This window comes from Rhizobium sp. SYY.PMSO (assembly GCF_046840415.1).
Taxonomy (GTDB): domain Bacteria; phylum Pseudomonadota; class Alphaproteobacteria; order Rhizobiales; family Rhizobiaceae; genus Rhizobium.
On record NZ_CP177349.1, the window covers coordinates 167163 to 223481 of the forward strand.

Sequence of the window (56319 nt, forward strand, 5' to 3'; positions counted from 1 at the left end):
CCTTCTCGAAGAACTGGTCGATGACCGGCTGGCGCGTCGGCTGGATCGTCGCTCCGGCAGAACTCGGCCAGGTGATCGAAAACCTCGTGCAGTATTCGACCTCGGGCGTGGCGCAATTCATGCAGAAGGGTGCGGTCGCGGCATTGAACGAGGGCGATGATTTCGTCCGCTCCAACATCGCCAAGGCCACGCGCTCACGCGATATCCTCTGCGACGCGCTGATCGCCACCAATCGCGTCCAGACGCTGAAGCCCGACGGCGCGCTCTATTCCTTCCTCAAGATCGACGGCGTCACCGACAGCCGCAAGGCCGCCATCGACATCGTCGACAAGACCGGCGTCGGCCTGGCGCCGGGAACGGCCTTCGGATTGGGTGGCGAACTCTTCATGCGCGCCTGCTTCCTGCGCGATCCGGTGCAGGTTGCCGATGCGGCGGAGAAGTTGAGCCGGTATATTTTGGGTTTGTGACGACAGGGTTTCGCTTCGGCGGGCTTTACGGTCGAAGGCACCCTTCGCTTGCCGCACCTCTGGCACCCCCCTCTGTCCCTTTCGGGACATCTCCCCCACAAGGGGGGAGATCGTTTGGAGTTTGCAGCCACTGGGAATAATGCGATGCGCTTCACTCTCTGGGATACAATATCGGCTTGAGGCAAGGTGGTGCTACGGGCAACCAATCTCCCCCCTTGTGGGGGAGATGTCACGAAGTGACAGAGGGGGGTGAACACTCTCCACGTCCACCAAAATTGCCGTCGCGCACCCAATCGATAAAATGCAATCGATCCACGAAATCCCCTCCTAACCATTCCCGCAATCTTTCCCGCCAGCTCTCTCGCTTTTAATCAATTTCGCAGGGAAGGCGGCCCCATATGGTCCTGACAAGACTTGGCTGGGACGCGAAGCATGACGGTGTTGGTGACGGGCGGAGCCGGTTATATCGGTAGCCACATGGTCTGGAGATTGCTGGAGGCGGGTGAGGACGTGGTGGTCCTCGATCGCCTCTCCACAGGGTTCCGCTGGGCGGTCCCGCCCGCGGCCCGCTTCTATCTCGGCGATATCGCGGAGGAAGCGCTGCTGCAGACGATTTTTGCCGAGAACGACATCGAGGCCATCATTCATTTCGCCGGCTCGGCCGTCGTGCCGATGTCGATCGAGGATCCTCTCGCCTATTACGAGAACAACACCGGCAAGACCCGCATCCTCATGAGCGCCGCCATCAAGGCCGGTATCCGCCATTTCGTCTTCTCGTCCACGGCCGCGGTCTACGGCCAGCAGCCGGCCGACAGGCCGGTCAGCGAAAATGCGCCGCTGCGGCCGGAATCGCCCTATGGCCAGTCCAAGCTGATGTCCGAGCTGATGCTGCGCGATGCCGCCGCGGCCTATGACTTCCGCTATGTGGCGCTGCGTTATTTCAACGTCGCCGGCGCCGATCCGCTGGGCCGGGCCGGCCAGTCGACCGACGGCGCGACCCATCTCATCAAGGTCGCCTGCGAGGCGGCTCTTGGCCGCCGCCGTCAGGTCGATATCTACGGCACCGATTATGCGACGCATGACGGCACCGGCGTTCGCGACTATATCCACGTCAGCGATCTCGTCGAAGCCCATCTGGTGGCATTGCGGCATCTGCGCGAGGGCGGCCGGTCGCTGGTTGCCAATTGCGGCTATGGTCAGGGCTATTCCGTGCTCGATGTGCTCAATATGGTCATGCGCGTTCATGGTCGCGCCTTCCGCATCCACATCGCGCCGCGCCGGCCCGGCGATATGGCGAGCGTTGTCGCGGACGCCACGCTCGCCCGTCGCGAGCTGGGTTGGACGCCGGAATACAATAGCCTTGAAACCATCGTCCGCTCGTCGCTCGATTGGGAGCTTCGCCTTGCCGAACGCGCCGGCTTCGATGCGGCCGGGCTCAAGAAGATCTACGCCGCCCCGAGCATCCTGTAACGGGCGGACACCTCAACTCTCGGGGGTTCTCCAGGGGCCGAGAAAGGCCGGCGCGTTCTGCTGCACGACATCCGTCAGAAAGCCGATGACGGTGCGCACGCGCGGCGACTGCCGCAGGTCGCGGTGGCAGGTAATCCAGTAACGACGCCTGAGATCGACCTCGTGCGGCAGCACCATCTGCAGGTCCGCATGCTTGCCGGCGATGAAGAACGGCAGCACGCAGAGCCCCTGGCCGTTCTTCGTCGCCGTCAGCTGCGCAAATATGCTCGAACTCTGAAATTGCGGCTTGATGCGCGGATGCACGTCACCGAGATAATCCAGCCCCGGTGCGAAAATCATATCCTCGATATAGCCGACGAAAGCATGGTCGGGCAGGTCGTCGCGGCTTAAGATCGGCGGATGGCGTGCGAGGTATTCGCGCGATCCGTAGACCTGGAGATGATAGTCGCTGAGCTTCTCGGTGAAGTAGGGCCCGGCCTTCGGCGGATCGAGCACCACGACGATATCGGCCTCCTTGCGCGAGAGCGACATGATCTGCTGGATGGTGATCAGTTCCAGCGAAATGTTCGGATGCCTGTCCGAGAATTCAGGCAGGACGCTGGTGAAGAAGAAGTTTGAAAAGCCTTCCGGCGCGCTGATGCGCACCACGCCCCGCTGCGCTGCCGATCCTGCGGAAAGATCGGCCCGAAGACGCTCGGTTTCCTGCTCCATGCGTTCGGCCGTGTCGATGAAGCGCTGGCCCATGGCGGTCAGCATGTAACCGCGCGCATTGCGCTCGAAAAGCTTGACCTTGAGGGCGAATTCCAGCCGGTCGATGCGGCGCGAAACGGTGGCGTGGCTGGTGCGCAGTTGCCGCGCCGCGGTCGAAAGCTGCCCGGTCCGTGCCACCGCGAGAAAAAACTGCAGATCGTCCCAGGTGAAGTGCGGCGCGTTTCTCATGTCACCCCTTTCTGTTCAAAAATGAACAGACATTGTTTGGAATTAGTTGCAATCGCGACTTGCGTCAATGCGCGAATTCCGTGATCCTCCGTGTCGGGAAAAGTCGTTTTGAGGAAAACGGCTGGCCAATTTTGAACAGATTCATTTTTGCCAAATCTCTGGGAGGAGAGGATATGCGAAAGAGTCTTATTGCATCCCTGGCATTTCTGCTTGCAACCGGCACCGCGGCCTTTGCCGACGGCGCATCCGATGGTGTCGTCAAGATCGGCATCCTCAACGACCAATCCGGCGTCTATGCGGATTTCGGTGGCAAGTCCTCGGTCGAGGCGGCCAAGATGGCCGCAGAGGATTTCGGCGGCAAGGTTCTCGGCGTGCCGATCGAGATCGTCGACGCCGATCACCAGAACAAGCCCGATATCGCCTCCAACATCGCCCGCCAGTGGTACGACCAGGACAAGGTCGACGCCATCATGGAGCTGACGACCTCATCGGTCGCGCTGGCCGTGCAGGCGGTCGCCAAGGAGAAGAAGAAGATCGATATCGTCACGGGCGCCGCCACGACGGATCTGACCGGCGCGCAATGCTCGCCCTACGGTTTCCACTGGGCCTATGACACGCATGCTCTCGCCGTCGGCACCGGCGGCGCGCTCGTCAAGCAGGGCGGCGATACCTGGTTCTTCCTGACGGCGGATTACGCCTTCGGCTACTCGCTCGAACAGCAGACCAGCGATTTCGTCAAGGCAAGCGGCGGCAAGGTTCTCGGCTCCGTCCGCCATCCGCTGTCGACGAACGACTTCTCGTCCTTCCTGCTGCAGGCACAATCGTCGGGCGCCAAGGTCATCGGCCTTGCCAATGCCGGCCTCGATACGTCCAACGCCATCAAGCAGGCCTCCGAATTCGGCATCACCCAGGGCGGCCAGCATCTGGCGGCCCTGCTCTTCACGCTCGCCGAAGTGCATGGCCTCGGCCTGCAGGCGGCGCAGGGGCTGACGCTGACGGAAGGCTATTACTGGAACCTCGACGACAAGAGCCGCGAATTCGGCAAGCGCTTCTTTGCCCGCACCGGCAAGATGCCGAACATGATCCATGCCGGCACCTATTCCGCCGTGCTGCAATATCTGAAGGCGGTGCAGAAGGCCGGCACCGACGATACCGAGGCCGTCGCCAAGGAACTGCATGAAATGCCGGTCGACGATTTCTTCGGTCGCGGCGGCACGGTCGGCGCCAACGGCCGCATGATCCACGACATGTATCTGCTTCAGGTCAAGAAGCCGGAAGAGAGCAAGGAGCCGTGGGATTACTACAACGTGCTGGCGACGATTCCCGGCAAGGAAGCCTATATCGATCCCGCCAAGAGCGGCTGCGACCTCGTCAAGCAGTAAGGTTCGGACCAGCCCATGGCGATGTCCGCGACACATCCGCATGAAGAGCCCCGGGTGGTCCTGTCCGCCCGGGGACTGCGCCGCGATTTTGGCGGCTTCACCGCCGTCAAGAATGTCGATCTCGACGTCCAACATGCCCGCGTCCATGCGCTGATCGGCCCGAATGGCGCGGGCAAGACGACGGTATTCAACCTGCTCACCAAGTTCCTGCAGCCGACGCACGGCACGATTACGCTGCTCGGCACCGACATCACCAGGACGAGGCCCGACAAGGTCGCGCGAATGGGCCTCGTGCGCTCCTTCCAGATTTCGGCCGTCTTCCCGCATCTGACGGTGCTCGACAACGTCCGTGTCGCGCTGCAACGGCCGAGCAATCTCGCCCACCAGTTCTGGCGGCCGCTCTCGGCCCTCGATAGCCTCAATGCCCGTGCCGAGCAGCTTCTCGCGTCCGTGGGACTCACGAAGGAGCGCGATGCCATCGCCGCCGATCTTTCCTATGGCCGCAAGCGCGTGCTGGAGATCGCCACCACGCTTGCGCTCGATCCGAAGGTGCTGCTGCTTGACGAGCCGATGGCCGGCATGGGGCTGGAGGATGTGAACACCGTCTCCGCCATCATCCGCGATGTGGCGCGCGACAGGGCCGTGCTCATGGTCGAGCATAATCTCTCCGTCGTTGCCGATATCTGCCATCACGTCACAGTCCTGCAACGCGGGGAAATATTGGCCCAGGGCGATTATGCCGCCGTCAGCCGGGATCCGCGCGTCCGCGAAGCTTACATGGGCACGGAGGAGGCTTGACGATGGCGCCGCTTCTGGACGTTCAGGGTCTCAATGCCTGGTATGGCGAAAGCCACATCCTGCATGGTGTCGACATGCGCGTGGGCGAGGGGGAAACCATCACCATCCTTGGCCGCAACGGCGTCGGCAAGACGACGACGCTGCGCACCATCGTCGGCATCGTCCGTGCCCGCAAGGGCAGGATCACCTTCGCCGGCAAGGACATGATGCAGGTGCCGCTGCACAAGACGGCGCATCAGGGCATCGGCTTCGTGCCGGAGGAACGCGGCATCTTTTCCACGCTCAGCGTTTATGAAAACCTGATGCTGCCGCCCGTCGTCGCCCCCGGCGGCATGACGCTGGACGAGATCTTCGAGCTGTTTCCCAATCTGCACGAGCGGCGCAACAGCGTCGGCACCAGGCTTTCCGGCGGCGAGCAGCAGATGCTCGCCATGGCCCGCATCCTGCGCACCGGCGTCCGCATGCTGCTGCTCGACGAGCCCACTGAGGGCCTTGCTCCCGTCATCGTCCAGCGCATTGGCGAAGTCCTGCAGAAGCTGAAAGGCCGCGGCATGACCATATTGCTCGTCGAGCAGAATTTCCGCTTCGCCAGCCGCATCGCCGATCGCTTCTATCTGATGGATCACGGCCAGATGGTTTCGGAATTTCCGGTCGGCGAACTCTCCGAGCGCATGGACATGCTGCACAAGGTTCTGGGGGTCTGAGCCATGACGACGATATTCGGCATTCCCGCCCAGGCCCTTCTCGGTCAATTGCTGATCGGCCTCATCAATGGCTCCTTCTATGCGCTCCTGAGCCTGGGTCTGGCGATCATCTTCGGCATGCTCAGGGTCATCAATTTCGCCCATGGCGCGCTCTACATGCTCGGAGCCTTCACGGCCTATCTGCTGCTTGCCTATGCCGGCATCGGCTATTGGCCGGCGCTTATCGTTGCGCCGCTGATCGTCGGCCTGTTCGGTGCGCTGGTCGAGCGGCTCTGCCTTCGCCAGCTCTACAAGATCGACCCGCTCTACGGATTGCTTTTCACTTTCGGCATGGCGCTGACCATCGAAGGGACTTTCCGCTATATTTACGGCTCGTCCGGCCAGCCCTACGCCGTTCCCGCTGCCCTGGCGGGGGCGCGCAACATCGGCTTCATGTTCCTTCCCGTCTATCGCGGCTGGGTGGTCATCGCCTCGCTGATCGTCTGCATCGGAACCTGGCTGCTGATCGAGAAGACCAAGCTCGGCGCCTATCTGCGCGCCGCCACCGAGAACTCCGTGCTCGTGCAGGTTTTCGGCGTCAACGTGCCGGTGCTGCTGACGCTGACCTACGGTTTCGGCGTGGCGCTGGCCGCCTTTGCCGGCGTGCTGGCCGCGCCGATCTATCAGGTCTCGCCGCTGATGGGCTCGAACATGATCATCATCGTCTTCGCCGTGGTCGTCGTCGGCGGCATGGGCTCGATCATGGGAGCGATCGTGACGGGCTATATGCTCGGGATTGCCGAGGGCCTGACAAAGGTCTTCTATCCCGAAGCCTCCAACATCGTCATCTTCGTCATCATGGCGATCGTGCTGCTCTTCAGGCCCGCTGGCCTCTTCGGTCGGGATGCGTGATATGGCTGGATTAATCACAATGAAGCCGAAAACACAGCCCGCCCTCTCGATCCAGAAACTATTGCTGGTTATCGGCCTCGTCGGCCTGATCTGGGCGCCGTTCCTCGTCTACCCGATCTTCGTCATGAAGGTGCTCTGCTTCGCGCTGTTTGCCTGCGCCTTCAACCTGCTGCTCGGCTATGCCGGCCTGCTCTCCTTCGGTCACGCCACCTTCTTCGGCGGCGCGGCCTATTTCACGGCCTATGCGGTGAAGGAGTGGGGTCTGCCGCCCGAACTCGGCATTCTGATCGGCGTCGCCGGCGCTTCGCTGCTCGGTCTCGTCATGGGCTTCGTCGCCATCCGCCGGCAGGGCATTTATTTCGCCATGATCACGCTGGCGCTCTCCTACATGTTCTATTTCTTCTGCCTGCAGGCGGAATTCACCCATGGCGAGGACGGCATTCAGTCGGTGCCGCGCGGCTACCTCTTCGGCGTCCTCGATCTCAACAACTCCTTCAACATGTACTACTTCGTCCTCGCCGTCTTCCTGATCGGCGTGCTGATCATCTGGCGCTTCATCAATTCGCCCTTCGGCATGATCCTGAAATCGATCCGCGAAAACGAGCAGCGGGCGATCTCGCTCGGCTATTCCGTGGCGCGTTACAAGCTCGGCGCCTTTGTCATGTCGGCGGCGCTGGCGGGGCTTGCGGGCGCAGTCAAGGCGCTGGTCTTCCAGTTCGCGACGCTGACCGATGTCGCCTGGCAGATGTCCGGCGAGGTCATCCTCATGACGCTGCTTGGCGGCATCGGCACGCTGATCGGCCCGCTCTTCGGCGCCGGGTTCGTGACGACGCTGGAAAACTATCTCGCAACCTCGGAATTCCCCGTCACCATCATCACCGGCATCGTCTTCATGGTCTGCGTCCTGCTCTTCCGCCGGGGTATCGTCGGCGAATTCTACGCCTCGCGGCTGGGACGGAAGCTGGGGTTCGAATATCGGCGGTAAAGATCAAACCTATGCGTTCTTGTTGTACACCCCCTCACCCCAGCCCTCTCCCCGAGGGGAGAGGGGGAATTATCTCTGACGATCACCGGATTCGGGATCGAGGCAAATACCGAAATGATCCCCTCTCCCCTTGGGGAGAGGGTTAGGGAGAGGGGGCATGCAGATGGATCGCTTCGACTACATCATCATCGGTGCCGGCAGTGCGGGCTGCGTGCTGGCCAACCGGCTTTCGGCCGACCGCAACAATCGCGTGCTGCTGCTGGAAGCGGGCGGCAGCGACAATTATCACTGGGTCCATATCCCGGTCGGCTATCTCTATTGCATCAACAATCCGCGTACCGACTGGTGTTTTACCACGTCGCCGGAGCCGGGCCTGAACGGCCGCTCGCTGAACTATCCGCGCGGCAAAGTGCTCGGCGGCTCCTCCTCCATCAATGGCATGATCTACATGCGCGGCCAGGCGCGCGATTACGATCTCTGGCGGCAGCTCGGCTGTGCCGGCTGGAGCTGGGACGACGTGCTGCCCTACTTCATCAAGTCCGAGGATCACTATCGCGGCAAGGATGAGATGCATGGTGCCGGCGGCGAATGGCGGGTCGAAAAGGCGCGCGTGCGCTGGGCCGTGCTCGATGCCTTCCAGGCGGCAGCCAAGGAGGCCGGCATTCCGGAGACGGCGGACTTCAATCGCGGCAACAATGAGGGCTCGGGCTATTTCGATGTCAATCAGCGCTCCGGCATCCGCTGGAACACGACGAAAGCCTTCCTGCGGCCGGCGATGAAGCGGGGCAATCTCACCGTCTACACCAAGGCGCAGGTTCGCCGCCTGATCGTCGAAGGCGATGCCGTGACCGGCGTCGAGTTCCAGCATGACGGCGTGGTGAAACGTGCCTATGCGACCAAGGAGACGGTGTTATCCGCCGGCTCGATCGGCTCGCCGCATATTCTCGAGCTTTCGGGTATCGGCCATGGCGATATATTGAGCAAGGCCGGCATCGAGGTCGTGCGCGAGGTCAAATCCGTCGGTGAAAACCTGCAGGATCATCTTCAGCTCCGCCTTGCCTACAAAGTAACCGGCGTGCCCACGCTGAACGAGAAGGCGACGAAGCTGATCGGCAAGGCGGCGATCGGGCTGGAATATCTCATCCGCCGCTCCGGCCCGATGGCGATGGCGCCGAGCCAGCTCGGTATCTTCACGCGCTCCGGCCCGGACAAGGAAACGCCGGATCTGCAATATCATGTGCAGCCGGTCTCGCTCGACAAGTTCGGCGATTCGGTTCATCCTTTTCCGGCCATTACCGCCAGTGTCTGCAATCTGAGGCCCGAGAGCCGGGGCTTCGTGCATGCGCGCAGCCCCGATTTCGCCATGCAGCCGGTCATCAGCCCGAATTATCTTTCCGCGGCGCGCGACCGGGAAATCGCCGTGCGTTCCATTCGTCTGACGCGGCGGATCGTGGCGCAGCCCTCATTCGCCCGGTTCCGGCCGGAGGAGTTCAAGCCGGGGCCGGCCTATGAAACGGATGCGGATCTGGAGCGTGCCGCCGGCGAGATCGGCACGACGATTTTCCATCCTGTCGGCACATGCCGCATGGGCGGCGACGCACAGAGCGTGGTGGATCCCCGCCTGCGGCTGCGGGCCTTGGCAAGGCTGCGCATCGCCGACGCTTCCGTCATGCCGTCGATCACATCGGGCAACACTAACTCGCCGACCATCATGATCGCCGAAAAGGCAGCCGAGATGATCCTTGCCGACAATCGCTGAAGGCTTATGGATGGACGGAGGCAAGGACAGGAGATTTGCATGGACAGCACGGACGAGGTCATCATCGAGCGGCGTGGATCGGCCGGCATCATCCGCCTCAACCGTCCGAAGGCGCTGAACAGCCTGACGCTGCCGATGGTGCGGGTCATCGCCTCGGTCCTGGATGAATTTGGCGCCGATCCCGCTATCGCGAGCGTCATCGTCATGGGCGAGGGGGAGCGCGGCTTCTGCGCCGGCGGCGATATTCGCCTGCTGCATCAGAGCGGCAAGGAGGGGTCCGACGGCGCCGAAACCTTCTGGCGCGAGGAGTTTCGCCTCAACCATGCGATCTCGCGCTATCCCAAACCCTATGTGGTATTGATGGATGGCATCACCATGGGCGGCGGCGTCGGCCTTTCGTCCCATGGCAGCCATCGCGTCGTCACCGAGCGCACGCGTCTTGCCATGCCCGAAACCGGCATCGGCTATTTTCCCGATGTCGGCGCTACCTGGCTGCTGCCGCGCGCACCGGGCGAGGCCGGCACATGGATGGGGCTGACCGGCCTTGCCGTCGGCGCCGCCGATGCGATCCATGCCGGCCTTGCCGACTGCTGCGTGGCATCCCCGGCCTTGCCGGCTCTGGTGGAGGCGATTGCGGCGCTGCCCGCCTCGGCTTCTGCGGAAGATGTGCGCGCGCTGATCCGGACAATGGCGGTCGATGCCGGCGAGAGCCGGCTTGCCGTAAACCGGGATGTGATCGACCGCGCCTTTGCCGGCGATACCGTCGAGGAAATCCTGCAGGCACTGGCCGGCGAGCCGGGGGAGTTTGTCGCGGAAACAGCCGGCGTGATCGCCGGTCGCTCGCCGACCAGCCTGAAGCTGACCTTGCGACTGCTGCGGGCGGGGCGAACGAGCGCCAATCTCGCCGAATGCCTCAATCGTGAACTCGGCGCCTGCATGGGCATATTGTACAATCACGATTTCTATGAGGGCGTGCGCGCTGCGGTCATCGACAAGGATCGCAATCCGAAATGGTCCCCGGCCAGCCTTTCGCAGGTGAGGCCGGGCGATATCGACCGCTTCTTCGTAGCGGCGCAGCCGCCGCTTTTTACGACGTAGGCCGGTTCAGATCGTCACGAATCTCTGAACCGCCCTGTCGCATGGCTTCAACCGATCATGGGAGGAAAACATCATGACACGGATCGCATTCATCGGCCTCGGCAATATGGGAGGGCCGATGGCCGCCAATCTCGTCAAGGCCGGCCATGCCGTCATCGGTTACGACCTCTCGCATGACGTGCTGCAAGCCGCCGAAGCGTCGGGCGTCAAGCCCGCGAGCGTCTTGACCGAGGCCCTGGCCGACGCGGAAGTGGTGGTGACCATGCTGCCGAAGGGCCAGCATGTCCTGACCGTCTGGACCGACGTGCTGCGCTCCGTGTCCAGGGGAACCTTGCTGATCGACTGCTCCACCGTCGATGTCGACAGCGCCCGCAAGGCGCATGCGATGGCGGGCGATGCCGGCTGCCTCTCGCTCGATGCGCCTGTTTCCGGCGGCACCGGCGGCGCTGCGGCGGGAACGCTGACCTTCATGGCCGGCGGCTCGACGGAGAGCTTTGCGGCGGCTAAACCCCTGCTGGAAGTGATGGGCAAGAAGATCGTCCATTGCGGCGATGCCGGCGCCGGTCAGGCGGCGAAGATCTGCAACAACATGATCCTCGGCATCTCCATGATCGGTGCCTGCGAGGCCTTCGTGCTCGCCGAAAAGCTCGGCCTCTCGCATCAGGCCCTGTTCGACGTCGCCTCCACCTCGTCCGGCCAGTGCTGGTCGATCAATACCTATTGCCCCGTGCCCGGCCCGGTGCCGACCTCGCCCGCCAACAACGACTACAAGCCGGGCTTCTCGGCCGCCTTGATGCTGAAGGACCTGCGTCTGTCGCAGGAGGCCGCTCTCTCCAGCGGCGCATCCACCCCCCTGGGCGCCGAGGCGGCGCAGCTTTATGCGCTATTCGAAAAGCTCGGCAATGGCGGCCGCGATTTCTCGGCGATCATCGAGATGTTTCGTGAGGCGAAGTGAGGTTGGCTGGTGATAGCGGACAGGGTGGAAAGCTGCCCTCTCACCCCGCTCGCGGCGGTGCAATCGCATATGGGCAAATCGGTGCCGGATGTTCCTTCTCCCCTCGGGGAGAAGGTGGCCCGAAGGGTCGGATGAGGGGGCTGACCGATTTGAATTCATGGATCCTTGAGCTCTTGGCGGGCACCCCCTCATCCGCCTGACGGCACCTTCTCCCCGTTGGGGAGAAGGGGTAGCTACGATGTAAGCCCATATGCGATTGCACCGCCGCGAGCGGGGTGAGGGGCCAGGCACAAAGAGCCGGCGTCGGCGAGCATGCCCGATCCGCCGATCTCGATCGCTCCAACTCACCGCCACATGCCGCGCATGCGCGCGCCGACATCGACCCTTACCTGCCGCGCCCGGATGGCGGCGGGGCTTTCGGCCCGGGCCTGCGGCCAGCCGCAGACTTCGAAGAATTGCAGCAACGTCGCGGGGATGAAGCGGGTGCGCGAGGCGAAGACGTGTCTGTCGCCCTGTGCATGCTGGCCATGCACGAAGAAGCGTTGCGGGGTGACGAGATCGAGACCGTCCTTCGCCCGCGTCATGGCGACATAGAGCAGCCGTCGCTCCTCCTCGATCTCCGCCGACGATCCGACGGCAAGGTCGGCGGGAATGCAGCCGTCGACGGCGTTGAGGATGAAGACTTTCGTCCATTCCTGCCCCTTGGCGGAATGGATGGTCGAGAGGATCAGGTAGTCCTCGTCCAGCAGCGGCGTGCCGGCCTGATCGCTTGTCGCGTCGGGCGGGTCGAGCGTCAGTTCGGTGAGGAAACGCTCGCGCGAACTATAACCGGCGGCGATCTGCTCGAGCTGGACGAGATCGGCCTGACGTGTTGCGGCGTCCTCGTGCGCGCGTTCCAGATGCGGCTCGTACCATTGGCGAACCAGGCCGATTTCCGCCGGCCAGCCGGCCTTGCCGCTTTTGACCTCCCGCATCGTCTCGACGAAAGCCGTCCAGTCGTCCCCCGTGCGCGGCGGCGGAGGAAGCTCGGTGAGCGCCGTGATAGGGCTTGCCTCTTCGCCGATCTGGTCGAGCACGCGCTGGGCCGTGGAGGGGCCGACGCCGGGCAGGAGCTGCATCAGGCGGAATCCCGCCACGCGGTCGCGCGGATTCTGGGCAAAGCGCAGCGCCGCCAGCATATCCTTGACATGGGCGCTGTCGAGAAACTTCAGCCCGCCGAACTTGACGAAGGGAATGTTGCGCCGGGTGAGCTCCACTTCCAGCGGGCCGCTATGGCTGGAGGTGCGGAACAGCACGGCCTGCTGTTTCAGCCTCGTGCCGCCTTCGCGGTTTTCCAATATCTGATCGGCGATGTAGCGCGCCTGATCGGCCTCATCGCGCACCGTCACCAGCCGTGGGCGCTCGGTGCTCTGCCGCTCGGTGCGCAGGTTCTTGGTGAAGCGCTCCGAGGCAAGATCGATCACGGCGTTGGCGGCGGCCAGGATCGGCTGTGTCGAGCGATAGTTGCGGTCGAGCGTGACGATATCGGCCGACGGCGTAAAAGCCTTCGGGAAATCGAGGATGTTGCGCACGGTGGCGGCACGGAAGGAGTAGATGGACTGCGCATCGTCGCCGACGACGGTCAACCCCCGGCCATCCGGCTTCAGGGCAAGCAGGATGGAGGATTGCAGCCTGTTGGTATCCTGATATTCGTCGACAAGCACATGATCGAAGCGGCTGCCGATATCCTCGGCGATCAGCGGCTCCTGCAGCATATGCGCCCAGTAGAGCAGCAGGTCGTCGTAATCGAGCACGTTCTGCACCTGCTTCGCCTCGACATAGGCGGCGAAGAGATTGCGCAGCTGCTGCTCCCACATGGCGCACCAGGGAAAGAAGTCGCGCAGCACACCGTCGAGCGGCGCTTCCGCATTGACGGAGCGGGAATAGATGGCAAGGCATGTCGCCTTGGTCGGGAAGCGGTTCTCCGTCTTCGAAAAGCCGAGATCGTGACGCGAAAGGTTCATCAGGTCGGCGCTGTCTTCCCGGTCGTGGATCGTGAAGGCCGGATCGATGCCGATCTGTTCTGCATAGTCCCGCAGCAGGCGCGCGCCGATGCCGTGAAATGTTCCGCTCCAGGCCAGCGCATCGGCGGTGATGCCGGCGTTCGCACCCAGAACCTCGCGGCAGATCCGTTCCACACGGCGCGCCATTTCGGCAGCGGCGCGGCGCGAGAAGGTCATCAGCAGGATGCGGCGCGGATCGGCGCCCTTGACGATCAGATGCGCCACGCGATGGGCAAGCGTATTCGTCTTGCCGGAGCCGGCCCCGGCGATGACGAGCAGCGGCCCGGCGACATGGCCGCTACCCGCGGTCGTGCCATGCTCCACCGCCAGCCGCTGCTCCGGGTTCAATTTTTCCAGATAGGCGGCGGTCATCAACTCTCCTGAAGGGACGGGAATCGCAGGCGCTATGCGCGACGAATCGCAAGAGCGAAAATATATGGGCGTTCTATGGATGTTCCGAATCGCCAAAGCCTGTCAAGATTGGCGGCGTATGCACGCAGATGTGAGCCCTGGCGCAAGAATCTTCTCTGGATTTGGCGAAAGATAGCTCGAAAAGAACTTTCTTCGTCCTTATGTATCGTTATGGCGCGGCAATTTGAGTTTTTGGAGTTTCGCAGTGCGTAGAGTGAAGGTTTCAGAACATGAACGACACGATTGCCACCGGCCTGCGTCTGCCTAGCGGACTGGTGGCTCTGCCGGACGGGCGCTTCGCGCTTGTCGAAATGGATGCCAGCCGCCGCTGCCTGAAGCTTTTCGATACAAGCGGCGCCCAGGAAGAACTGTGCCGGATCGGCGGCACCCCGACCGGGATCGCGATCGACGGCGACGGTTGTTTCTGGGTAGCCGATGGCCCGGAGGATTCCCTCGTGAGGCTTTCGCCGCAGGGGCGGGTTCTTCAGGTGATCGAAGGGGGTGCGGATGGCCCGTTTCTCCATCCGAACGCTCTGGCCTTCGGTCCGGACGGCCTGCTTTACATGACCGATTCCGGAATCCGTCTCGCCAATCTGCTCGAAGGCGGCCACATCCATCCCGATTTCTTCAAGGCTGCCTATAATGGCTGTGTCTATCAGATCGATCCGGCGGAGGGCCGGGTCATTCGGGTGCTGGCTGCCGGCCTGCTTCTTGCCGGCGGCATCGCCTTCGGACCCGACGGACTGCTCTATTACAGCGAAACGCTAACCGGAAAAATCTACCGGCAGATCGTCGGCGGCCGGCAGGAGATGTTTGCGCAATCGATGACCTCGCCCGCCGTGAACATGCTGCGCGGACCCTCCGGCCTTGCTTTCGATCGCAGCGGCACGCTTTATTGCGCCATGTATGGTCTGGGCGAAATCTGTCTGATCGATACCGAAGGCAGGATGACCGGCCATATCCGCACGGCCGGCACGCGGCCGGGCAACATTGCCTTTACCGTCGATGGCAAGCACCTGCTCGTCAGCGAACAGGAAAAGGGCGTGGTGGAGAAAATAACGGCGCCGCGTCCCGGGCTGCCTTTGCATATGCCGGTCATTTCCTAACGCTTTTCCAGGAAAAGCGCATGGCGTTTGCCGTTCGGTGCTGCGCTAAAAATCGATAGAGCGTTTCGTGATCGCCGGATTCGGTTCCGCGCTTCAGATCGTTGTTTTGCCGCGAGCTGCCGCACCGCCTCAAGCGGCATGATTCATTCGAGGGACATGCCCGGAGGCCGGGCATGTCCTGTTTTCCTATATCCGCTGCTTATTCGGCTGCGGGGATCTGCTTGTCCTTGCCGGATGTGCCATCGGCCTGCTTGCCGTCGTTGGCGGCGGGCTTGGCATGGCGGCGGCGCCAGTCGCCGAGGAAAAGCAGGATCGGCGCTGCGATGAAGATCGACGAGGCGCCGGCGACGAGGATGCCGAACACCATCGGGATCGCGAAGCTGGAGACGGCACTGCCGCCCCAGATCGCCATCGGCACCAGCGCCAGGAAGGCGGTGGCGTTGGTATAGAGGCTTCGCGCCAGGGTCTCGTTGATCGACCTGTCGATGATGTCGCGCAGCGGCATCGACTTGTAGAGCCGCATGTTTTCACGCATGCGGTCATAGACCACGACCTTGTCGTTCACCGAATATCCCACAAGCGTCAGGATCGCAGCGATTGCCGTCAGGTTGAAATCGAGGCCGGTGATCGCGAAGAAGCCGATCGCCTTGGTCACGTCGAGGACCAGGGTGACGATGGCGCCGACCGCGAACGGCCATTCGAACCGCACCCAGATGTAGACGAGCATCGCTAGGCTGGCGATCACGACCGACAGGATGCCGGCCCAGGCAAGCTCGCCGGAGACCTTCGGGCCGATGACGTCGGTGCCTTCGATGGTCGCGCTGGGATCGATCTTGACGATTTCCGCCTTGAGCTTCGTCACCGCGGCCGTCTGCGCCTCTTCGCCGCCGTCCTGGCGCTGGGCGCGGACAAGAAGGCTGTTGTTGTCGCCGAAGGACTGCAGTGCGATTTCGCCGAGGCCGAGCGTGTTCAGCCCCTCGCGGAACGTCGCCAGATCGGCCGCGTCCTTGGTCTTGACCGACATCTGGATGCCGCCGCGGAAATCGACGCCGTAGTTGAGGCCCGGGTGAATGAACAGCACCACAGAGGCGATCGACAGGATCGCCGAGACGGTGACGCCGAAGAAGCGGGCCTTCATGAACTGGATATGCTTGTCATAGGGGCTGAAGGGGATCAGCGGCCTGATGTTGAGCACCTTCAGCTTGCGGCGACGGGTGATGGCGATCATCACGACGCGCACGAAGGCGACGGAGGTGAACATCGAGATGATGAGGCCGAGACCCATGGTCACGGCAAAGCCGCGAACCGGGCCGGAGCCGAAGTAGAACAGGATGGCGGCGGCGATCAGGGCCGTCATGTTGCCGTCGATGATCGTCGAATAGGCCTTCTTGAAGCCGTTATCGATGGCGGCGAAGGCGCCGCGGCCCTTGCGGGTTTCTTCGCGGATACGCTCGTTGATGAGAACGTTGGCGTCGACCGCAAGGCCGATACCGAGGACGACGCCGGCGATGCCGGGCAGCGTCAGCGTGGCGCCGACCAGCGTCAGGGCCGAGAAGGTCAGGATCGTGTGGATGAGCAGCGCGACATTCGCGAGAATGCCCCAGGCGCCGTAAAGCACGAAGATGAAGGCGGCAACCAGGACGAAGCCGAGCAGGCCGCTATAGATGCCCTTCTGGATCGCGTCGCTGCCGAGGTCGGCGCCGACGGTACGCTCTTCGATGACGGTGAGCTTGGCCGGCAGGGCGCCGGCGCGCAGCAGGGCTGCGAGCGTCGTCGCGCTGTCGGCGGTGAAGTTGCCGGAAATCTGGCCGGAACCGCCGGTGATCGGCTCGCGGATATTCGGCGCGCTCAGAACCTTGTTGTCGAGAACGATGGCGAAAGGCTTGCCGACGTTTTCGCGGGTGATTTCAGCGAAGCGGTTGGCGCCGGCGCTGTCGAAGCGGAACGTCACCAGCGGCTCGTGCGTGTTGGGGTCGAAGCTGACGCGGGCGTCGGTCAGCCGGTCGCCCGACAGTTCGATGCGGTCGAGAACCGGGTAGCTGTTGCCCTGCTCGTCCTTCATGATGGTGACGCCGGGACCGGGATTGTTCGGATCTGCGTTTTCCGCGAGCAGATGGAAGGACATCTTCGCGGTCGAACCGAGCAGCTCGCGCAGGTGCGACGGGTCCTGTGCGCCCGGAAGCTGCACGAGAACGCGGTTCGGGCCGACGCGCTGGATGGTCGGTTCGGCAACGCCCACCTGGTCGACGCGCTTGCGGATGACTTCAAGGCTCTGCTGGACGGCGGAATCGACGTTGGCGGAAATACCGGCCTGCGAGAAGGACATCGCGATCGTCGCGCCGTTCGGCGTGATGTTCAGATCGGACTGGCCCGCCGAGAGACCTGAGGTGATGGTGTTGGCGAGCGTGCGCAGCTGCGTGACCGCATCGTTGCTCTGCGAGGCGTCGCTGAGCGTCACGACGATCTGATCGCCATTGCGCACGACCGAGCGGGTCTGGATGTTCTTGTCGCGCAGCACGCGTCGCGCGTCCTGCTGCAGCGATTGCAGCCGGCCGTTGGTCAGGTCCTTCTCATCGACTTCGAGCACGAGATAGGAGCCGCCGCGAAGGTCGAGGCCGAGAGAAACCTGGCTATGCGGCAGCCAGGACGGGATTTTGCTGAGAACCGACTGCGGAAGCACGTTCGGCAGGGCGATAAAGAGGCCAATCACGATGACAACTGTATAAAGTGCCACGAGCCATGGTGAGGTGCGCATGGGTATTATCCTTGAAATACGCTTATGCCGGCGGCTTGGCCGCTGGCGGACTTGAGGTCATGTCGGAGATGCGGGCGCGTCTGCGCCGACCGCTCAGGCGAGATCGCTCGGAGGGGCGCGGGCGAGATAGGCGCGAAATGCAAGGGATTCGAGCCGGGCGGCATCGCCCGCATGGCTCGGCCGCCAAAGCGCGGTCGGATATGCGAAAGAGGGTAGGGCGGCAAGCGTCGCGGGACCGATGTCATGCCATGTGGCTTTCGGCGTTACCAGCCGATCGGCCACGGCGATGCCGCGAACCGGGTCCCGCAAGGAAAGGTAGAGCGGCTGGCTGTCCTTGCCGGAGGAGAGGGCATCCGCATCGGCGCGGGTGGCGAGATTGATGCCGCCGCCCAGCGCCAGCCCGATATAGGCGAAAAAGGCGACGAACAGCGAGGCGATCACGCGCGCTCCGGCGCGGTGCGTCCTGTCATCTCTATCTTCGCTGTCGGCGAGGCCGAATTCGAGCGGGCTCAACGGTCAAAAATGCCTTTATTCCTCTGCCGGTGCGGGCTCCGGCGGTTCGGTCATGATATCAGGACGTCTCGCGTCTTCATACTGCGGCCTGTCATGATGCACTTGTGCGAACCGGTCAACCGTTCCGGCGCGATTTCTTAATTTTCCGTTGGCTCCGTTTCGGCCGATGCCGGCCTGGGCGCCAGGCAGGATGCCGGAACGCGATAGGCATAAAGCGTCTTGCCTTTCATGTCTCCATAGGGCGGCGACCAGCTCTTGAGAAGCTCGGCCTGACCCCCGGGGCAATCGATCGGATTGTTGTCGACGAACAGGACCGGGCCGGTCACGGCGGGCGGAAGTGCGAAATTCTGCTCGTAATAGCTTTTGGGGAAGCCGCCGAAGTTGCGGGCATAGATATGAAAGGGCCTGCCCTTCAGGGTGTAGTAGAGATCGGCGAGCATGTCGCGGTCCTGCGCGACGATATCGGATATCCCCGCATTCGTTGCGATATCGGCGATTTCCCGGCTTATGATGCTGCGGCCGACATAGCGCTTCATGACGAGATCGCCGTTCGGCAGCTTGATATCGAGCGCAAAGACCGTCAGCACCGGGATCACGAAGGCGACGACGGCGCCGATGACCAGCGAGATGGTCAGGCCCTTCTTCGTCAGGCGATAGAGCAACCAGACGGCGAGAATGGTGCCGGCGGCATAGGCCGAGACGGCCCAGTTGGCATAGGCCTTGGCCAGGAGCGCCTGCAATGCGATCAGGATCACCACCGGCATGGACAGCCAGAACAGCAGCTTCTCCCGGTCGTCGCTCCGGCCGCGGATCAGCCGCCATGTCGCCCAAAGCAGCGCATAGAAGACGATCGGTCCGACCACGCCGAATTGCGCGCCGACGAAACCCAGCCCGCCGAGCAGATGCTTCAGCACCCCGCCATTGCCGCCGCCCGAACCCCAGTGAGCGATGGTCTGCGTGTGACGCACGGTCGCGGCTTGATGGGTGACGTTCCACCAGAGATTGGGTGCGACGACGATGGCGCCGACGATCGCCGCTATGGCGACATCGCGCCAGGAGATGCGAGCCGAACGCAGCGTCAGCATGGCGATGCCGACGCCCGGCAGCAGGAACAAGACGGAATACTTGGTCAGGAAAGCAAAGCCGAGGCTCGCGCCGAGGATGACGGCTTCAAGGACGGACGAGCGCCTGGTGAGGCCGAGAAAGGCCCAGATCGCGATGGTGACGAACAGGATCTGGATGGTGTCGGTCGACACGAGCACGGCCGAGAGCGAGGCCGCCGGAAGCGTGATGAAGATGACGCCGACCCAGGGCGCGATATCGCGCCCGGTCTCGTCGTCGATCAGCCTCCGCGTGGTGCACATCAGCATCAGCGCGGTGGCGAGGTGGAAGAGCGGCGCCGATACGCGGATCCAGAAGGTCGAGTCCGATCCCGAGATCGTGTTGAAGAACCGGATGACCCAGGCGATCATCGGCGGCTTCGAATAATAGCCGAAATCCAGATTCTGGCCCCAGAACCAGTATTGCGCCTCGTCGACGAACAGGTCGGTCCTGTTGACCTGCAGCATGAGCACGCGCCAGAGCGTGACGCCGAAGATGATGGCCAGGGCCAGCCCCAGCGAAAGTTTCTGGGAGTTCGTTCGGGATTGGGTGGTGTCGAGCATTAACGGATGGATCTCGGTGCCGGTCGTGAGGCTTCATACGGAACTATTGAGGCCAAAGCTAGCTCCCGGCCGCCGGTTTGCCGGCATCGGTCGCGGAAGACCCTGTCTCCGGTTTAGAAATCCGAAATGTCCGTTGCGGTTGCCTAGAGGATGCGCGAAGCGGTCTTGCCGCGCGTCTCTTCGATGCGGCACAGGAGCATGAACGCCGTAAGCGTCAGGCTGGCCATCAGGGTGGCGGTCAAACCAAGAACAATCATTGCTCTCTCCGTATCGACATCGAAGCTGTCTAATCCCCTTGGGTACTAGGGCATGAAACTTGCTCGTGACTTGCGTTGCGTGCCCTTGACGATCATGCGGACGCATAAATTGAAGTCGTCTAATTTAGGATGATGCGATGCGAAACGTGCTGTATTCGGTCATTAACCTTCAGGCAAGGAATTAACCATAAATATTGAGCTTGAACGTCGGAATGGGAAAATTGTGACTCGTTCTCACCAGGCATGAAGCCGCCCCGTCGTACCGGGTCAGATCCGGTATCCATTTCATCAAACAGGTCCGCAACAGACTTTGATGAACGAGCGAGCTTCAGCGCCTCGATCAGTCGATCGACGGCGATGCGTGTCCTGTCTCGCCTCTTCATTGCGCTCGGTGCGGATCATCAGCGGTTTCGCCGGCGCTTGGGCGCGCGGCAGTTCGGCGGGGACGACTTTGGCGCAGGATACGCCGTCAGATCAGGCAGGCAGGGCGCAGGCAGGCAGCCTTCGCGACCGCTTGCGCTTTGCTGGTCTCGACGCCGGGCAATGCGACGTTCTGCGCCGTAACCGGCCGATGCTCCAGGCGCATCTGAAGGCCGGCCTGCGGGATCTTTTCCACCGCTATCAGACCCTTCCGGACGCCGCACGCCACTTCACCAGCGAAAGCCAGCTGGAACGGCTGCATGATCTGCAGTTCTCGCACTGGGATGTGCTGACGGATGCGCGTTTCGACAGCCTCTACGCCGAGCGCGTCAAGGTTCTGTCCGACAGCGAAAGCAAGATGGGCCTCGACCCGCGCTGGCATGTCGCGGGCCATGGCGTGATGCTGGAACATCTTCTTGCCGGCCTCCTCGACGAGATGGGCGGCCGCGCCATCCTGCCGGGCAGCAAACGTCGCGCCCGCGAATTGAGCGAGCTCGTCACCGCCGTCGTGCGTCTCGTCATGGTCGATGTCGAGATCGCGGTATCGCTGCGCTTCAACGAATTGCGTGTCGGCCATCAGCGGGCGTTGGCCGAACAGCGCACCGCAGATCGTGGCGAGGCGGCGTCCCTCATCGCCGGACTCGCCAGCGGCCTCGCCGATCGCGATCTGACCGCCCGGCTGCCGATGGATTGTCCCGAGGCCTATGCCGAAGTCGCGGAAGCGTTGAATATGGCGCTTGCCGACATCCAGCAGCAATTTTCGGTTCTGTCCGGCGGGGTTCAGGCAGCGGGGACGGCAAGCGATGCCATTTCCCGCTCGTCGCAATCGCTGGCGGAGCAGTCAGCCGAACAATCGCGTGCGCTGGCGGTCTCTGCGCGGCAGCTCGCGGAGCTTGCCGGGCAAGTGCGCGGCAATGCGGCCAATACTCGCTCGGCGGAGCGTGTCACCGCATCGACGCGCGTGGCGGCGGAAGACAGCGGCCGCATCGTCGGGCAGGCGATATCGGCCATGGCCGATATCGAGACCTCGGCCGAAAAGATCGGCCAGATCATCGGCGTCATCGATGAGATTGCGTTCCAGACCAATCTTCTCGCCCTGAACGCCGGTATCGAGGCAGCCCGGGCCGGCGATAGCGGCCGCGGCTTTGCCGTCGTCGCGCAGGAAGTTCGCGCGCTTGCGCAGCGCTCGGCCGACGCGGCGCGCGAGATCAAGGTTCTGGTGACGGGCACCAAGGCGCAGGTGGATGCCGGCGTTCAGATGGTCGGCCGCACCCAGGATGCGATCGGCAGCATCGTTCGTCAGGTGACTGACATCAACGAGGCGATTTCCGGGATTGCCGCCGCCAGCGACGATCAGCTTGCCGGCCTGAACGCGCTCACCGCCGATATCTGCGGTTACAGCGAGCGTGCGGCGGCCGGGGAAGACCAGGCGAACCGCTCGCGGGAAGGGGCCGATCATCTGCATACCGTCGTCGTCGAGCTCGGCCGGACCATTCGCGAGTTCCGCATCGAGCGGGAACGGCGGCATGCCGCGGCGCCAGCCCCGGTGAAGCCCGATCAACGACGACAGCTGTCCGCTCGGGATGAGCTCGATATCGGCCGGGACGAGGAAGAGCTGGCCGATTTCGGCTTCCCGCTTCGCAGGGCTGCAACGGGAGGCGAGCGGAATGCCCGCTGATTTCACATTTTCATTCGCATGCGGGCCGGCCGGTCCGATTTCAGACAACAAGGATTGAAGCGATGCCGAGCAAGAAAGGCGAAAAGACAATCAGTCTGGCCGCGGTGCTGGACCTCAACGAGGCCTCGGCCCTTCGCGGCACGTTGATGGGTGCGCGCGGCAGCAATGTCGCGATCGATGCGTCCGGCGTCGAAAGGATCGGGACCTTGTGCGTGCAGGTCATCATGGCCGCCGCCAAGACCTGGGATGAGGACAAGCTCTCCTTCACCTTCTCGAAGGTGTCGGATGCATTTCAAAAAACGATGCAGGTGATCGGGGTGGATATCTCCCATCTGCTTGCCAAGGAGATCCGGCAATGAAGAAAAAAGTGCTGACCGTGGATGATTCACGGACCATTCGAAACATGCTTCTCGTCACCCTCAACAATGCGGGTTTCGAGACCATTCAGGCCGAAGACGGCGTCGAGGGCCTGGAAATTCTCGAAGAAGCCAATCCCGACGTCATCGTCACGGATATCAACATGCCGCGCCTTGACGGCTTCGGCTTCATCGAGGGCGTGCGCCGCAACGACAGATATCGCGCCGTTCCGATCCTCGTGCTGACGACCGAAAGCGATGCGGAAAAGAAGAACCGTGCCCGCCAGGCCGGTGCGACCGGCTGGATCGTCAAGCCGTTCGATCCCGCCAAGCTGATCGATGCCATCGAGCGCGTAACCGCCTAGACAGGATCCACCCCTCATGGATATGAACGAAATCAAAGAGATTTTCTTCCAGGAGTGCGAAGAGCAGCTCGCCGAACTGGAATCCGGTCTCCTGAAAATGAATGACGGCGACCGTGATCCGGAAACCGTCAATGCCGTGTTCCGCGCCGTTCATTCCATCAAGGGTGGGGCTGGTGCCTTCGGTCTGGACGACCTGGTCGCATTCGCCCACGTCTTCGAGACCACGCTCGATTGCGTTCGATCCAACAAGCTGGAGCCGACTCAGGATGTCCTGAAGGTCATGCTCAAGGCCGCCGATGTCCTGGCGGATCTCACCAATGCCGCGCGCGATGGCGGCAGCGTCGATCAGGCGCGCAGCCGCGGCCTGGTCAAGGAGCTGGAAGCGCTGGCAAATGGCGATCTGCCCGCGCCGACGGCCGCAGCTGCCGTCGAGGCCGCTCTCAAGCCCGCGATGCCCGTGCCGACCGATGAGAGCGGCTTCCAGCCCATCCCCTTCAGCTTCGACGACGATTTCGGCACAGACGAGCCGGCGGACGGCGGCGTGCCGGAATATGAAGTCAACTTCAAGCCGCGCTCCGATCTCTACGCCAAGGGCAACGACGCCACGCTGCTGCTGCGCGATCTCGCGCGGCTGGGCGAGATGAACATCTTCTGCGACATGGACGCGTTGCCGGGTCTTCCCGACCTCGATCCGGAAGGCGCATATTTCAAGTGGGCGATCTCGATCAAGACCGACAAGGGCGAAGACGCCATTCGCACCGTCTTCGAATTTGCCGAGTGGGATTGCGATCTCGAGCTTCGGCAGGCCGGAAGCGGCGCCGGCTCCCCGGACGGCGAGGAATTGCCGATGGTGCCGGTGCCCTTCGATCTGTCGATCCTTGACGACGACGGCGCCGTGCCGGCTGCCGAATCCACCGAGGATGCGCCGGCGCCGAAGAACGATGCCGCTGCCGCCGTGGCCGCCGCGGAAACGGCCAGCAACGTGACGCAGCTTGCCGCCGCCGCCGCGCGCGTCGAGAAGAAGGAGGCCGCCATGGCCGCGGCCACCGCTGCTTCCAATGCGGTCGCCGCGCAGAACAGCGCCGCCGCCGGCGTCGGCCAGACCATTCGCGTCGATCTCGATCGTGTCGATCGCCTGATCAACCTTGTCGGCGAGCTCGTCATCAACCAGGCGATGCTTTCCCAGAGCGTCATCGAGAATGACAATAACGGCACGTCCTCCATCAACATGGGTCTCGAAGAGCTGCAGCAGCTCACCCGCGAGATCCAGGACAGCGTCATGGCGATCCGCGCCCAGCCGGTGAAGCCCGTCTTCCAGCGCATGTCGCGCATCGTCCGCGAAATCGCCGACATGACCGGCAAGTCGATCCGCCTGATCACCGAGGGCGAGAACACCGAGGTCGACAAGACCGTGATCGACAAGCTCGCAGAACCGCTGACGCACATGATCCGCAATGCCGTCGACCACGGCATCGAAACGCCGGAAAAGCGTACGGCGCTCGGCAAGAACCCGGAAGGCACCGTCCGCCTGACGGCCAAGCACCGTTCCGGCCGCATTCTCATCGAGCTGGCAGACGACGGCGCCGGCATCAACCGCGAGAGGGTGCGCCAGAAGGCCATCGACAACGATTTGATCGCCGCCGACGCCAATCTGTCGGATGAGGAAATCGACAATCTGATCTTCCTGCCGGGCTTCTCGACTGCCGACAAGATCTCCGACATTTCCGGCCGCGGCGTCGGCATGGATGTGGTCAAGCGCTCGATCCAGGCACTCGGCGGCCGCATCAACATCACCTCCAAGCCAGGGCAGGGCTCCGTCTTCACCATGAGCCTGCCGCTGACGCTCGCCGTCCTCGACGGCATGGTGGTGACGGTTGCCGGCCAGACCCTGGTCGTGCCGCTGACGGCGATCGTCGAAACGCTGCAGCCCGAGGCGTCCGCCATCCATTCCTTCGGCGCGAACCATCGCCTGATCTCGATCCGCAACAGCTTCTGCCCGCTGGTCGATGTCGGCCGCATCCTGAACTTCCGCGCCACGCAGGCCAATCCGGTCGAAGGCGTCGCGCTGCTGGTGGAATCGGAAGGCGGCGGTCAGCGCGCCCTCATGGTCGATGCCATCCAGGGCCAGCGTCAGGTCGTCATCAAGAGCCTCGAGGCCAATTATACGCATGTGCCGGGCATTGCGGCCGCCACCATCCTCGGCGATGGCCGCGTCGCCCTGATCCTCGATGTCGATGCGGTGGTCGGCGCTTCGCGCGGCCAGTCGCTGAAGCCTGAAATATCTTACGCAGCGGTGGGGTAAGTCATGTCCTATGCCGTCAAGAACCTGACGCAGGGCGTCCGCGAGTTGATCGCTTTCCGGATCGGGGACCAGGAGTTCTGCGTCGATGTCATGTCGGTTCGCGAAATTCGGGGCTGGACGCCGGCAACGGCCATGCCGCACGCGCCGGGCTACATGCTCGGCGTCATCAATCTGCGCGGCGCCGTGCTGCCGATCGTCGATCTCTCCGCCCGGCTCGGCATGAAGCGGTCCGAGCCGACACAGCGGCATGTGATCATTGTGGCGCAGGTCAGGCGTAAGGCGGTCGGCCTTCTTGTCGACGCGGTTTCGGACATCCTGACGATCACCGGCGACAGCATCCAGCCGACGCCGGAAGTCTCCTCCGATTACGAGCGGCAGTTTGCGCGCGGCATCGTGGCGATCGATCGCCGCATGATCTGCCTGATCGAGCTGGAAGCCCTGTTCCTTGACAGCGAAAGCGAGGCTGCATGAGCGTGATGGGAGCAACGGATTTCAAGGCGTCTCCAGATGAGATTCTGGCGAGCGGCGAGTATCCGCTGACGCGGCGCGATCTCTCCGAAATTGCCGCCATGATCTATTCCGATGCGGGCATTTCGCTCAACGAGAGCAAGGCGTCGCTGGTCTATTCCAGGCTGTCGAAGCATATCCGCGCGCTCGGCCTTGCCGGCTTCCGCGATTACTGCCAGCTGGTTTCCTCGCCGGCCGGAAGTGCCGCGCGCCGCGAGATGCTGTCGCATCTGACGACCAACTTCACGCGCTTCTTTCGCGAAAACCATCATTTCGACCATCTGCGCGACGAGGTTCTGCCGGGCCTGCTGGCGCGCGCCAGGGCCGGCGGCCGGGTGCGCATCTGGTCGGCCGCGTGCTCGGACGGGCAGGAACCCTATTCGATCGCGCTGACGGTGCTGGCGATGATGCCGAATGCCGCGGACTTCGATTTCAGGATCCTGGCGACGGATATCGACCCCAAGATCCTGGGTCTTGCCCGCGCCGGCGCCTATGACGAAGCATCCCTCGAGACGATCTCGCCTGCCATGCGCAAGCAATGGTTCCAGGAGGTCAACGTGCAGGGCCGCCGCAAATTCCAGATCGACGATCGCGTCAAGCGGCTCATTACGTTCAATGAGCTCAATCTCCTGGGGCAGTGGCCCTTCAAGGGCATGTTCGACGTCATCTTCTGCCGCAACGTGGTCATCTATTTCGATGAACCCACGCAGACGAAGATCTGGGCGCGCTTTGCCGGCCAGCTGCAGGATGCCGGCCACCTCTACATCGGCCATTCCGAGCGCGTCTCCGGCGAGGCGAAACACCTCTTCGACAATATCGGCATCACGACCTATCGCTATCTCGGCAAGGCCGCGGGGAGGAAACCATGAACGCTGCCGCCCGTGTTCTCGTGGTCGACGACTCGCCGACCATGCGCGGCCTGATCAGCGCCGTGCTGCGTGCCGATCCCGAGGTCGACGTTGTCGGCCAGGCCGGCGATGCGCTGGAGGCGCGCGCCGCCATCAAGGCGCTCAATCCCGATGTCGTCACGCTCGACATCGAGATGCCGAACATGAACGGCCTCGATTTTCTGGAAAAGATCATGACGCTCAGGCCCATGCCGGTCATCATGGTCTCCACCATGACGCATCGCGGCGCCGATGCGACACTCGCGGCCCTTGAAATCGGTGCATTCGACTGCGTCGGGAAACCCTCGCCAGGCGAGCCGCATCCGTTCGGCGACCTGGCCGAGAAGGTGAAGGCGGCAGCCCGCTCGCAGCGGCAATACGTCAAGCCGACCGCCGAGCGCGTGCCGCCGCCGGCCGTTGCCGATTTCCGTGTCGGCCGCAAGATCGTCGCCATCGGTTCCTCCACCGGCGGTGTCGAGGCGCTGATCAATGTGCTTCAGAAATTTCCGGCCAACTGCCCGCCGACCGTCATCACGCAGCATATGCCGCCGACCTTCACCCGCAGCTTCGCCGAGCGGCTGAACCGCCTGTGCGCGCCGGTCGTCCAGGAAGCGACCGACGGCGCGCGGCTGGAAATCGGCAAGATCTATCTGGCGCCGGGCGGCGAAAGGCACCTGCGGGTTGTCAATGCCTCGGCGCCGCATTGCCGTCTGGTGGACGGCGCGCCGGTGAACGGCCATCGCCCTTCCGTCGACGTGCTCTTCGATTCGGTTGCCGAACTGGCGGGCCGCAATGCCGTCGGCGTGATTCTGACCGGCATGGGGCGCGACGGCGCAGCCGGTCTCCTCAAGATGCGCCACGCCGGCGCGCGCACCATCGGCCAGAACGAGAAGACCTGCGTGGTCTACGGCATGCCGAGGGTCGCCCACGAGCTTGGCGCCGTCGAACAACAGTTTCCGCTGAACGCCATTGGCGAGGAAATTTTGAAGATAACAGCCGCCCGAAAGGAAGGGAGCGAATAATGTCTCTAGCGGAGAAAATCAAAGTTCTGATCGTCGACGATCAGGTCACCAGCCGCCTGCTGTTGAGCGATGCGCTGACGCAGCTCGGATTCAAGCAGATCACGGCTGCCGGCGACGGCGAGCAGGGGATGAAGATCATGCAGCAGCAGCCGCATCATCTGGTCATCTCCGATTTCAACATGCCGAAGATGGACGGGCTCGGCCTCCTGCAGGCGGTGCGCACCAACCCGGCGACCAAGAAGGCGGCCTTCATCATCCTGACGGCGCAGGGCGACCGCGCGCTGGTCCAGAAGGCAGCGCAGCTCGGCGCCAACAACGTGCTGGCCAAGCCCTTCACCATCGAGAAGATGAAAGCAGCCATCGAGGCTGTGTTCGGAGCATTGAAATGATCGTCGAGGGTGCAGCCCGTCGCGTGCATATCATACAGGGCGAGTACAAGGTCATCAGCGATCCGGAAGTGGTGCTGACGACCATTCTCGGCTCCTGCGTGGCGGCTTGCCTGCGCGACCCCATCGCCGGCGTCGGCGGAATGAACCATTTCCTCCTCCCGGGAATGGCCAATTCGCCGATGAGCGGCGGCGATGCGACGCGGTACGGCGTGCACCTCATGGAACTTCTGATCAACGGCCTTCTGAAGAAGGGGGCGCGGCGCGACCGGCTGGAGGCGAAAGTCTTCGGCGGCGCCAAGACGATCGCGACCTTCTCCAATGTCGGCGAGCAGAATGCGGTCTTCGCCATGCAGTTTCTGAAGGACGAAGGCATACCGGTCGTCAGCTCCAGCACGGGTGGAGAGCATGGGCGCAAGGTCGAATACTGGCCCATCTCCGGACGGGCCAGGCAATACCCGCTGACCGGCGCGGAGACGCAGAAGACCGTTGCGCTGGAGCAGCGTCCGGTCGTGGCTCCCAGGCCGGTCGACAACACGATCGAATTTTTCTGATCAGCGAGGCTACCGCATGACCCCCTTCCAGCGCGTTGAAGCGACGTCCATCGAAGAGACGCTTCCCGCGATCCTGCTGCGCATCGTCTCCGAATTGCACGATGTTGCCTATCTGATCGAGCGCATAGAGCCGCAACTGCTCGATGTCGGCGGCGCCGGCATGATGGCATCTCCGGAGGCCATGAAGGTGGTCCAGGGCATCGATCTCGCCGTTCAGAAGACGCGCGGCATCGCCGAGTTCATCGACACCATCGCGGGCGCCATGCCGGAAGGCTGGACCGTCGATCTCGCCACGGCGCTGAGCCTGGTCAAGCTGACGGAAATGCAAAAGGCGCTTGGCGGCGGCAGTTTCCACGCGCATTCGCAGCCCGTGGCGAAGGCGGCCGGCGATTTCGATTTCTTTTGATGGAGCGCGTTGCAGCCGATACCGTTTTTCCTGTGTAACCCTTCCGTTTCCCGGGGCTTTTTCCCGTCCCGCCCGGCCGGACGAAACGCTCGCACAAGTTTCGATTTCTATTTTCGCCGCAGGGTACAAAGCCATCAGGTCTTTGACGAATCGTGCGAGAACAGAATGAATCTGTTAAATCAATTAGTTCCCTTGTTCCGGAACATTCAGAATCTCGGGAGAACGCGGCTGCTGATCCTCGGCGGCGTCGGTGCAGTCTCCATGCTGCTGATCCTCTTTGCAGCCCTCTACGTCAATAAACCCGCACAGGAGACGCTTTACGTCGGCCTGGATGCGACGGATCTGAACCAGATCAGCATCGCGCTCGCAGAAGCAAAGATCAATTTCCAGGTCGGCTCGGATGGCACGAGCCTGACCGTCCCCGCAGGCATGACCGGCAAGGCGCGCGCCCTGCTCGCCGAGCGTGGCCTGCCCAACAGCGGCAATGCCGGCTACGAGCTGTTCGACAATGTCGGCTCGCTCGGCCTGACATCCTTCATGCAGGAAGTCACCCGCGTCCGCGCTCTCGAAGGCGAAATCAGCCGCACCATTACCTCGATCGCCGGCATCAGCGCCGCGCGTGTCCATATTGTCATGCAGGACGTCGGCAATTTCCGGAAGGCGGACCAGAAGCCGACGGCATCCGTCATGATCCGCGCCAGCGCCGAAGCGGCCCGCAAGTCGGCCCCGGCCATCCGTCACCTCGTCGCCTCGGCCGTTCCGGGCCTGGAGGTCGATGACGTCACGATCCTCGACTCCACGGGCCAGCTGCTCGCCTCCGGCGACGATCCGAGCAATGGCGCGATGAGCCGCAATCTCGGCATCGTGCAGAACGTCCAGAACGAAGTCGAATCCAACATCGACAAGGCGCTCGCACCCTTCCTCGGCATGGACAATTTCCGCTCCAGTGTCACGGCGCAGCTCAATACCGACAGCCAGCAGGTGCAGGAGACCACCTACGACCCGGATTCGAAGGTCGAGCGCTCCGTCCGCACGGTGAAGGAAGCGCAGAAGTCGCAGCAGAGCCAGCCGGATACCGCGGCGACCGTGGAGCAGAATATTCCGCAGGCGGCTCCGCAATCCGGCGGCAACTCGCCGACCTCGAACGATCAGTCCGACAAGCGCGAAGAGCAGACCAACTACGAAATCAACAGCAAGACGACGGCGACCACGCGCAACAGCTACAAGATCGAGAAGCTGTCGGTCGCGGTCGTGGTCAACAAGGGCCGCATCGCCCAGATGGTCGGCCAGGGCGCCGACCAGGCGAAGATCGATGCCTATGTCGCCGAGATGCAGAAGATCGTCGCGACGGCCGCGGGCGTCGATCCGGCCCGTGGCGATGCCGTCACCGTCAACGCCATGGACTTCCTGGACAACCAGCTGCTCGACGACACCTCCTCCAGCTTCAGCATCACGGATATGCTCAGCCGCAATATGGCCGGCATCATCAACTCGCTGGCCTTCGTTGCCGTCGCCTTCCTGATCGTCTGGATGGGCTTCCGTCCACTGATCCGCTCGCTTGGCGGCTCGGCCGGCGGTGCGGCATTGCCCGAGGCGGCAGGACTGGAACTGCCGGACTTCGCACCGGCCGTCGGCGGCCCCGGCGCGGCGCTGATGGACGGCTTCGGCTCGGACTTCGGCTTCGACAGCACCGACGATCTGCTGACGATGGGCGAAGACGGCGGCACCTTCAACCGCCGCGTCAAGGAAGGACCGGAGCGCCGCCTGTCCCGCATGGTGGAGATCAGCGAAGAACGCGCCGCGAAGATTCTCAGAAAATGGGCCGTGGACCAGGCGGCCTGAGAAAAGGACCGGAATATCCTTCGAGCCTCAAGCTGAAGTTCGGACTGTCACGAGTATCTGTCGCCGGACTCCGGTTTCACGGGTGAGTTCTGCGACAGATATGCGCTTGAAAAGACGGCAAGCCCGCTATCCGTCAAAAGCGAGGGTTGCGGGCTTCTTGGCCCGCTTCTCCGCACCTCGACAGAATCTCGTCGACAACGGCGGCGAGCGGAGCGGTGGCATCGATGTTCGTCGCGTTGTGGGGAATGTCTTTTTTCTCCGCGTGCAGTCGCAGAACCACGTCCCGCTCGGCCTGCCTACCGCCAAACTCGTCTTCAGGCCTGCTGGCAAGCCGCCTTTTCAGTGTGTCCATATCGACGTCGAGGACGAAAACCCCGTCAAACCGATCGATAAAGCGATGGAAATTCCTCGATCCGCCACAGAAGAAAGAGATCGGGTGGCTCCGGTCGGCGACCAGGGATTTGACTTTGTCGACATTCCAAAGGTGGTGCTTGTGCCCAAAGGCCACGTCCGGACCAGGCTGGTCACGCTCGGAACCGTCCAGCGGCTCACCCGTTTCCGGATCGCCTTTATAGGCCAGTTCCCGGTCGCCATGGATGACGTGATGGCCGCGCCGCTGCAGTTCGGTGGCGACCGCGGTCTTGCCGGTTCCCGAAACGCCTTCGATCAAATAATTCCTGACGCCCATTTCGCTTTCGTCCGATGCCTTGCGCGCTCTTCGGCGATGGCCTGATATCCCGCCGCCTTACCGCGGAATTCTGACAGATTTCCGACGCTTCGTGCAGACGGATGAAACGTCCAGGCTTTGCGTCGGATGCGGAAGCAGCGGCGATGTCGCGAAAATCCCGGTTGAAGCGCCGGGGATATTCAGGCCCCTTTTTCGTTGCGGAGGCGATGGAATGCCGTCCCTTCGGCGCAGTTGTCGGCCGGACCTGTGATCAATTAGTCGCTGCCGGGTAAATTGACGTGCTCGTAAACTGGAATTTCTCGGGATCTTCGGTTGCTGGGTCGATAGAATCGACTTACTAATGGTATGCCCATTGCGTAAAGCCGTGTATTCGGAGCAAATCGGCCCTCGATTTCCGCGTTTCTCATGGTTAAAGAGTTCGCAGATTCCGGAGCGCGGAAACATCAGTTCATGCGTCATCGGTCGTGTCTGGGGCGGTATGTGCCAGCATGGTTGCCGATGTGGAATTCTAGGATGGGCGCGCTCATCCGCCCGCTTCCGCCGGGGTATGTTTGCGTTGCGGTGAAAAGATCCGGCTCTGATGCCTCATCGGGAAACCAGTCGGTTTCCGGGCAACGCGTCGGGTTCTGGCTGAACAATGCTCTCGTTGACGACCGATCGTGCAACAGCGGCAGGAAATGCAAGTATGGACATGCAGATATCGCAGGTGAGCAAGGGCGATAGGGATGCGCGATCGATCGTGCCTGCCGCGGCCATGTCACGCGAGCAACTCATACTGCAGCTGAATGCCGTTTCGGGCCCCGCCTATCTGCAGGCCGGCCTGTGCGCGCTGGCGAGCTATGCCGGCGCCTCCCACTATCTCCTTGTCCGGTCCGATCTCATTCAGGAAAGCGGCCTCGACTTCGTGATCTCGTCGAATTGGCCTTTCGATCTCGTCCGGCGCCTGGCGGCGGAGCTGATCAACAGCTATGGCCGTATCGGCGAGCTGGAGAAATGCATGGCGCTGTTCCAGCCGAGCCTGGCGCAGCTGCCTGACGACGTCGCATTGCCGGATGGCGTGGGCCGGCAATATCACGCGCTGAGCTTCAATGTCGGCCGCACGCGCTTTTCGCTGCTGCTGCTGACGCGCGAATCGGCCACGCTCTCGCACGAGCGGCTGCGCGATGTCGGCCTGCTGTCCGGCTATCTCGCCAGTTCGACGCGCTGTTTCGAAGGCAGGCTGGAGCGGGATTTCGATCTGACCGAGCGCGAGCTGGAATGCCTGTTCTGGATCGCCGAAGGCAAGACGAGCGATGAGATTGCCATGATTCTCGGCATCTCGCGCAATACCATCAACAATTACATCACCAGCGTCATGCGCAAGACCGCCACCAAGACCCGCTCCGAGGCCATCGCCTTCGCAGTGCGCAACAATCTCGTTTAAAGGCCACCGGATGCGCTATCAGCCAGACAGGACGACGGATATGCCGGGCGAATCGCGGCTTACCCGTTCCGGACGAATTTCTGGTCGCTCCGATCTCTTTCCGAAGCTCGTGTCGATGCAGAAGCTGATCGATGCGCAGCATTTCGCGGTCTATCGTCTTCACGGCTCCGGCCTGCCGCACAAGCAGCGCCTGGTCTGCGAGCTCGACAATTGGGGCTCCGCCAATTCGGTGGTCGGAAAATCCTTCGTGGAAGCCTATGGCGAAGCGTTGATCGAGCATATCGACAAATCGCTGCTACCGCTCATGTGGAACGGGCGCGACAGCGACAGCACCGCCGAGACGCCGGATTTCGCCGTGTTCACCCAGCGCCTGAAACCGTATCTCGTGCCTTTTGCGGGGGTGGCCTTTCCCGTGCGGCTGGGCGCGGTCGGCAACGGCTATATCGTCTTCACGGCCAAATTCATCGACCTGCCGAGCGACATCATTGTCGAGCTGCATGGCCGCAGCTGCCAGATCATGATGGAGCTTCTGTCGCTGGACGAGCGCCGATCGCAGGCTGCGGAAGCCTTGAGCGAGCGTGAGATCGCCTGCCTCCAGCTTGCCGGCGACGGGCGTATCAGCGAGGAAATTGCCGAGAAGCTGGGACTGTCGGTGCACACCGTCAACGCCTATCTCGGATCGGCGACGATCAAGCTCGACAGCGTCAACCGTATCCAGGCAATCGCAAAGGCTATCCGCTTCGGCTATATAAGCTGACGTTGCGGCATCCTGAAGCATTTGCGGTCAGGCAAAGCGGCCAGCCTCGCACAAAGGCGATGGAAACAAACGGCCGGAGCGGCTCATGCCCCGTTCCAGCCGCCGCGCAAATTCTGGATGCCGAATTCCCTCAGGCCACGCGTGCCGTTTCGTCGCGGACGACATACCGCGCTTCCTTGAGACTGTGGGCGAGCAGCGCCGTATTCTCATCCGGATCGGCAGACGCCTTGTCGAAGGCGATATGGTTGATTTCGATGCCGGCGAGATGCTCCGTCAGGGCGAGCTTGGCATAGATGGTGACGCCGCGGGGCTTGATTTCCAGGTCGATGGTAACTTCCGCCGGGCCGCCCCAATCGAGCTTGTAGTCGCCGCCAAGCCCGAAATTCACGGTGCCGGGAAGAAAATAGAGCTCGGCGGCCGAGGCGACGAGGTCAGCGAGATTACCGTATCGTTCGAAGCGCAGCAGCGAAATCAGGTCGGCTGCATCGAGGAGGCGCAGTTCGCTTGCGACAGGGCTGATGGCTTCGGCGAGTATTTGTTCACGTTGGGCAGAGTAGGGGCATTTTTTCATATGGTTTATCTTACCCGTTTTCTATTCGACTGCCCGGCGTAAATCCGATGGATGAGCTCGGCGACAGCCTTGTAAAATACTGACGGGATGACGCTATCAACCGAGACTTGCGCAAACATGGAGCGTGCGAGCGGCGGATCCTCGAAAACGGGAATATTGTTGGCCTCCGCTATCTCCCTGATCTTCAAGGCAATCAGATCCTGGCCCTTCGCGACGACGACCGGCGCCTCGTTTTCCTCGCGGACATAGCGCAACGCCACGGCGAAGTGAGTCGGGTTGGCGATGACGAGCGTGGCGCGCGGCACCTGCTTCATCATGCGCCGGCGGGCGCGGTCGCGTGCGATCGAGCGCTGGCGCGACTTGACGATCGGATCGCCCTGGGACTGCTTGTGCTCGTCCTTGATCTCCTGCTTGGTCATCTTCAATTGATCGAACCAGTGATGCCGGCTCCACAGCAGGTCGGCGATGGCGACCACGGCTGTCGCCATCAGCACGAGGACCAGAATGCGCTGGACGATCGTCGACAGCCGTATGAAGATGGTCTGCGGATCGGAAACCATGGAATCGATCGCGTGGAAGAACTGGCCGCGCAGCACGAAAAACATGATGATGCCGACGAGCAGGATCTTGGCGAGCGATTTGCCGAACTCCACCAGACCGGTCGTGCTGAAGATGCGCTTGAAGCCCGACACGGGCGATATGCGCGAAAACTGCGGCCGGATTCGCTCCAGGACAGGCGTGGGCAGGTTCTGGAACATCGAGGCGCCGATGCCGAAGACGAAGAAGAGCACCACGGCCGGCAGCACCATGTTGCCGACTTCCCAGCCTATACGGGTAAACAGCGATATGGCATCGGGACCGGTCTCGAGCTGCCACTGATCCGGCTTTTCGAAAAGATCGCGCAGCACCTCGCCCATGCGACCGATTCGTGTCGGCAGGAAGAAGGTGACGTAGATGACGGTCGCCAGCATGGAGGCAAAGAGGGTCGCCTCCTTCGAGTGAGGGACGTTGCCCTTCTCGATCGTATCGCGGAGTTTTTTCTCCGTCGGTTTTTCTGTTTTACTGTCCTTGTCTTCGTCAGCCAAAGCAGCCGCCCTTTACGAAACGGAAAGAGGCCGCGCATCATGCGCGGCCCGGAGCTGGTCAGTGTATGACGTTCAGCTGAGTCGCGCCGAGTTTACGCCGCTTCGTCCACAGGCGTATTTTCCTTGGCCTTGAGCTCGATCTGGCCGGAATTGGCCAGGCGGATGGCTTCCTGGGCGATGGCTCGCCGGGCGATGGCGATTTCGCGCGGATTGATGCCGGTATTGCCCATCTGGAGATCGGATTCGATCATGCGGCGCTGGCGCGGGCTGATCGAGGAAAGCACGATTTCGCGGATGTCGTTGTTCGAGCCGCGGAGCGCCATCGTGAGGATGTCGGCGGCGATGTCGTTGAGCAGCAGAACGCGGCTCGGCTGCGGCATGCGCGTGAGATCGTCGAAGAGGAAGATCTTCGGGCGAACCTTCTCGACCGATTCCTTGTTGAGCGATTCGAGCGAGCTCAGCAGGGTATCGACCTGCGGCTTGTCGAGCTCGTTCATCAGGTCGGCGACCTTCGTAGAGCCGGAAGCGTTGCGTTCGGCGTCGATCTCCGCCATCAGTCCCAGCACGCGGTTCTCGATGATCTGCGCTGCCTTGGGGCTGACGTCCTTGATGTTGACGGTCCGGTTCATGATGTCGGCGCGCTGGGCTTCCGGAAGCTGCAGCAGGATCTTCGCGCCGAAGGCCGAAGGCATCATGGACAGCACATAGGCGATGGTTTGCGGATGTTCGCGCAGGAAGAACCTGGCGACGAAGACCGGATCGGCCTCGCCCAGGCGGTCCCAGATGGATGTCTCGTAGGCCTGGAATGCGGTGCGGCGGCCAAGCAGGCTGTCGACCTCGTCAGGCGTCAGGCCCTCCTCGAGAATGCTCTCGATGGCCTTGGCGTTGTCCATGAGGCCGGCGCCTTCGGTGAAGAGATCCTCGAATTCCGCCACGAGCTGCGCCAGTTCGTCCGGTGGAATGAGCCTCAGCGACTGGGCCGAGGCAATGATCATCTGCAACTCGTTCTGCGTAAAGTATTTGAGCAGCCGCCCTGCCACTTGCTTTCCCATGGCGAGAAGGACGGCCGCTGCTTTTTCAGTCTGAGACAACGGTTTCTCGGCGAGCGCGCCGCTGAAATCGTCAAAGTCCATCATGGTCTTCATCTCCATCCCGCAGGGGGAGTGGGCTCATCCTGAGCCGGTTCAGCTTTTCTTCGTATTGTAGATTTCGGTGAGCTTGATGCCGAACCTGGTGTCGTCATGTTCCAGAACGGTAATCTCGCCCCGGCCGATCTTGCGGCCGTTCACGGTGATTTCGACGGGTTCGCCGATTTTCTTGTCGAGCGCGATGATCGCGCCCTCGTTCAGGTTCATCAGGCCGGACACCTGCATGCGGCTGCTGCCGAGCATGATCTGGACATCGATGGGGATGTCCATGATCAGGTCGAGATTGGCGGTCAAAGCGCTGCCGGGAGCCGCAGCGGCGGTGGAAACGCCACCGAAGTCGCCATCGCCGAAGGCAGGGCCGGAATCGTCGTCGCCGAAATCGCCGAATGTGGAAAGGCCCGTGCCCGCTTCCGCGCCGAAGCCTTCGGCGTCGAAATCCGGCAGGCTGCCTTCGTTATCCTTCTTCAGGACGCCGCGCAGACCGTCTATGGCCTCGTCCAGGGCGGCGTCGCTGCTTGAAATGTCCAGCGATTCCTCGCTGCTTTGCTGTGTCGTCTTCGTAGCCATGAAATCACTATTCCAGTTGAAACTTGCCTCAAGCTGCCGTGAGCGCGCGCACTCCCCGACCGATCAATTCATCAAGTGCCGAAGAAGCTCGTCGTCGGAATTTACGTTGTCCTTGACGCGCACCGTGTAGTTCTCGCCAGAGCGGCCGAATTCGCAGATATACAGGTCCTTGCCGTTGGCGCTGACCTCGACCCGGACGTCGCCGCTATCCATGAAGGGAATGACGTCGCCGACCGCGAGCTTGGAGATCGTGTCGAGCGTCAGCGATTCCAGCCGGATTCGCGCATCGAGCGTCACCTGCGAGCGCCGCACCTGCTCGCTGATCTGTTCCGACCACGACTGGGAGGCCGCCGTCGGGTTCTTGGCGCGCGGAGCACTGACGACGGTACGAAGCAGATCGCGTTGGGGCACGATGATGACGATCTGGGAAATCGATTTGCCGAGCGAGATCGTCATCGCGATCGCGGCGGCGAAATCATCGCTGTCGTCGCCGGCGGCCGCAGGGCGATCCTCGACGTTGTGGGGTGGCTCCAGATAGGGCTCGAAGCCGCCGGATGCGTTGACGGCCGAACGCAGCACATTGGCGATCTTTTCGAACACCATGACGGAGAGGTCGAGCTCGATCACGGAAAGCGGCCGCGCGATGGCCGCTTCCATGTCCTCCGGGCGCGCGCCCAGCATATGTTCCATCAGCGTCATGATGAAGCCGGCGCCGCAGCCCAGAACGAAATTTGGCGCCCAGTTGCGCAGCGAGCCGTCGACGAGCGCATGGTTGCCGCCAAGCCCGGCGATCAGGTCGTTCATCAGGCCGGAGCGACAACCGGCATAGGCGACATTGATGTCGAGGCCGGTCTCGCTCTTGATGATATCGGGCAGGAATTCGGCGTAGACCTGGGCGAAGGACGCACCCAGCCTGGCAAGCGTCGCCTGATCGCCGAGATTGCCCGTGAGCTTGGCAAAAAGGGTGCGGTCCATCGTCTGTGCCTTATGCGCGGATTGCTGGCTCATCGTCGTCAGGCTGCCTTGCTTTCACCGCCGGGGTTCATCATTTCCTGCTCGACGGCGTCGATCGAGGGACGCTCGTAGGAGGAAATGGTCTTGCGGCCGTATTCGAGCGCGACCTGCGGCACCGAGCCGTTCATGTAGGCGAGCAGCGTCTGCTTCACGATCACATAAAGGCGGTGCTGCTTGTTGCGCACGACCTTGATCTGCGAAACCAGCGGAGCGCAGACCGAATAGGACAGGATGATGCCGAGGAACGTGCCGACCAGCGCCGAGCCGATGAGGTGGCCGAGCACTTCGGGTGATTCGTTGATGTGGCTCATCGCCTTGATGACGCCGAGAACGGCGGCGACGATACCGATGGCGGGGAAGGAATCGCCCATGATCGTGATCGAGTGATAGGGCTTCATCTTGTCGTGCAGCATGGTGTCGAGCTCTTCGTCCATCAGCGCCTCGATCTCGTGCGAGCGGGCGTTACCGATGATGATGAGACGGACGTAGTCGCAGATGAAGGCCGTCAGGTCCTTGTTCTTCAGGACGGTCGGCGCGGCCTTGAAGATCGTCGATTCGTCGGGATTGTCGATATGGGCTTCGATCTCGTTGCGCGACTTGGTGCGCAGGTCGCGCATCAGGGCATAGAGCACGCCGAGCGTGTCGAGATAGTCGCGCTCCTTGGGGACCGCATGGCGGAAGGCTTCTCCGAGCGCCTTGCCCGAATCCTTCACCACCTTCATCGGATTGGCCATGATGAAGCCGCCGAGACCGGCGCCCGCGATAATGACAAATTCGAAGGGCTGGAACAGCGCGCCCACGTCTCCGCCCATAGCCATGAAGCTGCCTATGATGCAGCCGCAGGTCACTACAAATCCGATAATAATATTCATCGTCGGTCCACACCTGAACGTTGCTTCATACGATGAACTAGGGGACCTGCCTTGCGTGAGGCTGTTCGATGCGGCGTGAGCGCGTCCTTTTTGCCTTGTCAGCTTCGCACAAGCCAAGCCCTGCAGGATGGAGGGTAAGGGCATCCACGCCCCGCTAACGAAATGTAGGAGCGCCCGCGGCGTTTCCTTTCCCGTTATTCTCCAATGTCCGGAGGGCGTTGAAAATGCAGTCTGGTATCTATGTCGCGCTGTCGTCGCAGATGGCGCTCGAGCGGCGTCTGACGACCATCGCCGACAATCTGGCCAACGTGAACACGACGGGGTTCCGTGGCACCGAGGTCAAGTTCGATCAGGTTCTCAGCAATACCGAAAACAAGCTCAACGCCAAGGTCGCCTTCGTCTCGCAGGGCAACGACTACCTCTCGACCGACAACGGCGAACTTCAAAATACCGGCAATCTGTTCGATTTCGCCGTCAAGGGCGACGCCTGGTTCGGCATCAATACGCCGGCTGGCCTTGTGATGACGCGCGACGGCCGTTTCACCATGAGCGACAATGGCGCCCTGGTTTCCGTCCGGGGCTTTCCCGTGCTCGATCCGGGCGGTGCGCCGATCCAGCTCGATCCGGCCGGCGGCGCGCCGACCGTTTCGGTCAACGGCACGATCACGCAGAACGGCCGGACCATGGGGCAGATCGGCCTTTACAGCGCCGATGTCGGCAAGGGCTTCCTGCGCTACGAGAATAGCGGCATCCTGCCGACCGATGCGCCGCAGCCGGTGGTCGACCGCTCGAATACCGGCATCGCCCAGGGCTATCTCGAAAATTCCAACGTCAACGGCATGCGGGAAATGACCAATCTGATCGAGGTCAGCCGCGCCTTCGACAATATCAGCACGCTCACCAGCAGCAGTGAAGGCACGCTCACCGACGCCATCAAGACCCTCGGCGGCAGCCAGTAAAGAGGCGGATGATGGTCGAGGATCGGTTGCCGGAGGGCGTGATATCGCCGAAGCTTTCGCATATGGCCGCCCTGGCGGGTCAATATGCGATGGCGGAAAATGCCGTGGCCCATGGCGGCCATGTGCGCACCATCGCCGCCGGGCATTATACCGTCGCGGGCCTGTCCCGGCAGGTGCGCCTCGGCGATTTCGTCGCGCATCGGTCGCAGACGGGCATTCACCTCGGCGAGGTTGTCCGCGTCGAGCCGGAGCTCACCTATGTCTGCCCGATCGAGCCGGGCGAGCCGATCGGCATCCAGGATACCATCATCCGCAAGGGTGCCTTTCGCATCGCGCCTGATGACAGCTGGTGCGGCCGCACGATCAATTCGCTGGGCGAGCCGATCGATGGGCTCGGGCCGCTGGCATCGGGGCTGGTGTCGCGCTCGATCTCCAATACGGCGCCGCCATCGATGACGCGCCAACGCGTCGAAACCGGATTCAAGACCGGCGTGCGCGCCATCGATATCTTCTCGCCGCTCTGCCTCGGCCAGCGTCTCGGCATTTTTGCCGGGTCCGGCGTCGGCAAGTCGACGCTGCTGTCGATGCTGGCGAGAGCCGACGCCTTCGACAAGGTGGTGATCGCGCTTGTCGGCGAACGCGGCCGCGAAGTGCGCGAATTCATCGAGGATACGCTCGGCTCCCATATGCAGAAATCGGTGGCCGTCGTGGCGACGAGCGACGAAAGCCCGATGCTGCGCAAGATGGCGCCGCTCTCGGCCATCACCATCGCCGAACATTTCCGCGACAAGGGCGACAACGTGCTGCTGATCGTCGACAGCGTCACCCGCTTCGCCCATGCCATCCGCGAAGTGGCGACCGCCTCCGGCGAGCCGCCGATCGCGCGCGGATATCCGGCGTCGGTCTTTACCGAGCTGCCGCGCCTTCTCGAGCGCGCCGGCCCGGGGCCGGAGGGCACCGGCACGATCACCGCCATCATTTCCATCCTCGTCGATGGCGACAACCACAACGATCCGATCGCCGATTCCACCCGCGGCATTCTCGATGGGCACATCGTCCTTCAGCGCAGCCTCGCCGAAGAAGGGCGCTATCCGCCGATCGATCCGCTCGCATCCGTTTCGCGTCTGGCCCGCAAGGCCTGGACATCCGATCAGGAAAAGCTGGTTTCGCGCCTGAAGGCGCTCGTGCACCGCTATGAGGAGACGCGCGATCTGCGCCTGATCGGAGGCTACCGCCAGGGCAGCGACGCCGATCTCGATATCGCCGTGCGCCAGGTGCCGATCATCTACGACATCCTGAAGCAGACCCCGGGCGAAGAGCCGTCGGCGGATGCTTTCACCGATCTCGCGACCGCTCTCAGAAACGCGTCGGGCGGCGTCCCCGCCAGGGGCAAGTGATGGCGGTCCGGAGCATTCCCCAGATTTGTTCTTGTCCGCGGCCGGCCGGATATCGCCGGGTTTCATGCCGAAAGAGGGGTCAGAAGTGAGAGAATCCGACGCAGACGAACCGGTCGCCCCGCCGAAGCTGGCGAGACGGCGAACCGTTGCCGACAAGGCTCTGGCCTTCGCGGGACTGGCGCTCGCCGGCGCCTCCGCCTTCTTTCCCTGGTACGTTTTCCTGAACCCGGACAAGTTCGGCATTCATGTGGCCGAAGGCGACCGCACCCGCGACCTGCCCAACTGGCCGGGCCGCGAAGTCGTCAGCGTATCGCCGCTCGCCATGGTCAACAGGAATCCCGGCGAGCCGAAGGATATGATTCCCGATCCGTTGACGACGGCGACGGTCAGCAATTCCGGCCGCGAGGACGACAATGGGCTGCCGGCCGACCAGCAGCCGTTCCCCGGCAAGTCCGCGTTCCATCTGCTGCATGTCGCAAACGGCCGCGCCTTGATCGAGGACGATACCGGCATGTACGTCGTGCGCGTCGGATCGGTCCTGCCCGACAACAGCCGGCTGGCTTCGATCGAGCAACGTGACGGAAAGTGGATCATCGTCACCTCGACGGGCGAGGTTTACGGCAACAATTGAAAACCCCGCAAACGCCCGGCTTTCAGGCATTTCGAAGACCCTTACAGGAACGCATTTCCCGCAAGTCCCACGCAAGATTATCCCGCTAGATTCCCAGTGTAAGAACGGAGAGAAGCCCATGCAACCCATTCAGCTCTTTGACCTGGCCTCGCGGCAAGCCGAGTGGCTCCAGGTGCGTCAGGAGGTTGTTGCCGGCAATATCGCCAATGCCAATACGCCGAAGTATCGCGCCAAGGATGTGACGCCGTTCCAGGCAGTTCTGGACAATCAGAACGTCAACATGGTTCGCACCGATCCCGCGCATCTTTCGGGCAGCGAATTCAGCACGAGCGGCGACGTCAACGTCGAGGAAGCACCGCTCAACCAGGAAATTGGCGTTCAGGAGTCGGGTAACACCGTTGGCCTGGAAGACGAGCTCGCCAAGGCCGGTGACATCAAGCGCCAGTACAGCTTGAACACCGCGCTCGTAGGTTCCTTTCATCGCATGATGTTGATGACCGTAAAACAATAGATGAAGTGAAGATGTCATGGACCCCTTATCAGCCGCATTGAAAATTGCAGGTTCCGGCCTGGAGGCTCAATCGACTCGTCTGCGAATCGTCTCCGAAAACATTGCCAACGCCCGTTCGACGGGCGACACGCCCGGCGCGGACCCTTACCGGCGCAAGACCGTCACCTTCGGGGCCGAACTGGATCGCGCCAATGGCGTCACCACGGTCGGCGTGAAGAAGCTCGGCCAGGACACGGGCAAGTTCGTCGAGGAATACGATCCCGATAATCCGGCGGCCGACCAGAAGGGCTACGTCAAGATGCCAAACGTCAACATCCTCGTCGAGATGGCCGACATGCGTGAAGCCAATCGCTCCTACGAGGCCAATCTGCAGACGGTCAGACAGGCCCGCGACCTCATCTCCTCCACTATCGACCTGCTGAAGAACCAATGATCGACTCGATTAAGAATGTAGCCTCCCTCTCGGCGACCCGCGGCCTCGGCAGCATCGCCACGGATCTGACCTCCGCCGCTTCCAGCGTCATGAACGCCTCGCCGGTCGTCGCCATGGGTGCGGACGCCGGCATGAGCTTCGCTTCGGTCATGTCGAATGTCGCCAAGGACTCCATCAACACCCTGAAGGAAGCCGAAAGCGCCTCCTTCGCCGGGATCAAGGGCACGATGAGCACCCGCGAAGTCGTCGACAAGGTCATGCAGGCCGACCAGACGCTGCAGACCGCGATCGCGCTGCGCGACAAAGTCGTGTCCGCATTCCTCGACATTACGAAGATGCAGATCTAGGGCGGGGTTCCCCGCTTTAATTACCTGATTTGGCGACAGCTGTTCGCAGGCTCGTTCCGGGCTGCGAAGGTTTCGCCCCAGATCCAAGGACGAAAGCATGAGAGCGCTCGCAATCGCCGCGACAGGCATGGACGCCCAGCAGACCAACCTCGAAGTGATCGCGAACAACATCGCGAACATCAATACCACGGGCTACAAGCGCTCGCGCGCCGAGTTTTCCGATCTTCTCTACCAGACCGAGCGCGCCAAGGGCATCGCCAACAGGCCGAACCAGGCGGTGGTGCCGGAGGGCGCGAACATCGGTCTCGGCGTTCAGACCGTGGCCGTTCGCAACATTCAGATCCAGGGCGAACTGTCGCAGACGCAGAACGAGCTCGACGTCGCGCTCGTCGGCCGCGGCTGGTTCCAGATCCAGATGCCGGACGGCACGACGGCCTATACGCGCGCCGGCTCCTTCAACAAGAGCGATACCGGCCAGATCGTCACGCCCGACGGCAACGTGCTGGAGCCGGGGATCACCATCCCGAACAACGCGAGCAGCCTTGCCATCAGCCAGTCCGGCGAAGTATCGGCGATCATCGGCACGGCGACGACGCCGACGGTGCTCGGCCAGCTGCAGATCGCCAACTTCGTCAACGAAGCCGGCCTGCAGCCGATGGGCAGCAACCTCTTCACCCAGACGCCGGCTTCCGGCGATCCGGTCGTTTCCGATCCGAACGAGAACGGCTTTGCCTACCTGAAGCAAAACTACCTGGAATCGTCGAACGTCGATCCGGTCAAGGAAATCACCGACCTGATCACCGCGCAGCGCGCCTACGAGATGAATTCCAAGGTCATCACGACGGCCGACGAAATGGCGCAGATCGTCAGCAAGAACCTGAAGTAGCGGGAAGGACGGGCCGAACATGAGGTTTCGCCGGATGAAAAGCTTAGCAATGGCCTGGTTCGCCGCGGCGAGCCTCTCCGTCGCGTTCGCCTCGGCCGCGCCCGCAGGCGCTGTCGGTGCCGATGGTCCCGGCCTTGGGACCGCCGTGGTGCCGACCGAGACGATCTATCCCGGCGATATCATCAGCAGCGCCCAGCTCGAGGAAGTCGAGGTCACGAACCCCAACCTGACCGGCGATTACGCCAAGCGGCTCCACGACGTCACGGGGCTGGTGTCGAAACGGACGCTTCTTCCGGGCCGCACGATCTCCATTTCCGCATTGCGCCAGCCCTATGCCGTGACGCGCGGCTCCAACGTGCGTCTGGTGATGAGCATGGGCAGCATGACCATCACGGCGGCGGGAACGCCGCTGGACGACGGCGCCGTCGGCGATAGCGTCCGCGCCCGCAACATGGATTCGGGCATCATCGTCAACGGCACGGTTCTCGAAAACGGTACGATCCGCGTGGTCGCGAAATGAAACGGCTTCGTCAGTTTTTCGCAGTCCTGTTGGCATTGCCCAGCTTGATCGTCGCAGATCCGGCCGCGGCGATGCAGTCGCGCATCAAGGATATCGCGTCGCTCCAGTCCGGCCGCGACAACCAGCTCATCGGCTACGGTCTGATCGTCGGTCTGCAGGGGACGGGCGACGGCCTGCGCTCCTCGCCCTTCACCGAGCAGTCCATGCGCGCGATGCTGCAGAACCTCGGCATCTCGACGCAGGGCGGTCAATCCGCCGCGAAGAATACGGCCGCCGTCATGGTGACTGCGAACCTGCCGCCCTTCGCAAGCCCCGGCAGCCGCATCGACGTGACGGTCAGCTCGCTCGGCGACGCGACTTCGCTGCGCGGCGGCACGCTGATCATGACGTCGCTGACGGGTGCCGACGGGCAGATCTATGCCGTGGCACAGGGCTCGGTCATCGTCTCCGGCTTTCAGGCGCAAGGCGCGGCGGCGACGGTGACAGAGGGTGTGACGACAGCCGGCCGCGTGCCCGGCGGCGCCATCATCGAGCGCGAGCTGCCGTCGCGCTTCAAGGATTCGGTCAATCTGGTCCTGCAACTGCGCAATCCGGACTTTTCCACGTCGATCCGCATCGCCGATACGGTGAATGCCTGGGCGACCTCGCGTTTCGGTGCGCCGATCGCGGAGGCCAAGGACTCGCAGGAGGTGGCGATCGCCAAGCCGAAGATGGCGGACCTCACCCGTCTGATGGCCGATATCGAAAACCTGAACGTCCAGACCGACACGCCGGCCAAGGTCGTCATCAACGAGCGCACAGGAACGATCGTCATCGGCGCCGACGTCCGCGTCTCGCCCGTCGCCGTCAGCTACGGGACGCTGACCGTGCAGGTGAGCGAAAACCCGCAGGTGATCCAGCCCGAGCCCTTCTCGGACGGCCAGACCGCCGTGCAGGACCAGACGGACATCACCGCCACCAAGAGCGGCGGCCGGGTCGCGGTCCTGGAAGGGCCGGATCTGAAGACGCTGGTTTCCGGTCTCAACAATATCGGCGTCAAGCCGGACGGCATCATCGCCATCCTGCAAGGCATCAAGTCGGCCGGCGCCCTGCAAGCGGAGCTCGTGCTGCAATGATATCGATCGTCACCGCCAGAAAAATGCTGCTGCCATGCGGTCTTGCAACCGGCGCCCTGCTGTTGTCGTTCGGCATGGCGGCGGCACAGGACGCGGCAAAACCGACCGTCGATCCGGCCTCCAGCCAGGATGAGATCAAGCAATTCTGCACCAACATCGCCGATCCGGCGCGCGACCAGCGCTATCTGTTGCAGAAGCAGGAGCTGGACAAGCTGCAGGCCGATGTCGATCAGCGCATCGCGACCATGGAAAAGCGCAAGGCCGAATATGAGGACTGGCTGAAACGGCGCGACGATTTTCTCAAGACCGCGGATCTCGGCCTGGTCGATATCTACAAGAACATGAAACCGGATGCGGCCGCGGCGAGCCTCAACGATGTCAGGATCACGGTTGCCGCCGCGATCATCATGAAGCTCTCGTCGCGGCAATCGAGCCTGATCCTCGCGGAAATGGATGCGCACAAGGCGGCCGTCATCACCAATATCATTGCCAGCGCATCCGACCCGAATACATCGAAGTCGAAGGACCCCTCATGAACATGCGTCTTACGGCCGCCTGCACCATCGTCGTCTTTCTCGCCGGTTGCCAGTCGCAGGCCCTTAGGGAAATCGGCAGGGCGCCTGCCATGAGTCCGATCGGCAGCGGCCTGCAATACGCGCAGACGCCGCAAATGCTGCAATATCCGAAGCGGCCGCACCAGGTCGCGCAAGGCTATTCGCTGTGGAACGATTCGCAGGCCGCGCTCTTCAAGGATGCGCGCGCGCTCAACGTCGGCGACATCCTGACCGTTACCATCCAGATCAACGACAAGGCGAACTGGGACAACGAGACGAATCGCAGCCGCACGAACAAGAGCGATATGAACTGGGATATTTCCGCCAAGATCTTCGGCTGGAAGCCCGCCACCAACGCCGACGCGACCTCGGGCTCCGACACCAGCACCGACGCCAAGGGCAAGATGCAGCGCTCCGAGCAGATCAACCTGCTCGTCGCCGCCGTCGTGACCGGCATCCTCGAGAATGGCAACCTGATGATCAGCGGCTCGCAGGAAGTCCGCATGAATCAGGAAATCCGCATTCTGAACGTCGCCGGTATCGTGCGGCCGCAGGACGTCACCGCCGAAAACACCATTTCCTACGACAAGATCGCCGAAGCGCGCATCTCTTACGGCGGCCGCGGCCGTCTGACGGAAATACAGCAGCCGCCGCGAGGGCAGCAGGCGGTCGACCTTCTGTCGCCGCTCTGACCCGACGGCATCGGCCAGTTTGACAACGAACGGATAGGGACATGGCAGCAGCCGCAGACGAACCGGCAAAAGGCAAGGCATCGCCGATGATGATGATCGTCGGGCTACTGGTGCTGACCGTCCTCGGCGGCGGCGGCGGCTGGGTGCTCGGAACCGTCGTCGCGCCGAAGGTCAAGGCCGCCGCCGCTGCGGTGCAGGCGAGCGAGAAGGCGGCAGGCGACGGCAAGCACGCCGCCGCGGCCGGGCAGGCGAACGGGATTATCGCCCTCGATCCGATCACGACCAATCTCGCCTATCCCTCGCAGAGCTGGGTCAGGCTGGAATTGGCGCTGGTCTTCAAGGGGCAGCCGGACGCTCAGCTCGCCCAGGCGATCCATCAGGATATCCTGGCGTACATCCGCACGGTCTCCCTGCAGCAGATCGAAGGCGCGCGGGGCCTGCAATATCTTCGGGATGACATCCAGGAGCGTGTTGACCTGCGCTCGGAAGGACGAGTATCGAAAGTCATGTTCAGAACTTTCGTGATCGAATGAGTCGGCTAGCGCTCGCCCTGTCTATAACAGTCATTGCTGCACTATCGCCGGAACTGGCGGTGGCGCAGCAATTGTCGCAACAGCTTCCCGCCGATCTTCTGAATGCTCCCGTCAACGGCTCGGTCGCCGCCTGGATCATTCGCACGTTCGGGCTTTTGACGATCCTGTCGATTGCGCCCGGCATCCTGATCATGGTGACGAGCTTTCCGCGTTTCATCATCGCCTTTTCGATCCTGCGCAGCGGCATGGGCCTTGCGTCGACGCCGTCGAACATGATCCTGCTGAGCCTGGCGCTGTTCATGACCTTCTACGTCATGTCGCCGACCTTCGATCAGGCGTGGAAGGACGGCGTGCAGCCCTTGCTCGCCAATCAGATTTCCGAGGCGGACGCGGTGCAGCGCATTGCCGAACCGTTCCGCACCTTCATGTCGAACAACACGCGTGACAAGGATCTGAAGCTGTTCGTCGATCTGGCGAAGGAGCGCGGCCAGACGACGGTCGTCGACAACAAGATCGATTACCGCGTCCTGATTCCGGCCTTCATGATTTCCGAGATTCGCCGCGGCTTCGAGATCGGCTTCCTTGTGGTCCTGCCGTTTCTCGTCATCGACCTGATCGTGTCGACCATCGTCATGGCGATGGGCATGATGATGCTGCCGCCGACCTCGATTTCGCTGCCGTTCAAGATTCTCTTCTTTGTGCTGATCGACGGCTGGAACTTGCTGGTCGGCAGTCTGGTTCGCTCTTTCCACTGACAAGACAGGCGAAAGGCGACGCCGGAGCTATCGCCCCGGCGTCAGCGGGCTTTATTCGGCCGCGATCGCCGCCGCGTTCTGGTCTTCTTCCATGAACGGCTCCAGGCGCACCGGCAGCGCCGGCACGTCGATGTGGTCGGGTGCGAGGCCCTGTCTGGCGTGGGCGGCCATCATCTCGAAGGCCGTTTCCAGATGGTGCGTGAAGCGCTCCGCATCGAAAAGCGGCTTGATGTAGCGATTGGCGGCCAGCGTTTGCTTGAACTGCGCGATACGTTCCGGCTGGCCGGCGAGCTGCACCGCCATATCCTCGTAGGCTGTGAGGTCGTCGGCCACCAGCTCGGGCAGGCCGATGGCGTTCAGCAGGCTCTCGCTGACGCGGGAGGCGAAATTGCTGCCCTTCGTGGTCAGGACCGGCAGGCCGCCCCAAAGCTGCTCCGACGTGGTCGTGTGACCATTGACCGGGAAGGTGTCGAGGCCGAGATCGGCCAGCTGCTGGCGGTCGATATGGTCTTCGTAGCGAATGCGCGTGGTGAAGACGACACGCTTGCGGTTGATGCCGCGCGCTTCCATGCGTGCCCATATGTTGGCTTCCGCACGAGGGCCGTTGCACAGCAGCCAGAGAACGCTGTTCTTGCTGCGCTTGAGGATATTGCACCACGCGTCTACCATCTGCGAGGTGATCTTGCGGTTGCCGTTGAAGGAGGCGAAGACGAAGGCGTCCTCCGGCAGCCCATGCTGCGCGCGGGTCGTCGGCCGCGGCTTCGGGCGGTTGATCGGGTCGTTCGGCTGATAGCATTCGGGCAGGCGGCAGAACTTCTCGTGGAAATGTTCCTTCGAGCCATCCGGCAGCACATGATGGTCGCCGATGATGTAGTCGAGGTCGATGTTGACGGTCGTGCCGGGGAACCCGAGCCAGGCGACCTGGATCGGTGCGGCCATATGGTTGAGGATGAAGGCGCGACTGCCCTTTGTATGCCCCTTGAGGTCGACGAGAATGTCGATTCCGCGGCTGCGGATGGCGTCTGCCGCCGCCTGGTTGGAGAGGCCGCGTATATCGACCGTCGCACCCAGCTCCGAGTAATCGAATGCTTCGTCCTGCCGGTGAGACAGGTCGGAGTGATCGAAGAGGGTAATTTCGAACCGGTCCTTGTCGTGCAGCTCGAGAACGCGCTGCATCAGCTTCATCGTTGCGTGGCCGGGCCAGAAGTCGGATGAGAGATAGCCGATGCGGATCTTGCTGCCCCATGCGTGCGGCAGCCTGCGGCGCGTCTCCGCGTGACCTGCGGGCAAGGGATCGGTGTCGTGGATTGCGAGCTTGTTGATCGCCTCGTCGCCGCACCAGTGAAGGTGGAAGAACGGGTTGTCGGGGATGACGTGGTCGAGCTTGCCCTGGGCCAGCGAGGCCATGACGGGCGCCATGTGCCTGTCGACCGCAGCCAGATCCGACACTTCGCGCGCGAAGATCAGATAGAGCGTGCGGAAGATGATGTTTTCGGGATGCTTCTTGAACAGGGTCGTGACGATATGCCGGTTGCTCTCGTCGTAGAGATCGTCGGTCAGCAGCTTCGCGGCCATCTGGCGATGCCTGATGGCCGGCCCTTCCACGAGCACCGTCTTGAAGCCGGTCAGCAGCTCCTTCTGCTGACGGCTCAGCAGGATGCGGGTGAGGATGAAGGCAAGATCGGCATCCTTGAACGCCAGCGGCAGGATCAGGCTTCCGACCGCAAGCGCCTGGTCGTCGTTGCCGCAATCGCCATGGAGCAGCAGGGCTTCGCGAAGATAGTCCTCACGCTGCGGCTTCTGTCTGCCGGCCAGTTCATAGGCGCTCGCCGCATCCGACTTGAAGCCGAGCTTGAGCAGCGTCTTCGCCAGCAACGCATAGGTCTTGGGCGATCTGTCGACGTTCAGCAGCTCGTTCAGCGTTTCGAGCGCGCGCGTATATTGCCCCTTCTGATAGAAGCCGGACGCTGTCAAAAAGGCTTTTCTTGTAGTCACGAGCGAGAACTCCGAGCGATATGGTGAGCGGCTCCCGCCGAAGGTCGAGGGCCGGCATCATGGATTCGCGTGATGATCTCTCACGTAGCTTGCCTGAAACCGAAGCAACGGTCGAAATTGCCTTTACGAATTTTTAGCCACGTTCCGGATAGAAAGTCTGCCGCTGCCCCCGGTTAAGAAATTCGCAAGCAATGGGTGCGACTTTGCTCGCGACATGACGGGTTTGGTCCTCCAGGAAATTGGATCGAGGGGCATGAAGCTGCTCCGTCATCGCCGGTATTCCCAGTCCGGTATGTCCTCCTTTCGTATTCAGTTTCCAGGGGACACTCAATGACTAGCGTTATCACCAACAATTCCGCAATGGCCGCCCTCCAGACGCTGCGCGGCATCAGCAGCAGCCTGCAGGACACGCAGAACGCCGTTTCTTCCGGCCTGCGCATCTCCAAGGCCTCCGACAACGCCGCCTACTGGTCCATCGCCACCAGCATGAAGTCCGACGACAGCGCCATCGGCGCCGTTTCCGACGCTCTCGGCCTGGGTGCAGCCAAGGTCGACACTGCATCGACCGCCGTCAGCAGCGCCATCGACATCGTCGGCCAGATCAAGGACAAGCTTGCCACCGCCATGGAAGGCTCGGTCGACAAGAACTCCGTTCAGGAAGAAATCGGCCAGCTTCAGCAGCAGCTGCAGAGCGTCGCCCAGTCGGCTTCGTTCAACGGCGAAAACTGGGTCATGGCCAAGGGCGGCGATTCCGCCTCGGTCGTCTCGTCCTTCATCCGCGGCACCAACGGCACCGTTTCCGTCAGCACAGCCTCCTACGAGTTCGACTCCGGCGCAACCGGCAACGTCCTGTTCGGCGCGAATGCCAATGGCACGATCGATACCTCTTCGGGTATCCTTGGCAAGGTTGACAGCACGGTCGGCGCTTCGGTCTTCAGCCTCGACATCAGCAACATGACCGGCGGCCAGATTTCCAGCGCGCTCAACATGGTTCAGACCGCTCTGAACTCCATGACCAGCCTGGGTTCGAAGCTGGGCTCCATCTCCAGCCGTATCGACCTGCAGACGAGCTTCGCCTCCTCGCTCTCCGACTCGATCCAGTCGGGCGTCGGCAAGCTGGTGGACGCCGACATGGAACAGGAATCGAGCAAGCTCTCCGCTCTGCAGACGCAGCAGCAGCTGGCCGTTCAGTCGCTGTCGATCGCGAACTCTTCGACCCAGTCGATCCTGTCGCTCTTCCGCTAACGGGAAGCGCCAACGCAGCGCGTTGGACGACAATCCTAAACAAGACGTTAACCGCGCCTCCCTAAGGCGCGGTTTTTTTTATATTTTCCGGCCAAAAGCAGTTCAGGTTTTCTTAACCATATTGCTGTTTCTTAAGACCATCGAAGCGGCGAGTTAACCTTAACTGATTTGGTTAACAGGCATGATGCTGAATGCCGTTACCGGTTTTAGGTCCGGAATGTCCCTTATTTAACCACTGCCAAAAGGGGCAAATATCATGACGAGCATTCTTACCAATAACGCCGCAATGGCAGCCCTCCAGACGCTGCGCTCCATCGGCTCCGATCTGCAGGACACGCAGAACGCCGTTTCTTCCGGCCTGCGCATCTCCAAGGCTTCCGACAACGCCGCCTACTGGTCGATCGCCACCAGCATGAAGTCCGACAACAGCGCCATCGGCGCCGTTTCCGACGCTCTCGGCCTGGGTGCCGCGAAGGTCGACACCGCAACCACCGCCGTCACCAGCGCCATCGACATCGTCGGCCAGATCAAGGACAAGCTTGCCACGGCCATGGAACCGTCGGTCGACAAGAAGTCCATCCAGGAAGAAATCACGCAGCTTCAGCAGCAGCTGCAGAGCGTCGCCCAGTCGGCTTCGTTCAACGGCGAAAACTGGGTCATGGCCAAGAGCGGCGATTCCGCCTCGGTCGTCTCGTCCTTCATCCGCGGCACCAACGGCACCGTTTCCATCAGCACGAGCTCCTACGAGTTCGACTCCGGCGCAACCGGCAACGTTCTGTTCGGTTCGAACAACGGCACGATCGATACCTCTTCGGGTATCCTTGGCACCCAGAACTCCACGGTCGGCGCTTCGGTCTTCAGCCTCGATATCACCAACATGACCGGCGGCCAGATCTCCAGCGCGCTCAACATGGTTCAGACCGCTCTGAACTCCATGACCAGCCTGGGTTCCAAGCTCGGTTCGGTCTCCAGCCGCATCGACCTGCAGACGAGCTTCGCCTCCTCGCTCTCCGACTCGATCGAATCGGGCGTCGGCAAGCTGGTGGACGCCGACATGGAACAGGAATCGAGCAAGCTCTCCGCTCTGCAGACGCAGCAGCAGCTGGCCGTTCAGTCGCTGTCGATCGCAAACTCCTCGACCCAGTCGATCCTGTCGCTCTTCCGCTAACAGGAAGAACCGGCGCCACGCGCCGTGTGATCGCAAGCGAAGATTTCGCCGCGCCTTCTCTGGAAGGCGCGGTTTTCTTTTGGGATCCGGAGCCTGCTCGCGGTCGACCGCTGCGCACCTTTTCCGAGCTGCCTAGGAGGCGATTGCGAGCGCCGCTGTGGCCCGGTGCCGGACGGCATCGACGAAGCCATCGAAGAGCTTGCGCATCGCAACCTGCTTGTAGGGGTAGACGATGGGGTCGTCCATATTGTGAACCACCATTGCGACGTCGAGCTCGAATACCAGCAGGCGGCCGTCGGGAAGTTCCGCGCAATCGATGCCGAAATAGTCGAGCCCGATATGACGGCAAAGGGCGGCGAAGCTTTCGCGGTGGCGAACTGCGAAATCGTGGTCGAAATTCTCCATCCACGCCTGCTCGACGGCGCGCTTTTCCGCGCTCTGCGCCATGCCGGCGCTCAGATAGTGTACGATCCAGTGCTCCGACAGCGCCATATGGCTGGCAAAGGCCCTGCCGTTGATGAAGACGACCCTTTGCTTGTTGTAGAGGCCGTCGGAACCGCGAAAATCGATGAATGGCGCGACATAGAGCTCCTGGGCAGACTGCGTCTCCAGAAAGGCCGCCAGTCCGGCCGGATCGGCGATGCGCTCCATTCCGTTGCCCGCATGCGTGCTGATCGGGCGAACGACGAGTGGGAAGGACAGTCCCGGGGCGCAGTCTTCGAGCTGGCGGATTCCCGCGCCGATCGCTGCAAGATCGGCACGCGACAAGCGATGGGTGGCCGGTGACAGGATGGACGGCTCGCCGGCCAGCATTCCGCTCACCCCATCGCGGGTGAGCCTGGCGATCAGTGCCGGATCGCGGTTCATCACCGGACCGTCGAACCCAGCCAGCAGCCCTTGCATATGGGCGAGCAGGGGAGTGTTTTCGCTCGATTCACCGATCGCCATGAAGGCTACGTCATGGTCCGGCAGATCGGTGAGGGCCGTGGTGTCCAGGTCGACATAGTGCAGCCACAGCACGCAGTCGCTGCCCGCCAGCAGGAAATCGAGCGGGGTATTGGCCATGAAGTCGCCTTCCGTGACGAAAGCCAGCAGCCGCGGTCCCGTGCCGTTGCCATGGACGACGCAGAAGTCGCGGCGAAGCTGCACGGCGCTCCTCAGGATCTGGCGGGCCTCGTCCTTGCGGCTGAGCGTTTGCAGTATGGTCGCCATGTCCAGAAGTGCGGCCGCATCTGTCGGATCCGTCGTCACGCGTTGCATGAGCTCGTTCCATAGCGACGTCACGTCATGGCCGGCATAGACGAGCGAGACGATTCGCTGCATGCCGAGAATTCGGGCGGCGTCCGGCGTGTTCAACAGGGCAGGGTCGGTAGGCGGGGCTTTGGTCATGAGCATTGAGGGAGATCCTGTCGGGAACCGATTGTCAAAACGCTTTCAACGAGTGTGTCGATATCCGTCTGCCGCGTCCGGTGATTCACGATCGCGGCGCGGATGGCCGGCTGCCCGTTCAGATGGGTGAGGGACGGGGCGACGCGGCCTTCGGCGTGGAGACGCTCGACGATATGGGAGTTGATGGAGGATGGCATCGTGCCGTCCGCTCCGACATAGGCGAAGCAGACGATGTTGAGGGCGACGGGTGCGAGCAGTTTCAGCGCAGGTTCCTGCTCGATCCGCTGCGCCAGCCTGCGCGCCAGCATGCAATTGGCGCTCATGGCGTCCCCCAATGCTCTGACGCCATAGGTTTTCAGGGTAAACCAGGTCTTCAGCGCCCTGAAGCCGCGCGACAGGTCGGGTCCGTAATCGCAAGGCCACCAGTCTCCGCCTGCAAGGCCGGTGGCCGCGCGGCTGAGATAGGCGGCATCCGAGGCAAAGGTCTGCCGCTGCCACTCTGCGTCGCGCACGAGGAGGAAGCCGGCGTCGTAGGGCACCTGGCCCCATTTGTGAAAGTCGAAGGCGAGCGAATCGCAGCTCTCGATTCCGGCGAACAGGTGGGCCAGTTCCGGGCTGAGAACGCCGAGCGCCCCGAGTGCGCCGTCGACGTGGAAATGAAGGTCGTGAGTGTCGGCGACATGCCGAAGCGCGGCGAGATCGTCGACGGCGCCGGTATTGACCGTCCCTGCGCTGCCGATGACGAGGAACGGCAGGAAGCCTTCCTGCCTGTCGCTGAGGATTGCCTGTCGCAACGCCTCGACATCGATCTGGCCGAGGGCGTCGACGGCAATGCGCCGCAGCCGGTTGCTGCCGATACCGGACATTTCGAAGGCGCGGGGGACGCATCCATGCACCTCGCTCGATGCGTAGGCCACGAGCCGGGATTCGTCAGACAGGCCGGCGGCGCGCACGTCACGCCCGAGCTTGCGGCATCTGGCGATCTGCACCGCGGCGAAATTGGCCTGCGATGCGCCGGTCAGGAATATGCCGCCGGCCGTTTCCGGAAAAGAGAAGATCCGGCGCATCCAGCGGATGATCTGCCGCTCGACCTCGATCGGCATGTGGTCGCGTCCGCCGAGGTTGGCGTTCAGCCCGCCGGCCAGCATTTCGGCCAGCATGCCGGCGACCGTGCCGCCGCCCTGGACCCAGCCCATGAAACCGGGGTGAATATTGCCGCTGCCGTAAGGCAATATGCTCTCCCGGAAGACGGCATGCACATCCGCAATATCGCTGGCCTCGACGGGTAAGGGCGCGTCGAACAGAGCACGGGCGGAAGCCGGGGCATGTTGCCAGACCGGCTTCGTGCCAAGCGCCTGGAGATGATCGAACATGTCGTCCAGCATCCGGTGGCCTTGCCTGCGCAGGGCCTGCCAGTCGTCCGGGTCGAGGCTTGTTCGCTCATGGCGATCGACCGCCGCTCGCCCGGCATCCTGCAAACTGAACATTTCAACCTCGTATATGGCCGGGCATACCGACATTCCGCCGAAGCGGTGGCGAATATGCCGACCGCTTCTCGCGCGACACGGGACGGATCGCCCTATGCTACGACGTCCAAGGTGGCGCGAGGCTGACTTGCGGCGCGCGACGCGCGCCAAATGACGATGTCGCGGCGCAAACGGCATGAAACCGAGTAGGTGACATCGGCCGCGCCGACCGGCGGACCGTATGATTTCGTTAACTTTTGGCGATCGCGTTAACCTTTTATTAACCATCTTGCTGTCAGTTGCTGCTAACGCAACGGTTGGTTAACCTCTCTTAAGAGGCGGTTAACAAGCATGAGGCTGATTGCCGTTCCCGGCCGCAGACCGGAATGTCCCTTCCAAATTCAGCCACAAGGGGCACCCTTCCATGACCAGCATCCTCACCAACGACGCGGCGATGTCCGCTCTCCAGACTCTGCGCACGATCAACTCCAGCCTGCAGGATACGCAAAGCCGTGTTTCCTCGGGCTACAAGGTCGCCAAGGCCGCAGACAACGCCGCCTACTGGTCGATCGCCACCACCATGCGCTCCGACAACAGCGCGCTTTCCGCAGTCTCCGACGCGCTCGGCCTGGGCGCGGCCAAGGTCGATACGGCCTATACGGCGATGGACAATGCCA

At 62.5% G+C, this 56319-nt stretch carries 55 protein-coding genes (2 of these 55 running past the window's edge); 40 read left to right on the plus strand and 15 right to left on the minus strand.

Annotation, left to right across the window (positions count from 1 at the left end):
- Both ACJJVH_RS00820 and galE read left to right on the plus strand, forming a co-directional pair.
- Positions 1 to 467, plus strand: partial view of a pyridoxal phosphate-dependent aminotransferase gene (locus tag ACJJVH_RS00820; protein WP_113371577.1) — the end only. It extends 700 nt beyond the left edge of the window; the window shows 467 of its 1167 coding nt (coding positions 701-1167); its start codon lies beyond the left edge, outside the window; its stop codon occupies positions 465 to 467.
- A gap of 432 nt (positions 468 to 899) precedes the next feature.
- Positions 900 to 1937 carry a UDP-glucose 4-epimerase GalE gene (galE, locus tag ACJJVH_RS00825; RefSeq protein WP_113436522.1) on the plus strand — a complete coding sequence of 346 codons (1038 nt, stop codon included), beginning with the start codon at positions 900 to 902 and terminating at the stop codon, positions 1935 to 1937.
- A gap of 12 nt (positions 1938 to 1949) precedes the next feature.
- Here the strand turns inward: galE and ACJJVH_RS00830 are convergent, their stop codons facing one another.
- Entirely contained in the window at positions 1950 to 2876 is a 927-nt protein-coding gene (locus tag ACJJVH_RS00830; RefSeq protein WP_412064550.1) for a LysR family transcriptional regulator, read from the minus strand.
- Positions 2877 to 3049: 173 nt separating this feature from the next.
- Between ACJJVH_RS00830 and ACJJVH_RS00835 the strand changes: the two genes are divergently transcribed.
- From ACJJVH_RS00835 to mmsB, 8 genes are all read left to right on the plus strand, one after another.
- Positions 3050 to 4258 (plus strand): ABC transporter substrate-binding protein, encoded by a 1209-nt coding sequence (locus tag ACJJVH_RS00835; protein ID WP_113359427.1) that lies wholly within the window; start codon positions 3050 to 3052, stop codon positions 4256 to 4258.
- A gap of 15 nt (positions 4259 to 4273) precedes the next feature.
- Entirely contained in the window at positions 4274 to 5056 is a 783-nt protein-coding gene (locus ACJJVH_RS00840) for an ABC transporter ATP-binding protein (protein WP_112802869.1), read from the plus strand.
- 2 nt (positions 5057 to 5058) lie between these two features.
- On the plus strand, positions 5059 to 5760 hold the full coding sequence (locus tag ACJJVH_RS00845) for an ABC transporter ATP-binding protein (RefSeq protein ID WP_113393414.1): 702 nt from the start codon (positions 5059 to 5061) through the stop codon (positions 5758 to 5760).
- A 3-nt stretch (positions 5761 to 5763) separates the two neighbouring features.
- Entirely contained in the window at positions 5764 to 6651 is an 888-nt protein-coding gene (locus ACJJVH_RS00850; protein WP_112802866.1) for a branched-chain amino acid ABC transporter permease, read from the plus strand.
- Between the two features lie 19 nt (positions 6652 to 6670).
- Positions 6671 to 7636 carry a branched-chain amino acid ABC transporter permease gene (locus tag ACJJVH_RS00855; protein WP_412064551.1) on the plus strand — a complete coding sequence of 322 codons (966 nt, stop codon included), beginning with the start codon at positions 6671 to 6673 and terminating at the stop codon, positions 7634 to 7636.
- A gap of 163 nt (positions 7637 to 7799) precedes the next feature.
- Positions 7800 to 9395 carry a GMC family oxidoreductase N-terminal domain-containing protein gene (locus ACJJVH_RS00860; RefSeq protein WP_112802970.1) on the plus strand — a complete coding sequence of 532 codons (1596 nt, stop codon included), beginning with the start codon at positions 7800 to 7802 and terminating at the stop codon, positions 9393 to 9395.
- A 39-nt stretch (positions 9396 to 9434) separates the two neighbouring features.
- Positions 9435 to 10493 (plus strand): enoyl-CoA hydratase/isomerase family protein, encoded by a 1059-nt coding sequence (locus tag ACJJVH_RS00865; RefSeq protein ID WP_412064552.1) that lies wholly within the window; start codon positions 9435 to 9437, stop codon positions 10491 to 10493.
- Positions 10494 to 10566: 73 nt separating this feature from the next.
- Entirely contained in the window at positions 10567 to 11448 is an 882-nt protein-coding gene (gene mmsB / locus ACJJVH_RS00870; RefSeq protein ID WP_412064553.1) for a 3-hydroxyisobutyrate dehydrogenase, read from the plus strand.
- Between the two features lie 344 nt (positions 11449 to 11792).
- Here the strand turns inward: mmsB and ACJJVH_RS00875 are convergent, their stop codons facing one another.
- Positions 11793 to 13862, minus strand: coding sequence for an ATP-dependent helicase (locus ACJJVH_RS00875; protein WP_412064554.1), 2070 nt, complete (start codon positions 13860 to 13862; stop codon positions 11793 to 11795).
- 269 nt (positions 13863 to 14131) lie between these two features.
- Between ACJJVH_RS00875 and ACJJVH_RS00880 the strand changes: the two genes are divergently transcribed.
- The gene (locus tag ACJJVH_RS00880; protein ID WP_112802856.1) at positions 14132 to 15007 is read left to right on the plus strand and encodes an SMP-30/gluconolactonase/LRE family protein; all 876 of its coding nucleotides are present in this window, start codon (positions 14132 to 14134) and stop codon (positions 15005 to 15007) included.
- A gap of 199 nt (positions 15008 to 15206) precedes the next feature.
- On the opposite strand, the gene secD is transcribed toward ACJJVH_RS00880, so the two are convergent.
- The 3 genes from secD to ACJJVH_RS00895 form a co-directional block, all read right to left on the minus strand.
- Positions 15207 to 17762: a protein translocase subunit SecD gene (secD, locus tag ACJJVH_RS00885; RefSeq protein ID WP_112802854.1), complete on the minus strand. Its 2556-nt coding sequence runs from the start codon at positions 17760 to 17762 to the stop codon at positions 15207 to 15209.
- Positions 17763 to 17855: 93 nt separating this feature from the next.
- Positions 17856 to 18275 (minus strand): hypothetical protein, encoded by a 420-nt coding sequence (locus ACJJVH_RS00890; RefSeq protein ID WP_113385387.1) that lies wholly within the window; start codon positions 18273 to 18275, stop codon positions 17856 to 17858.
- A gap of 137 nt (positions 18276 to 18412) precedes the next feature.
- On the minus strand, positions 18413 to 19939 hold the full coding sequence (locus ACJJVH_RS00895) for an ArnT family glycosyltransferase (protein ID WP_412064555.1): 1527 nt from the start codon (positions 19937 to 19939) through the stop codon (positions 18413 to 18415).
- A 708-nt stretch (positions 19940 to 20647) separates the two neighbouring features.
- On the opposite strand from ACJJVH_RS00895, the gene ACJJVH_RS00900 reads away from it, so the two are divergent.
- From ACJJVH_RS00900 to fliF, 11 genes are all read left to right on the plus strand, one after another.
- Positions 20648 to 22294 carry a methyl-accepting chemotaxis protein gene (locus ACJJVH_RS00900; protein WP_412065202.1) on the plus strand — a complete coding sequence of 549 codons (1647 nt, stop codon included), beginning with the start codon at positions 20648 to 20650 and terminating at the stop codon, positions 22292 to 22294.
- A gap of 62 nt (positions 22295 to 22356) precedes the next feature.
- Positions 22357 to 22653, plus strand: coding sequence for an STAS domain-containing protein (locus tag ACJJVH_RS00905; protein WP_112802849.1), 297 nt, complete (start codon positions 22357 to 22359; stop codon positions 22651 to 22653).
- Complete coding sequence (gene cheY1 / locus ACJJVH_RS00910; protein WP_004128526.1) at positions 22650 to 23015, plus strand: chemotaxis response regulator CheY1; 366 nt, start codon at positions 22650 to 22652, stop codon at positions 23013 to 23015. The genes ACJJVH_RS00905 and cheY1 overlap by 4 nt, the downstream gene beginning before the upstream one ends.
- Before the next feature lie 16 nt (positions 23016 to 23031).
- Positions 23032 to 25317: a chemotaxis protein CheA gene (locus tag ACJJVH_RS00915; RefSeq protein WP_412064556.1), complete on the plus strand. Its 2286-nt coding sequence runs from the start codon at positions 23032 to 23034 to the stop codon at positions 25315 to 25317.
- A gap of 3 nt (positions 25318 to 25320) precedes the next feature.
- Entirely contained in the window at positions 25321 to 25788 is a 468-nt protein-coding gene (locus ACJJVH_RS00920) for a chemotaxis protein CheW (protein WP_112802837.1), read from the plus strand.
- On the plus strand, positions 25785 to 26693 hold the full coding sequence (locus tag ACJJVH_RS00925; RefSeq protein ID WP_412064557.1) for a protein-glutamate O-methyltransferase: 909 nt from the start codon (positions 25785 to 25787) through the stop codon (positions 26691 to 26693). Before ACJJVH_RS00920 ends, ACJJVH_RS00925 begins: the two co-directional genes overlap by 4 nt.
- Positions 26690 to 27733 (plus strand): protein-glutamate O-methylesterase CheB, encoded by a 1044-nt coding sequence (gene cheB, locus ACJJVH_RS00930; protein ID WP_412064558.1) that lies wholly within the window; start codon positions 26690 to 26692, stop codon positions 27731 to 27733. The genes ACJJVH_RS00925 and cheB overlap by 4 nt, the downstream gene beginning before the upstream one ends.
- Entirely contained in the window at positions 27733 to 28122 is a 390-nt protein-coding gene (locus tag ACJJVH_RS00935) for a response regulator (RefSeq protein WP_007695708.1), read from the plus strand. The genes cheB and ACJJVH_RS00935 overlap by 1 nt, the downstream gene beginning before the upstream one ends.
- Positions 28119 to 28673: a chemoreceptor glutamine deamidase CheD gene (gene cheD, locus ACJJVH_RS00940; protein WP_112802832.1), complete on the plus strand. Its 555-nt coding sequence runs from the start codon at positions 28119 to 28121 to the stop codon at positions 28671 to 28673. Before ACJJVH_RS00935 ends, cheD begins: the two co-directional genes overlap by 4 nt.
- Before the next feature lie 16 nt (positions 28674 to 28689).
- Positions 28690 to 29079: a hypothetical protein gene (locus ACJJVH_RS00945; protein WP_112802830.1), complete on the plus strand. Its 390-nt coding sequence runs from the start codon at positions 28690 to 28692 to the stop codon at positions 29077 to 29079.
- Between the two features lie 165 nt (positions 29080 to 29244).
- The gene (gene fliF, locus ACJJVH_RS00950) at positions 29245 to 30921 is read left to right on the plus strand and encodes a flagellar basal-body MS-ring/collar protein FliF (protein WP_112802828.1); all 1677 of its coding nucleotides are present in this window, start codon (positions 29245 to 29247) and stop codon (positions 30919 to 30921) included.
- 133 nt (positions 30922 to 31054) lie between these two features.
- On the opposite strand, the gene ACJJVH_RS00955 is transcribed toward fliF, so the two are convergent.
- Positions 31055 to 31609 (minus strand): AAA family ATPase, encoded by a 555-nt coding sequence (locus tag ACJJVH_RS00955; protein WP_412064559.1) that lies wholly within the window; start codon positions 31607 to 31609, stop codon positions 31055 to 31057.
- 685 nt (positions 31610 to 32294) lie between these two features.
- Here ACJJVH_RS00955 and visN point away from each other — a divergent pair.
- Together visN and visR are read left to right on the plus strand one after the other, a co-directional pair.
- Positions 32295 to 33032 carry a transcriptional regulator VisN gene (visN, locus tag ACJJVH_RS00960; protein WP_112802825.1) on the plus strand — a complete coding sequence of 246 codons (738 nt, stop codon included), beginning with the start codon at positions 32295 to 32297 and terminating at the stop codon, positions 33030 to 33032.
- 10 nt (positions 33033 to 33042) lie between these two features.
- Positions 33043 to 33789, plus strand: coding sequence for a transcriptional regulator VisR (gene visR / locus ACJJVH_RS00965; RefSeq protein ID WP_412064560.1), 747 nt, complete (start codon positions 33043 to 33045; stop codon positions 33787 to 33789).
- Between the two features lie 130 nt (positions 33790 to 33919).
- Here the strand turns inward: visR and ACJJVH_RS00970 are convergent, their stop codons facing one another.
- The 6 genes from ACJJVH_RS00970 to motA form a co-directional block, all read right to left on the minus strand.
- On the minus strand, positions 33920 to 34360 hold the full coding sequence (locus ACJJVH_RS00970; RefSeq protein ID WP_112802823.1) for a hypothetical protein: 441 nt from the start codon (positions 34358 to 34360) through the stop codon (positions 33920 to 33922).
- Between the two features lie 5 nt (positions 34361 to 34365).
- Positions 34366 to 35445: a flagellar biosynthesis protein FlhB gene (flhB, locus tag ACJJVH_RS00975; RefSeq protein WP_112802821.1), complete on the minus strand. Its 1080-nt coding sequence runs from the start codon at positions 35443 to 35445 to the stop codon at positions 34366 to 34368.
- Between the two features lie 92 nt (positions 35446 to 35537).
- Positions 35538 to 36581 carry a flagellar motor switch protein FliG gene (gene fliG / locus ACJJVH_RS00980; protein WP_112802964.1) on the minus strand — a complete coding sequence of 348 codons (1044 nt, stop codon included), beginning with the start codon at positions 36579 to 36581 and terminating at the stop codon, positions 35538 to 35540.
- Between the two features lie 48 nt (positions 36582 to 36629).
- Positions 36630 to 37160, minus strand: a complete 531-nt coding sequence (fliN, locus tag ACJJVH_RS00985) for a flagellar motor switch protein FliN (RefSeq protein ID WP_412064561.1) — start codon at positions 37158 to 37160, stop codon at positions 36630 to 36632.
- Positions 37161 to 37223: 63 nt separating this feature from the next.
- Positions 37224 to 38168, minus strand: a complete 945-nt coding sequence (locus tag ACJJVH_RS00990) for a FliM/FliN family flagellar motor switch protein (RefSeq protein ID WP_412064562.1) — start codon at positions 38166 to 38168, stop codon at positions 37224 to 37226.
- 5 nt (positions 38169 to 38173) lie between these two features.
- The gene (gene motA / locus ACJJVH_RS00995) at positions 38174 to 39046 is read right to left on the minus strand and encodes a flagellar motor stator protein MotA (RefSeq protein ID WP_112802815.1); all 873 of its coding nucleotides are present in this window, start codon (positions 39044 to 39046) and stop codon (positions 38174 to 38176) included.
- Positions 39047 to 39270: 224 nt separating this feature from the next.
- Here motA and flgF point away from each other — a divergent pair, with 224 nt between their 5' ends.
- The 13 genes from flgF (at position 39271) to fliP (ending at position 48379) form a co-directional block, all read left to right on the plus strand.
- Positions 39271 to 40005 (plus strand): flagellar basal-body rod protein FlgF, encoded by a 735-nt coding sequence (flgF, locus tag ACJJVH_RS01000; RefSeq protein ID WP_112802813.1) that lies wholly within the window; start codon positions 39271 to 39273, stop codon positions 40003 to 40005.
- Between the two features lie 11 nt (positions 40006 to 40016).
- Positions 40017 to 41402, plus strand: coding sequence for a flagellar protein export ATPase FliI (gene fliI / locus ACJJVH_RS01005; RefSeq protein ID WP_112802811.1), 1386 nt, complete (start codon positions 40017 to 40019; stop codon positions 41400 to 41402).
- Positions 41403 to 41487: 85 nt separating this feature from the next.
- A complete protein-coding gene (locus ACJJVH_RS01010; RefSeq protein WP_112802809.1) occupies positions 41488 to 42033 on the plus strand; it encodes a flagellar protein in 546 nt (181 codons plus the stop codon).
- 118 nt (positions 42034 to 42151) lie between these two features.
- Positions 42152 to 42544, plus strand: a complete 393-nt coding sequence (gene flgB, locus ACJJVH_RS01015) for a flagellar basal body rod protein FlgB (RefSeq protein ID WP_112802807.1) — start codon at positions 42152 to 42154, stop codon at positions 42542 to 42544.
- A 16-nt stretch (positions 42545 to 42560) separates the two neighbouring features.
- A complete protein-coding gene (gene flgC, locus ACJJVH_RS01020) occupies positions 42561 to 42977 on the plus strand; it encodes a flagellar basal body rod protein FlgC (RefSeq protein ID WP_112802805.1) in 417 nt (138 codons plus the stop codon).
- Entirely contained in the window at positions 42974 to 43324 is a 351-nt protein-coding gene (locus ACJJVH_RS01025; protein WP_412064563.1) for a flagellar hook-basal body complex protein FliE, read from the plus strand. Before flgC ends, ACJJVH_RS01025 begins: the two co-directional genes overlap by 4 nt.
- Positions 43325 to 43421: 97 nt before the next feature.
- The gene (gene flgG / locus ACJJVH_RS01030; protein WP_112802801.1) at positions 43422 to 44210 is read left to right on the plus strand and encodes a flagellar basal-body rod protein FlgG; all 789 of its coding nucleotides are present in this window, start codon (positions 43422 to 43424) and stop codon (positions 44208 to 44210) included.
- Positions 44211 to 44244: 34 nt separating this feature from the next.
- Positions 44245 to 44730 (plus strand): flagellar basal body P-ring formation chaperone FlgA, encoded by a 486-nt coding sequence (gene flgA / locus ACJJVH_RS01035; RefSeq protein WP_412064564.1) that lies wholly within the window; start codon positions 44245 to 44247, stop codon positions 44728 to 44730.
- Complete coding sequence (locus ACJJVH_RS01040) at positions 44727 to 45845, plus strand: flagellar basal body P-ring protein FlgI (protein WP_112802797.1); 1119 nt, start codon at positions 44727 to 44729, stop codon at positions 45843 to 45845. The genes flgA and ACJJVH_RS01040 overlap by 4 nt, the downstream gene beginning before the upstream one ends.
- Positions 45842 to 46381, plus strand: coding sequence for a MotE family protein (locus ACJJVH_RS01045; protein WP_113385377.1), 540 nt, complete (start codon positions 45842 to 45844; stop codon positions 46379 to 46381). Before ACJJVH_RS01040 ends, ACJJVH_RS01045 begins: the two co-directional genes overlap by 4 nt.
- On the plus strand, positions 46378 to 47091 hold the full coding sequence (flgH, locus tag ACJJVH_RS01050) for a flagellar basal body L-ring protein FlgH (RefSeq protein ID WP_112802793.1): 714 nt from the start codon (positions 46378 to 46380) through the stop codon (positions 47089 to 47091). The genes ACJJVH_RS01045 and flgH overlap by 4 nt, the downstream gene beginning before the upstream one ends.
- Before the next feature lie 41 nt (positions 47092 to 47132).
- Positions 47133 to 47624: a flagellar basal body-associated FliL family protein gene (locus ACJJVH_RS01055; protein WP_113371595.1), complete on the plus strand. Its 492-nt coding sequence runs from the start codon at positions 47133 to 47135 to the stop codon at positions 47622 to 47624.
- Positions 47621 to 48379 carry a flagellar type III secretion system pore protein FliP gene (fliP, locus tag ACJJVH_RS01060; protein ID WP_112802789.1) on the plus strand — a complete coding sequence of 253 codons (759 nt, stop codon included), beginning with the start codon at positions 47621 to 47623 and terminating at the stop codon, positions 48377 to 48379. Before ACJJVH_RS01055 ends, fliP begins: the two co-directional genes overlap by 4 nt.
- 51 nt (positions 48380 to 48430) lie before the next feature.
- Here the strand turns inward: fliP and ACJJVH_RS01065 are convergent, their stop codons facing one another.
- Positions 48431 to 50374, minus strand: coding sequence for a glycosyl transferase (locus ACJJVH_RS01065; RefSeq protein WP_412064565.1), 1944 nt, complete (start codon positions 50372 to 50374; stop codon positions 48431 to 48433).
- 330 nt (positions 50375 to 50704) lie between these two features.
- Here ACJJVH_RS01065 and ACJJVH_RS01070 point away from each other — a divergent pair, with 330 nt between their 5' ends.
- Positions 50705 to 51619: a flagellin gene (locus ACJJVH_RS01070; RefSeq protein ID WP_112802785.1), complete on the plus strand. Its 915-nt coding sequence runs from the start codon at positions 50705 to 50707 to the stop codon at positions 51617 to 51619.
- 256 nt (positions 51620 to 51875) lie between these two features.
- Positions 51876 to 52787 carry a flagellin gene (locus ACJJVH_RS01075; protein WP_113371598.1) on the plus strand — a complete coding sequence of 304 codons (912 nt, stop codon included), beginning with the start codon at positions 51876 to 51878 and terminating at the stop codon, positions 52785 to 52787.
- A 132-nt stretch (positions 52788 to 52919) separates the two neighbouring features.
- Here the strand turns inward: ACJJVH_RS01075 and ACJJVH_RS01080 are convergent, their stop codons facing one another.
- A complete protein-coding gene (locus ACJJVH_RS01080; RefSeq protein WP_412064566.1) occupies positions 52920 to 54182 on the minus strand; it encodes an ATP-grasp domain-containing protein in 1263 nt (420 codons plus the stop codon).
- The gene (locus ACJJVH_RS01085; protein ID WP_412064567.1) at positions 54173 to 55663 is read right to left on the minus strand and encodes a pyridoxal phosphate-dependent decarboxylase family protein; all 1491 of its coding nucleotides are present in this window, start codon (positions 55661 to 55663) and stop codon (positions 54173 to 54175) included. The genes ACJJVH_RS01080 and ACJJVH_RS01085 overlap by 10 nt, the downstream gene beginning before the upstream one ends.
- 403 nt (positions 55664 to 56066) lie before the next feature.
- Between ACJJVH_RS01085 and ACJJVH_RS01090 the strand changes: the two genes are divergently transcribed.
- Positions 56067 to 56319, plus strand: the beginning of a protein-coding gene (locus tag ACJJVH_RS01090; protein WP_112802779.1) for a flagellin. Its footprint extends 668 nt past the window's final position; the window shows 253 of its 921 coding nt (coding positions 1-253); its start codon is at positions 56067 to 56069; the stop codon falls past the right edge of the window.

What these genes read in the sequence shown, in the direction of transcription:
- galE (WP_113436522.1), top strand. Translation starts at nt 900, where the DNA reads ATGACGGTGTTGGTGACGGGCGGAGCCGGTTATATCGGTAGCCACATG.
- ACJJVH_RS00830 (WP_412064550.1), bottom strand. Translation starts at nt 2,876, where the DNA reads ATGAGAAACGCGCCGCACTTCACCTGGGACGATCTGCAGTTTTTTCTC.
- ACJJVH_RS00835 (WP_113359427.1), top strand. Translation starts at nt 3,050, where the DNA reads ATGCGAAAGAGTCTTATTGCATCCCTGGCATTTCTGCTTGCAACCGGC.
- ACJJVH_RS00840 (WP_112802869.1), top strand. Translation starts at nt 4,274, where the DNA reads ATGGCGATGTCCGCGACACATCCGCATGAAGAGCCCCGGGTGGTCCTG.
- ACJJVH_RS00845 (WP_113393414.1), top strand. Translation starts at nt 5,059, where the DNA reads ATGGCGCCGCTTCTGGACGTTCAGGGTCTCAATGCCTGGTATGGCGAA.
- ACJJVH_RS00850 (WP_112802866.1), top strand. Translation starts at nt 5,764, where the DNA reads ATGACGACGATATTCGGCATTCCCGCCCAGGCCCTTCTCGGTCAATTG.
- ACJJVH_RS00855 (WP_412064551.1), top strand. Translation starts at nt 6,671, where the DNA reads ATGAAGCCGAAAACACAGCCCGCCCTCTCGATCCAGAAACTATTGCTG.
- ACJJVH_RS00860 (WP_112802970.1), top strand. Translation starts at nt 7,800, where the DNA reads ATGGATCGCTTCGACTACATCATCATCGGTGCCGGCAGTGCGGGCTGC.
- ACJJVH_RS00865 (WP_412064552.1), top strand. Translation starts at nt 9,435, where the DNA reads ATGGACAGCACGGACGAGGTCATCATCGAGCGGCGTGGATCGGCCGGC.
- mmsB (WP_412064553.1), top strand. Translation starts at nt 10,567, where the DNA reads ATGACACGGATCGCATTCATCGGCCTCGGCAATATGGGAGGGCCGATG.
- ACJJVH_RS00875 (WP_412064554.1), bottom strand. Translation starts at nt 13,862, where the DNA reads ATGACCGCCGCCTATCTGGAAAAATTGAACCCGGAGCAGCGGCTGGCG.
- ACJJVH_RS00880 (WP_112802856.1), top strand. Translation starts at nt 14,132, where the DNA reads ATGAACGACACGATTGCCACCGGCCTGCGTCTGCCTAGCGGACTGGTG.
- secD (WP_112802854.1), bottom strand. Translation starts at nt 17,762, where the DNA reads ATGCGCACCTCACCATGGCTCGTGGCACTTTATACAGTTGTCATCGTG.
- ACJJVH_RS00895 (WP_412064555.1), bottom strand. Translation starts at nt 19,939, where the DNA reads ATGCTCGACACCACCCAATCCCGAACGAACTCCCAGAAACTTTCGCTG.
- ACJJVH_RS00905 (WP_112802849.1), top strand. Translation starts at nt 22,357, where the DNA reads ATGCCGAGCAAGAAAGGCGAAAAGACAATCAGTCTGGCCGCGGTGCTG.
- cheY1 (WP_004128526.1), top strand. Translation starts at nt 22,650, where the DNA reads ATGAAGAAAAAAGTGCTGACCGTGGATGATTCACGGACCATTCGAAAC.
- ACJJVH_RS00915 (WP_412064556.1), top strand. Translation starts at nt 23,032, where the DNA reads ATGGATATGAACGAAATCAAAGAGATTTTCTTCCAGGAGTGCGAAGAG.
- ACJJVH_RS00920 (WP_112802837.1), top strand. Translation starts at nt 25,321, where the DNA reads ATGTCCTATGCCGTCAAGAACCTGACGCAGGGCGTCCGCGAGTTGATC.
- ACJJVH_RS00925 (WP_412064557.1), top strand. Translation starts at nt 25,785, where the DNA reads ATGAGCGTGATGGGAGCAACGGATTTCAAGGCGTCTCCAGATGAGATT.
- cheB (WP_412064558.1), top strand. Translation starts at nt 26,690, where the DNA reads ATGAACGCTGCCGCCCGTGTTCTCGTGGTCGACGACTCGCCGACCATG.
- ACJJVH_RS00935 (WP_007695708.1), top strand. Translation starts at nt 27,733, where the DNA reads ATGTCTCTAGCGGAGAAAATCAAAGTTCTGATCGTCGACGATCAGGTC.
- cheD (WP_112802832.1), top strand. Translation starts at nt 28,119, where the DNA reads ATGATCGTCGAGGGTGCAGCCCGTCGCGTGCATATCATACAGGGCGAG.
- ACJJVH_RS00945 (WP_112802830.1), top strand. Translation starts at nt 28,690, where the DNA reads ATGACCCCCTTCCAGCGCGTTGAAGCGACGTCCATCGAAGAGACGCTT.
- fliF (WP_112802828.1), top strand. Translation starts at nt 29,245, where the DNA reads ATGAATCTGTTAAATCAATTAGTTCCCTTGTTCCGGAACATTCAGAAT.
- ACJJVH_RS00955 (WP_412064559.1), bottom strand. Translation starts at nt 31,609, where the DNA reads ATGGGCGTCAGGAATTATTTGATCGAAGGCGTTTCGGGAACCGGCAAG.
- visN (WP_112802825.1), top strand. Translation starts at nt 32,295, where the DNA reads ATGGACATGCAGATATCGCAGGTGAGCAAGGGCGATAGGGATGCGCGA.
- visR (WP_412064560.1), top strand. Translation starts at nt 33,043, where the DNA reads ATGCGCTATCAGCCAGACAGGACGACGGATATGCCGGGCGAATCGCGG.
- ACJJVH_RS00970 (WP_112802823.1), bottom strand. Translation starts at nt 34,360, where the DNA reads ATGAAAAAATGCCCCTACTCTGCCCAACGTGAACAAATACTCGCCGAA.
- fliG (WP_112802964.1), bottom strand. Translation starts at nt 36,581, where the DNA reads ATGATGGACTTTGACGATTTCAGCGGCGCGCTCGCCGAGAAACCGTTG.
- fliN (WP_412064561.1), bottom strand. Translation starts at nt 37,160, where the DNA reads ATGGCTACGAAGACGACACAGCAAAGCAGCGAGGAATCGCTGGACATT.
- ACJJVH_RS00990 (WP_412064562.1), bottom strand. Translation starts at nt 38,168, where the DNA reads ATGAGCCAGCAATCCGCGCATAAGGCACAGACGATGGACCGCACCCTT.
- motA (WP_112802815.1), bottom strand. Translation starts at nt 39,046, where the DNA reads ATGAATATTATTATCGGATTTGTAGTGACCTGCGGCTGCATCATAGGC.
- flgF (WP_112802813.1), top strand. Translation starts at nt 39,271, where the DNA reads ATGCAGTCTGGTATCTATGTCGCGCTGTCGTCGCAGATGGCGCTCGAG.
- fliI (WP_112802811.1), top strand. Translation starts at nt 40,017, where the DNA reads ATGGTCGAGGATCGGTTGCCGGAGGGCGTGATATCGCCGAAGCTTTCG.
- flgB (WP_112802807.1), top strand. Translation starts at nt 42,152, where the DNA reads ATGCAACCCATTCAGCTCTTTGACCTGGCCTCGCGGCAAGCCGAGTGG.
- flgC (WP_112802805.1), top strand. Translation starts at nt 42,561, where the DNA reads ATGGACCCCTTATCAGCCGCATTGAAAATTGCAGGTTCCGGCCTGGAG.
- ACJJVH_RS01025 (WP_412064563.1), top strand. Translation starts at nt 42,974, where the DNA reads ATGATCGACTCGATTAAGAATGTAGCCTCCCTCTCGGCGACCCGCGGC.
- flgG (WP_112802801.1), top strand. Translation starts at nt 43,422, where the DNA reads ATGAGAGCGCTCGCAATCGCCGCGACAGGCATGGACGCCCAGCAGACC.
- flgA (WP_412064564.1), top strand. Translation starts at nt 44,245, where the DNA reads ATGAAAAGCTTAGCAATGGCCTGGTTCGCCGCGGCGAGCCTCTCCGTC.
- ACJJVH_RS01040 (WP_112802797.1), top strand. Translation starts at nt 44,727, where the DNA reads ATGAAACGGCTTCGTCAGTTTTTCGCAGTCCTGTTGGCATTGCCCAGC.
- ACJJVH_RS01045 (WP_113385377.1), top strand. Translation starts at nt 45,842, where the DNA reads ATGATATCGATCGTCACCGCCAGAAAAATGCTGCTGCCATGCGGTCTT.
- flgH (WP_112802793.1), top strand. Translation starts at nt 46,378, where the DNA reads ATGAACATGCGTCTTACGGCCGCCTGCACCATCGTCGTCTTTCTCGCC.
- ACJJVH_RS01055 (WP_113371595.1), top strand. Translation starts at nt 47,133, where the DNA reads ATGGCAGCAGCCGCAGACGAACCGGCAAAAGGCAAGGCATCGCCGATG.
- fliP (WP_112802789.1), top strand. Translation starts at nt 47,621, where the DNA reads ATGAGTCGGCTAGCGCTCGCCCTGTCTATAACAGTCATTGCTGCACTA.
- ACJJVH_RS01070 (WP_112802785.1), top strand. Translation starts at nt 50,705, where the DNA reads ATGACTAGCGTTATCACCAACAATTCCGCAATGGCCGCCCTCCAGACG.
- ACJJVH_RS01075 (WP_113371598.1), top strand. Translation starts at nt 51,876, where the DNA reads ATGACGAGCATTCTTACCAATAACGCCGCAATGGCAGCCCTCCAGACG.
- ACJJVH_RS01080 (WP_412064566.1), bottom strand. Translation starts at nt 54,182, where the DNA reads ATGCTCATGACCAAAGCCCCGCCTACCGACCCTGCCCTGTTGAACACG.
- ACJJVH_RS01085 (WP_412064567.1), bottom strand. Translation starts at nt 55,663, where the DNA reads ATGTTCAGTTTGCAGGATGCCGGGCGAGCGGCGGTCGATCGCCATGAG.